Genomic DNA, 57,671 nt, shown 5'->3' with positions numbered 1-57,671 from the left:
GCAAGGATCCGGCCGCAGTGCCGGCGATCAGCCCGCAGTACGAATCCAATGTGAAAGGCCTCTACATCGTCGGCGCGCTGGGCGGCTATCCGCTGATCAAGCAGGCGATGAACCAGGGCTACGAAGTCATCGAATACATCCGCGGCGAGCGCGTGGAACCCGCCGACGAGCCGCTGCTGAAAGCCAAGCTCGGCGGCATGCCCGGCTTCCGCGGCGTGGACGAGGCGCTGGCGCGGATCCAGAAAAACGTGCGCGTGCTGTCGCATATCACGCCGCTGCAACTGCGCGAATTCATGCTGGATTCGGACCTGCGCACGCCGCGCCCCGGCGAAACCGTGTTCGCGCGCAACGATTACACCAACAGTTTCTATTCCATCGTCGACGGCGAAGTGCATATCGCCCTGGACGATGCCGGCCAGCAGCACATCACTCTGCGCCGCGGCGAATTCTTCGGCGAAATGGGCCTGATCTCCGGCCGGCGCCGCTCCGCCACGGTCAAGGCCGGTGCCGGCTGCGTGCTGATAGAGACACCGCGGCGCTCCATGAACCGGCTGATCAACTCGGTGGCCGCGGTCAAGCGCGAGATCGACGAGGTCTTCATCCTGCGCGCGATCCAGTCGCGCTTCGCGCCCGAGGCCAGCGCCGAGCAGCTCAAGGAAATGGTCGCCGGCGCCACCTTGCAGAAATTCGCCGCCGGCGACGTGCTGTTCAGCGAAGGCGAGATCGGCGACTGCCTGCACCTGGTGCGGGTGGGCTCGCTGACCATCTCGCGCACCATCGGCGGCAAGGACGTGGTGCTGTCCTACGTGCCGGCCGGCAACTACGTCGGCGAGATGGCCCTGCTCGGCGAATCGCGTCGCTCGGCCACCGCGCGCGCGTCCATCGCCACCGAGACCGTGCGCCTGGACGGCGACAGCTTCAAGAAACTGGTCAACCGCATGCCCGTGCTCAAGCTGCGCCTGCAGGCCGAATACCGCCAGCGCGCCGCCTCCAACCTGGCCATGCAGGCCCTGCCCAGCGGCGGCGACATCATCCAGTTCCTGCTGGCACAAGGCGCCGGCGAAGCCACCGACATCCTGCTGATCGACGAATCCCTGTGCGTGCGCTGCGACAACTGCGAGAAAGCCTGCGCCGAAACCCACGGCGGCACCTCGCGCCTGGACCGCGAGGCCGGCCCCACCTATGCCAGCGTGCATGTACCCACCTCCTGCCGCCACTGCGAACACCCGCACTGCATGAAAGACTGCCCGCCGGACGCCCTGCGCCGCGCGCCCAACGGCGAGGTCTACATCGCCGACAACTGCATAGGCTGCGGCAACTGCGAGCGCAACTGTCCTTATGGCGTGATCCATATGGCATCCAAGCCGCCGAAGAAACCGGGGCTGCTGAGCTGGTTGCTGCTGGGACTGGGGCCGGGACCGGGCGAGGCGCCGTACGATCCGAAGAAATCGAAGAAGGAGCCTAAGGAAAAGAAGGCCGTCAAATGCGATATGTGCAAAGACGAGAAAGGCGGGCCGGCCTGTGTGCGCGCCTGCCCTACCGGCGCCGCCATCCGCATTTCGCCTGAAGAGTTTCCGGCTTATGCGCAGTCGCGGCGGTGATCGCCATGAACGCCCGCCACGAATCCATCCTCAACCACGCCCGCTCGCGCTGGCTGTGGTTCTCGCTGGCCCTGTCGCTGACCTGCCTCATCGCCTACGCCTGGCACTCGCCGTCCGTGCCACCCAACGGCGGCACCTGGCTGGGCTATACGCTGGGCACGATTGCCGGCCTGCTCATCCTCTGGCTGATGCTGTTCGGCCTGCGCAAGCGCTCCTACTCCGGCAGCTCCAGCCTGCGCGGCTGGCTGTCCGCGCACATTTATCTGGGCACCACGCTGATCCTGATTGCCCTGCTGCATGCGGGCTTCCAGGTCGGCTGGAACCTGCACACCTTCTTCCTGATCCTGATGCTGCTGGTGATCTTCTCCGGCTTCTTCGGCGTCTACTGCTACCTGCGCTACCCCACGCTGATGACGCGCAACCGCGACAGCGCCACGCGCAGCGCCATGCTGGAGGAAATCGCCGAGCTGGACCAGAACGCCCTCGCCCTGGCCGACGGCATCGATCCCAAGGTGCACAGCATCGTGCTGCGCTCCATCCAGAACACCCGCCTCGGCGGCGGCGTGCTCACCCAGTTGCGCGCGCGCGATGATTCCGACGCCGCGCTGGCCGGCATCCGCGCCGCACTGGAAGCACGCGAGAAAAACAACCAGGCCGCCGGCGGTGCCAAGTCCGGCCAGACCATCTTCGCCATGGTCGACTTCCTCGCCAGCGGCACCAACGACCGCCAGGCCGAAGCCCTGCGCAAGCTGATCGACCTGCTCTCGCGCAAGAAAGCCCTGGCCTCGAAAGTCGCCCGCGACATCCAGTACCAGGCGCTGATGGAAATCTGGCTGTACTTCCATGTGCCGCTGTCGTTCGCGACGGTGGCGGGGCTGATCGCCCATGTCGTTTCCGTATTCTTCTACTGGTAGCGCCATGCAGCGAATCGCCAACCGCCACTCGCCGGCACCTCCACGCCGCACCGTCGCGATGCACGCCCAGCGTCGCCGGCCGCTCCGGAACCGCCCATGCGCTGGCTGATCCGCCGCGTCCTCAAGCAAGGCAAAGGCGCCGTCTCCTACGAGGAAGACGTGCACTTCGGCGAGGTGCTGTCGATAGGCCGCGCCGCCGACCAGGCGATCTTTCTTTCCGATATCCGCGCCGCGCTGAACCATGCGCGCGTCACCGCGATCAGCCCGGGCAACTACAAGGTCGAATCGCTGATCCTGGCGGGCATCCGCGTCAACGGTGCGCTGACCTATGCGGCCAATGTCGGCGCCGGCGCGACGGTGGAGATCGCCTCGACCCGCATCACCCTGCTCGATCCGCCGCGCGACTTCGAAGCCGCGGTGGAAATCAGCGCACTGGACAAGACCGAGCAGGAAGCCGCCAAGGCCAGGCGCGCCAAGCCCACGTCGCTCAAGCAGACCTGGCTGGGCAAACGCCTGCCGTCCTGGTTCGCCTTCGTCGCCGTGCTGCTGTTCGGACTGCTGCTGCCGCTGGCTTCGCATTTCGTTCCGCCGCTGGGCCGGCTGCTGGCGCATACCGGCCTGCCGACCACGGCAAGCTGGAACCCCGGCCCGCTCGACGCCGCGCACCGCTTCTTCGGCGACGACTGCAAGCAATGCCATGCCAAGCCGTTCCTCACCGTGCGCGATACCGCCTGCACCCACTGCCATACGCGCATGGCCGCGCACGCCGATCCAGCCCACTTCAACCTGCCCCAGCTCGGCGAGGCGCGCTGCGCCAGCTGTCATCAGGACCATCTCGGCCTGGCCGGCATGGTCAATACCGGCCAGCAGCTGTGCAGCGGCTGTCATGCCGATCTGAAGACCCGCACTGCCGGCGCCAGCCAGCTCGAAGCCGCAACCGATTTCGGCAAGGCTCATCCCGAATTCCGCCTGCGCCTGCCGGCCTGGGATGCCAGCGGCCAGTTCACGCCGCAACTCACGCGCCTGACGCCGCAGCTGAAAGAAAACTCCGGCCTGAAATTCGACCATGCCCTGCATCTCAAGCCCGGCCTGAATTCGCCCGGCGGCCGGCGCGATCTGCACTGCGCCAGCTGCCACCAGCCCGACGCCGGCGGCCTCGCCATGAAGCCCGTCGCCTTTGAAAGCATGTGCCATGACTGCCATACGCTGGGCTTCGACACCTTCGCTCCGGATCGCCAGGTGCCGCATGCGAAAGTCGCCGAAGTGGTCTATATGCTGGATGACTACTACGCCAAGCGCGCGCTGGAAGGCGGCTACACGGAAACCAGCGCGCCCGGCTTCGTACAGCAGCGCCGCCGTCCCGGCGAAGCCAGCCTCAGCCCGCAGCAGACCATCGAAGCCCTGAGCTGGGCGCGCGACAAATCGCGCCAGGTCGCCGACAGCCTCTTCACCGGCCGCGCCTGTGTCACCTGTCACACCGTAACGCGCGACGCCGCCGCAGCGAATACGCCCGGCGCCGGCTGGAAGATCGCGCCGGTGCGCGTGGCCGGCATCTGGTATGCCGAGGCGAAATTCACCCACGCCAAACATTCCACGATGCAATGCAAGGACTGTCATCAGGCCGACACATCGACCAGCGCCGGGGACCTGCTGATCCCCGGCATAGCCAACTGCCGCCAGTGCCACGCCGGCGAATCCGGCGGCAGCAAGGTGGCCAGCACCTGTATCGCCTGCCACCGCTATCATCAGGCGGAAAATCTGCTGCTGAAACAGCTGTAGCGCGCCCGGCACCGCGCTGCCGCCATCAGAACGCAATGATCTGCTTCAGCTGTCGCGTGCCACTGCCCGCCTCACGCAGCGCCCGAAACGTCAGGCTGATCCGCTCACCGGCACTGCGCGGAATCGCGTGCTGCCAGAACGCCTGCACCTGCGCCGTCATATGCAGCCTCGTCCTGAAAATGAAACCCGGAAAGAATTCAGAACAGCTCATCACCCTTGCCTGCCGTTGCGGTTGCCGTTGCGGTTGCGGTTGCGGTTGCGGTTGCGGTTGCCCGTGATTGTGCTTCGGCTTGTGCCCTTGCTGTGGCTGTGGCTGTGGCTTTTGCTGTTGCTTCTGCGCACACGGATGTGCGCCGCCTTACCGGGGCCCCATAAGCCGCGGCGAGGCGGAGTAGGACCAGCCCGCGCGCAGCGCGGGTAGCATCCAGGGATGGGCGCGAGTCGTGCGCAGGGCCAGGATGACCCTTCGCACGACCCCGTAGCCGCCTCGCGAAGCCGAAGGGCAGGATTCCCGTAGGCCGCGGCTTCTGGGGTGTGTTTTCTTTGCCTACTTTCTTTTGCAACGGCGGTTTCAGCCGGTCAACGAAACGCCTTCCCGCCGCAGCCGCAAGGCCAGCGCCCAGCCCCCTTTCACAAACCCAAATCCCCCCAATACGCAAAACACCCCACCCCAGTGACATCCCCCCGGAACCCACCCCGATCCCGGCAAAAAACCCGCCCAAAAACCCGGAAACCCAGCCCCATCAACCCCCACTCCCAATACCACCTCAGCTAAACTCCCCCACAGAAACACTGATGAGACCCGTGGCAACGCGCCCCACCAAGCGCCGCGCCCACTCGGAGGATGCCGCGATGGGGAGATCGCCGTTTCGCACGCTGCTGGCCGGCTTCTGCCTGGCCCTGACCGCCTGTAGTGGCGGCAGCAACTCCGGCAGCACCGTCGGCACCGCACCGCCGACCAATCCTCCACCCGGCTCCACCGACTCCGGCTGCAGCGGATCCTGCGGCACTGCCCAGTCTTTCCTCACGGAAGACGACGTACGGAAGGTCATCGCCCAGGGCGTGGCCGAGGCGCGCGCCCAGGGCAAGCCGGCCACCTTCGTCGTGGTCGATCGCGTCGGCAACGTGCTGGCCGCCTACGCCATGGCCGGCGCGCCGGCGACGGTGCTGGTCAGCTCCGGCCGCGGCGTGGTCGGCGGGCTGGAAGGCCTGCGCGTGCCGGCGGAATTCGCCGCCATCGCCAAGGCGCTGACCGCGGTCTACTTCTCCTCCGAAGGCAATGCCTTCACCTCGCGCACTGCGGGCCAGATCGCGCAGGAGCATTTCAACCCCGGCGACCGCACCGCGCCGTCGGGCCCGCTGTTCGGCGTGCAATTCTCGCAGCTGCCGTGCTCGGATATCAGCACGCGCTTCAGCGTGGGCACCGGCGCCGGCCCGCACCGTTCGCCCATAGGCCTGTCGCCGGATCCCGGTGGCATTCCGCTGTACAAGGCCGGCGTGCCGGTGGGCGCCGTGGCCGCGGCCGGTGCGGACGATCTGTACAGCCTGGACGACAACGCCGCCGACAAGGACCGCAATCTCGACGAATTCGTCGCCCTGGCCGCCACGTTCGGCTTCGCCGCGCCGCAGGACCGCCGCGCCGACCGCATCACCGCCGGCGGCCTTTCGCTGCGTTTTACCGATGTGGAATTTGCCGAACTGGCGCGCGACCCGGCCAGCGCCCCGCCCTTCGCCAACCTCACGCCCGCCGACGGCAGCCTGCTGGATGTACCCGGCTATGCGGACCCCGTCGTGCTGCGCGGCCTGGCCCTGGGCACGGTGGAGTCCGGCATACGCCCCGATACCACGGATTACCCCGGCCTGGACGCCTTCGTGCTCGACAACGGCAGCGGCACCAACCGCTATCCGCCACGCGCCGGCACCGACGGCGCCGCGGCGCTGACGCAGAGCGAAGTCCGCACCATCGTCCAGGAATCACTCAAGGTCGCCGCGCGCACCCGCGCCCAGGTGCGCAAGCCGCTGGGCTCGCGCGCCGGCGAAACCGTGGTCGTGGTCGACAGCAACGGCGTGGTGCTGGCGCTGGCGCGCTCGCGCGATGCGCTGGTCGACGCGGTCGACGTCACCACGCAGAAGGCGCGCACCGCCGCCTTCTTCTCCGGCAGCTTCACCGCCGCCGATATCGCCACCACCGCCAGCGCGCGCTACCTGCGCGCCAGCCTCGATTTCAGTGCCGGCATCGTGGATTTCTCCACCGTCGCGCAGAGCGCCCCCGGCCGCTACGTGCCGCTGCTGCGCAATTTCCTCGGCCTGCCCACTGCCTGGAGCGACGGCCAGGTTGCCTATTCGCTGCGCACCATCGGCAACCTGTCGCGGCCGTTCTATCCCGATGGCGTGCCCGGCAGCCCGCCCGGGCCGCTGAGCCTGCCCTTCAACCAGTGGAGCCCGTTCCAGGATGGCCTGGAGCTGGATCTGGTCTACAACCAGATCGCCGCGCACGTCGCCTTCTATCTCAACCAGAAAGGCCTGGCACTGAACCTCGACGGCGTGCCGCTGGCGCCGGCGCCCACGCCGGGCAATCCGCAGCCCATCGCCGATGTCGGCAGCAACTGCACCGGCATTCCGCGCCTGCCCAACGGCATGACCCTGTTCGGCGGCGGCTTCCCCATCTACCGCGGCAACACGCTGATCGGCGGCGTGGCGGCATCGGGCGACGGCACCGACCAGAGCGACCTCGTCGCCTTCCTCGGCCTGCACAACGCCGGCGTCGCGCTCAACACCGGCGTGGGCAATGCGCCGCTGAACCTGCGCGCGGACAAGCTGGTGCCTTCCGGCGCGCGCCTGTCCTACGTGCAATGCCCGCAGTCGCCGTTCCTCAATTCCAACGAACAATTCGTCTGCGAGGGCAAGTGACATGCGCCCCTTCCGACTGCGTCCGCTGTGCGCGCTGCTGCTGGCGGCGCTGGCGGCTACGGGCACGGCCCGCGCCGATACCGCCAGCGTGGGCCTGCACTGGCTGGAACTGACGCAACTATTGCCGGCGCCGACCTACGATCCCTTCGCCTCCGAAATCCCGCGCCGCCGGCCCGGTCATCCGTACGAACGCTGGACGCCGTCGCCGCCGCAGAACCCGGACAATGTCGACCCGGCACCGGTGGACCAGGCCGGCGAATTCATCCCCGTGCCGGACCGCTGGCGCATCATGGAATCGCTGGGCTTCAAGCACCCCTGGTACGACCCGTACAACCAGAACGCGCTCAAGGCCGACAAGCCGGTCATAGGCAAGGACTGGTTCTTCAACCTGCTTGCCGTCTCCGACACGCTGATCGAACCGCGCAGCATTCCGACACCGGCCGCGCCGCAATCGCCCAGCGATCCCGGCACCAACGACACGCTGGGCGACGTGGACCAGCTCATCGCCGCGCAGACCGTCATCGCCAGCGGCCTGCTGTACAAGGGCGATACCACCTTCAAGCCGCCCACCTACGAGTTCAAGGCCACGCTGGCCTTCAACTACAACCGTGTGCGCACCGAGGAAACGCGCACGCTGACGGTCGATCCCACCTTCGGCGAAACCCGCGACGACGGCTTCGTCGGCGTGCAGGAACTGTTCTTCACCTGGGACTATTCCAGCGAACGCCCGCGCTACGACTTCGACGATTTCCGCATCGGCATACAGCCCTTCTCCAGCGATTTCCGCGGCTTCCTGTTCCAGGACAACCAGCCCGGCATCCGCTTCTTCGGCACGCGCGATTCCAACCGCTGGCAGTACAACGTCGCCTGGTTCCGGCGCCTGGAAAAGGACCTGAACTCCGGCCTCAACGACGTCACCGAAAGCCCGCGCAAGGACGATATCTTCGTCGCCAACCTGTACCGGCAGGATTTCCCGGTCAAAGGCTTCACCTCGCAGGCCACGGTGATCCACAACCGCAACCGCGAGACCGACTCCTTCTACGATTCCAACGGCTTCATCGTGCGCCCCGCCGCCATCGGCCGCGAAGCGCCGCGCGAATACGACGTCACCTATATCGGCTACAACGGCGACGGGCATTTCGGCCGGCTCAATCTCACCGTTTCCGGCTACTACGCCATCGGCGATCAATCCGCCGGCGTGTTCGTCGCCGAAGGCACAGATATCCGCGCCGGCTTTCTCGCCGCCGAAGCCTCGATGGATTTCGACTGGATCCGCGCCCGCCTCTCCGCCGCCTACGCCAGCGGCGACGACGATCCGTTTGACGACCGCTCCACCGGCTTCGATGCCATCTTCGAAAATCCCATCTTCGCCGGCGCCGACACCAGCTACTGGATACGCCAGAACGTACCGCTGATCGGCGGCGGCGGCGTGGCCATCTCCCAGCGCAATGGCCTGCTGCCGGACCTGCGGCCGTCCAAGGAGCAGGGCCAATCCAACTTCGACAATCCCGGCCTGCGCCTGATCGGCCTGGGCGCGGATTTCGACCTGACGCCGCAATCGCGCCTGTCCGGCAACATCAACCAGCTGTGGTTCGACAAGACCGAAATTCTTGAGACCGCGCGCAACCAGGCCAACATCGGCCGCAGCATAGGCACCGATGTCTCCGTAGCCTGGATCTGGCGGCCGTTCGCGACGCAGAACATCGTCTGGCGGCTTTCCGGCGCGGCGCTATTGCCGGGTTCGGGGTTCAAGGATCTGTATGGCGATCAGAAGTCGCTGTACTACACGGTGCTGGGGAACCTGATCCTGACGTACTAGATCCGATTCGATACATTTTTTAGGAGTCTAAATGAACATTGTCGGCCAGTGGCATAGCCCGATGCTTCTAAAAAGGCGCACAGGCACTAGCCAATATACGACGGACCTGGAAAACATCCCAAAAGGCCCTGGCGTTTATGTATTCACGCGAAAATTCGGCGAGAACTACAGCGTCATTTACGTCGGAAAAGCTATGAACTTGTTTAATCGAATAGCAGGCCAGCTAAATAATAACAAGTTGATGACGGACCTTCTTCAGCAAAAAGAAAACGCCAAAGCAAAAAATGGCGGCCGATTTCTACTTTTCTGTGAGATTAAACCCAAATCCGGGCAGGATAAGCAGAAGATTACAGCCCTGGTAGAAAAAGCATTGATCCAACAGTTTCTGCTTGACGGACATCCTTTGGTCAATATCAAGAGTGCCAGACGCCCTTCGCACTCCATCAGTTTTCGCGGCAATCAGAGCTCAAAAAATCTATCTGGAAAAGAGCTAGTCATACATGCTTAATGTGGTCAGGAGCCGGTAATGAATCGTTCCGCGCGCGTTATCAGAGCATTGGCAGTAGCCGTTTTTCTTTGCTCATTCGCGAAATTCACCGGAGCATCCGGTGAGGCGAAGCGCGTCGACCGCACCTACGTCACCGCCCCCCCCGCCCCCGCCTTCCAGACCTGGGGTCAAGCCGACGCCAAATCCGCCGGCTGCGTTTCCTGCCATACCGCCTCCGACCGCAAGACCATGCACGCCAGCGAAGCCGTAGTGCTGGGCTGTACCGACTGCCACGGCGGCGATGCCACCGTCTTCGGCAATGCACCGCCGGCAAACCCCGGCGCCACCAAAGGCGACAAGCACGCCGAAATCGGCCACGCCGCCAGCGCCGGCGGCGGTGCCTCCGCGTCCGCCGCCCCACGCAACTACAGCGCCGGCTATATCGCCGCCATGGACAAGGCCCACGTACTGCCGCAATACCCGGAACGCTGGCCCACCAGCGCCAACCCGCCGCGCAGCTACACCCACCTGATCCAGGAAGCGCCAGAATTCGCCCGCTTCATCAACCCCGGCGATCTGCGCATCGCGCGCGAATCCTGCGGCGCCTGCCATCTGCCGCTGATCCAGCAGGCGGAAAAAAGCCTGATGGCCAACGCCGCCATGTTCTGGGGCGCCGCCGCGTACAACAACGGCATACTGCCGTTCAAACATTCGATACTCGGCGAAGCCTATACCCGCGACGGCAAACCCTCCGCCGTCAGCAACGGCGTGGAAAACGATGCCGCCATGGATGCCGCCGGCATCCTGCCAAAGATCAGCCCCATGCCCGCCTGGGAAACCGTGCCGCCGGCCGATGTATTCCGCGTGTTCGAACGCGGCGGCCGCAATATCTCCAACCTGTTCCCCGAGATCGGCGTACCCAGCGAAACCGGCGCCATCCAGCGCCTGGAAGAACCCGGCCGCCCCGATCTCAAGCAATCCAACCGCGGCCCCGGCACCGGCAGCCGCGTCGCGATTCCGGTGCTCAATATCCACAAGACCCGCCTCAACGACCCGTTCACCTGGTTCCTGGGCACCAACGACAACCCCGGTGATTTCCGCTCCTCCGGCTGTTCCGCCTGCCACGTGATCTACGCCAACGACCGCGATCCGCGCCACTCGGCCATCCACGCCAAGTACGGCAACATGGGCATGAGCGCGCAGATCGACCCCACCATTCCCAAGGGCGAATCCGGCCACCCGATCAAGCACAAATTCACCCGTCAGATCCCCACCAGCCAGTGCATGATCTGCCACATGCACCAGCCGAACATGTTCATCAATTCCATGCTCGGCTACACCATGTGGGATTACGAATCCGATGCACCCTTCCTGTGGCCGGAGAAACAGCACTACCCGGACGACGAGGAAATCTTCAAGACCCTCAACCGCAACCCGGAAGAAGCGGCCATCCGCGGCAAATGGCGCGATGTGGATTTCCTGAAAGACGTCTCCCTGCTCAACCCGCAGCTGAAGGACACCCAATTCGCCGACTACCACGGCCACGGCTGGAACTTCCGCGGCATCTTCTCGCGCGACCGCAAGGGCAACCTGCTGGATGCACAGCAGCAGAAAATTGACGACAACGATCCCAAGAAATGGCAGAAAGCCGTCCACATGTCCTCCATCCACGTCGATGTCGGCATGCAATGCGTGGACTGCCATTTCGCCCAGGACAACCACGGCAACGGCTATCTCAAGGCCGAAGTCATGGGCGCCGTCGAAATCCAGTGCCAGGACTGCCACGGCACCGTCGACAACCTGCCCACGCTGAAAACCTCCGGCCCCGCCGCGCCCAAGAACGGCCGCGACCTGCTGCTGATCCGCAACCCCGACGGCAAGAAGCGCTTCGAATGGAACGGCGATACGCTGATCCAGCGCTCCGCCGTCACGCCCGGCCTGGAATGGACCATGAGCCTGACCAAGGACGTGTCCAACCCCGCCTCGCCCCACTACAACGAAAAGGCCACCCGCGCCCACGCCATGTCGCGCGACACCGCCACGCAGAAATTCGGCGCCGACGTGCCGCTGGACCAGCGCGCCCACGGCGACGACAAGATGCTGTGCTACACCTGCCACACCTCGTGGACCACCAGCTGCGGCGGCTGCCACCTGCCCATCCAGGCCAATGCGCAGACCGAACGCCACAAATACGAAGGCGGCTTCACGCGCAACTTCGCCACGTACAACCCGCAGGTTGCCCGTGACGACATGTTCTTCCTCGGCGTACACGGCGGCATCAAGGATCACAAGATCGCGCCGGTACGTTCCTCCTCCGCGCTGATCCTCAGCTCCACCAACATCAACCGCGAACGCATCTACATCCAGCAGCCGCCCGTATCCTCCGCCGGCTACTCGTCCCAGGCCTTTGCGCCGCACTACCCGCACACCGAACGCAAGACCGAAACCAAGACCTGTACCGACTGCCATCTCTCCAAGGACAACGACAACAACGCCATCCTCGCCCAGACCCTGCTGCTGGGCACCCGCTTCGTCGACTTCGTCGGCTTCAACGCCTGGGTAGGCGGCGACGGCGAAATCGCCGCCGTGCGCGTCACCGAATGGGACGAACCCCAAGCCGTCATCGGCAGCTACCTGCAGCGCTACGCCTACCCCGACTGGTACGCCAACCACCAGAAAGCCGGCCAGCGCCTGCAGGAAGCCTACGAACACAACGCCGGCAAGGCCCAGTGCCTACAGCTGCGCGGCGAATACCTGTACGTGGCCGAAGGCGACAAAGGCATGCGCGTCTACGACGTGGCCAGCATCGCCAACAAAGGCTTCTCCCAGCGCATCATCACCGCACCTTCGTCCGCTCTGGGCCAGGACACCCGCATCGCTAGCAAAAACGCCACCTGCGTGATGCTCGCCACCACCCAACCCGTTTCCTTCGCCCGCAACGAAGCCGCACGCAAGATCGAGGCGAACCAGGAACAGCCCATGCACCCGATCTATCGGTACGCCTATATCACCGATAGCGAAGAAGGCCTGATCGTCACCGACATCGACACCCTGGCCGACGGCGAATTCCGCAACAACTTCCTCACCCGCGCCGCCACCTGGAACGAAGGCGGCGTACTCACTGGCGCCAGGCACCTGGCCATTGCCGGCACCACCTTCTATGTGGCCACCGACGCCGGCATCGTCGTCCTCGACATGAACGACCCGCTGCGGCCCAAGCGCATCGCTACCGTACCCATCGCCAACGCCCGGGCCGTGCAGGTGCAGTTCCGCTATGCCTTCGTCACCGCGGCCGATGGCCTGCATGTGCTCGATGTGACCAAGCCCGCCGAAGCCCACGAAGTACCCGGCGCCTTCCTGCGCCTGGGCGACGCACGCAAGCTGCATCTGGCGCGGACGTATGCCTATATCGCCAACGGTGCAGAAGGGTTGGCCATCGTCGATATCACCCGGCCCGAGCAGCCCAGGCTGTACGAGATGTTCAACGCCGGCGGGAAGCTCAATGACGCGAACGACGTGATCGTTGGCACGACCAATGCTTCATTGTTCGCGTATGTGGCGGATGGGAGGAATGGGGTGAAGGTGATACAGCTCACCAGTCCCGAGTCGCAGCCTAAGTTCTACGGCTTCAGTCCGGATCCCAAGCCGCAATTGATTGCCTGGCGGGAGACGGCGAAGCCGGCGTTGGCGCTGTCGCGGGGCCTCGAACGTGACCGTGGCGTGGATGAGAGCGGGAACCAGATTGCGGTGTTTGGACGCATCGGGTCGCGGCCGTTCAATCTGGAGGAGATGAAGAAGCTGTATCTCGATGCCGATGGAAGGCCTTGGAGTGTGAGCGATACCACGCCGAAATAGTCTTTATGTCTAGCTAGCTATTCATGAAAACGCCGAAAGTTTCTCAACTCTTTCTTCAACTTCAACAGGAGGCGTATCTCTCGTCTTCTCTGATTGCGAGCGGACTCACCGAGCTACGAAGGGCTCACGTTGGCGATAGGGGGCGCTACTACAATGCCTTCTTTCATCTTTCGATTGGGATGGAGCGTCTATGCAAGCTGATCCTAATTCTTAATCACCTCGCGACGAATCACCTTAAACCGCCTGGCATCGCGGCGATCAAGGGATTCTCTCACGACCTCTCCAACCTATACCGCACGGCCCTTTCAGCCTACGGGATTGCCACGACACATCCAACTGAGCCGCTAGTTGCGAGTTTTATTGACTTCCTTAGCACGTTTGCCAAGTCGACGCGTTATTCGAACCTCGACGCCCTTGCATCCGGCAATTCCGGGGTTGACGTGCTCGCCGAATGGAATTCACTGATCGAAGTTGTTGTCGCAGCACATGTGCGTCCCCGGAAGCAAAAGAAGTTCGAAACGATTGCAGCGCTCGCCGAGTCCGCTCTTGCCGAGAATAGTTTTGTACTCGCGCACGACCTTTCAGGACGCCCAATGGGTCTTGGAGACTGGTTTCGCTTGCCCGCACTGCACGACGAAGCGGCTAAGCATGCGGTATGGATAATGATTCAAGCATTGGAGCCACTCACCGATGCTGTTGGCCGTGCTGGCGCGGCCGCTGAGTCTGCAAGCCGTGCCAATTCAGCAAGTCAACTCCAAATACCAGATATGCCCGAGTTCTTCTACTTTCTATATCCCGATCGTCAATACGTACTGCGCAAGAAGAGATGGCCATAGCGCATGAAAATTTGATCTGATCTCACTTCAAATATTTCGACCAGTTCACGACTTTGTGCCATCACTTTTGCGCACCTAGACAAGCTTGTCTAACAGCAGGGTCATATGCAAACGCAACTTTTGGGATTGTCAAGTGAACAGTGGGCGGCGGTCTCGGCAATCGCCTCTTCAATTTCAGCACTAGTTGCTGCCTTCGCCATCTTCTTTTCCGCTCTCGCCACCAAAGCGGCTTTGAGCGCCGCACGCGCAGCCAACGAAGCCAATGAACAAAATCGATTGATGGCAAAGGAAGCTCGTGAGCGACGAGCCAGATCGGTAGCCGGGCCACTGAAGCGTGAAATAGAAGAACTATTGCGGGCATTGACCCCATACTATGCTACGAGATCCGCCATTCCCGCCAAAGGGACGTGGATGATTGGCACGATGTGTAAACGAGCAATAGAAGCACCGCTGTTAGAGCGACTGGTCGAACGATGGGATGATTTCGACGAGAACACCGCGAGCCGGTTGGGGCACTTGGCATCTGCAGTCGCAAGGATGCATGGGCCGTATGACGTTGATTCAATTCCAGAGGACTCCCCTGACTTTGTAACCAAAAGCTTTCTCGACAATATGGCCAAGGACTTTGATCGCCTGAGCCATGCTGCTGCTCGCGCCGCAGAGTGTCTTTCAAAATACACTCAGGAAGATGAGGAGATAGATCCTAAAACCCCACACCCATTCGAGGAGATTGAGGCGGAAGCCAGCAAGCACCACAATCGCTCGGCGGATACTGACTAGCATTCAATCTGAGACTTAAGGAACCTCTGAACAAGCTCTCAGGAACCTGTCGATGCGGTAGATGAGCTCCGGTGATTAGGAGTACGCGAACAGACGCCGTTTCAGTGACGAACATCGCTCCGGCATGAAGACCATGGAGAGGCTCGCAAGGCCTACCAGCTAAGGTCAATTTCTCGAATCCGCCGAGAGAATCCATCCACACAAGGTGTAGACCGACGCTATATTCAATTCCCACAAAAAGGTCTAGCTGGCTAACTCTTCCCTGCTCGCGAAAAATCCCCATGCCTGCTGATAAAAATTCCATACCGATCAATATCGTTGGATTTGGCGTTATAGATGGAGCAAATCCAGTCGTTATCGTCGGTCCAAACGGGGCCGGAAAATCGCAAACAATGCGAAGTACAGTAAACCCAGATCGCTTCATTTCAGCTCAGCGAAAGACGTTTCTCAGTGACAGACTATCGGCCTACTCCTCAGAGCAACTCGCGAACGAACTCGCTGGGCAATACAACAATGCAAGAAACGCCCCCTGGGCACAATCAAACGAGGTGGATGCGCTGTTCTCGGGCCTAATTGGCGAAGACTACAACTCCTTGTTGCGGGATCGAAATGTTAAGCGTGGAAGGTTCGACGAAGCGGCTTCGACCATTCCTCCCAAGCTCGAGCAGCTAGTCGACTTCTGGGAAGTTGTTTTTCCGGAAGCCCGACTAACTTTCAGTGATTTCGCACCACGAGTGTATAAAGTCGGTCGACCTGAACAAAAGTATCCGGCGCGCGCGATGAGCGATGGCGAACGTGCGTGCTTGTACCTTGCCGCGAGAATCCTTACAACAAGCCCAGGATTTATCGTAATCGACGAACCAGAACTTCACCTCCACAGGCGACTGGCGGTGAACTACTGGAACGAGCTTGAGCGCCTCCGGCCGGACTTACGTTTCGTATACATCACGCACGACCTAAATTTTGCACTTTCTCGATCTGCTCCGACAGTGATCGCGATCGCTCCTGATCAGCCAATTCGTCAAATAGAGATTGGCCATCTCTCTAGCTCGATGGCAGCGCACCTGCTCGGTGCAGCCACATTAACGACAAACGCGAACCGCTTTGTATTCTTTGAAGGAACCGAAGGCAGCAATATTGCAAATCGACTCATGCAGGCTTGGATAAAATCTGCGGGATCCGTGGCGATTCCAGCGGCGAACCTTCGCCAAGTTGTCTCAGCAACCAGGTCCCTGTCCGAATTGCCAATTGTCGCAAACGCAAAGGTAGAAGGGCTTGTGGACCGCGACCACGGCCCAAATGAATTTCTAGCGACCCTCGGAGCAAACATCCGCGTACTAGATCTTCATGAAATCGAGAGCGTATTGGCAATTCCGCAGATTGTGCGCGCAGTCGCCGGTATCTATGGGAGGCAAGATGCTGACTATTGGGAAGTTTTCCTCGAGAGAGCGCGCAAAGCGCTCCGCGCCACACTTCCAAAGTCGATTTCGGACCGAGCGCGAGCGCGTATTGATCAGCTCCTGTATGGCAGCTTCACGCCCACCGAGATTCGGATAACTCTCGACGAAACAAGGGATGCCCACGCAGAAAAACTCGCAACCCTCGATTTGTCCGCACGCTTCGTTGACTTTTTCGAAGAAGAAAGACTGCGCGTTTCCTCTTCACTCGAAACGTTAGATACGGCGATATTGATTTATCTATCTGGAAAAATCGCACTCAACGAAGCCGCGATCGCACTAGGAGTGTCGCGCGAAACCTATGTGTCAACAGTTCTCGCTGCAGTTTCCGACACCGAACACCCATATCATCAGCAGATTGTGCAGGCATTGGCGCAGTATCTACCAGATCGTTGAATCCGGCCATCGGCACCTCGGAGACTGGCCCCGAATTTCCTGCATATGTAATCTATCGCCGCACTTACCTCGCCCTAAAGAAGCGCTCATTGCTCAGGTCTAAACTTGGTGAAAGATCATGCCGAACGAATTCCCAGCCATGAAAACCATGCTGCTACCGCAGTATCAGCAGTCTCAGGCATTTATGGAACGCTTCCTTGTCGCTGCTCATAAAGCCGGAATCTCAATTGAACGCTGCCGATCTGACGCGAACATCCAAACTATTGATATTAAGGAAATGTCACTAGACAGACTTGATTATTTTGTGCAGCACAAAGACTCTTTTCGGAGAGAATTTTGTGAAGACCTTAGTGAAAAAATCTCTAGGGATGACTTTCAACTGTTTTGTGAGGTCATTTCGAACGACTGGTTCGACGGGAAACGCCTTCGCGTAGAGGGCCGATCTCGCCGCCTCAAAAGGTCCGTGCTCGACTATTTGAAAACTATATGTCAAATGAACAGCGCGGTTGAATCGTTTGTTCAAACCACTGATCTCCCTACAGATGTCGAGCCGCTCATACCCATCCAAAGTATCGCCGCTATTCTGGCAACTAATGATCAGATGATTCTTCGCCACACGCACGAGTGGAAGAAGATCCATTCAAATTACGACACGCTAAGCAACAACGACATATTTCTTAGGCGCGGATTGGCACTGGATCGCGAGCTCAGTACTGAACACCTATACAGCGAGTGGGATTTCATCAACTCTTACTCTATCGCCTTCACTTGCCCAGAAAAATTCTCGCAACTAGTTAGCGGAAACATTCCGGCTATCGTAAATGGTGATATAGCACTATTCGATGGGCGAGTACTGTTCTTCTCGCCATTCATTCCGGACATGGAGGTTGGCCAGCTGGAGTTCGGGATCATTCCTTCAGACAAGCCGCTCCCAATTCGCAGTCAAGGAGTCCATAGTGGAATCTATGAATATCTACTTGATCCGATTTGAGGTAACTCTTTCAAGCCTGTGCCGCCTTCCGACCTAGCTTAGCTCAGACGTTAAATCGTCTTGCGGCACCGTATCGGAGTAACGGGGCCAGGCTAACTTCCTGAGCATCATTTGCTGAGTTGACCTGACGCCGCCACCGGTTTCCAGCCCCCCCCCTTCTCGACCAGAGCAGTCAGAATGGCCAGCACAGCTGGTGTTGGCGTTCTAGCGTTTCGCTACATACGGTTCTCGGGCGCGGCGTCGGACTCCGCGTACGGCGAATCCACCTACCCAGCCGGTGTTTCGTGCAGCTCTCGGAGCCGTTTTAGCAATTCATCTCTGCTCAGCTTTGGAATGCCGTCTTCGTTCAGCTCGTAATCAATGCTCGCCGACGTCACCCCTGAGCTCTTGTGCCACGGCCGCGAAAAATCCTCGACCTCCTCGGGACAAAGGAATTTGCATTCGCTAGCCAACTTGCCGCTCTCGACCAGCAGGGCTGAAACTGTGTTACGAATAGACATAGCAACCAGTTGGAACTGTTGTACTACGCGATCCATTTCCCAGTTGACCGAAGTACTTTTTGATCGCAGTTGATACTTTTCTCGCCCATGAATGCGCTCCAACGCGAAGAAAGTTACCCCGAAATCTGAGCCGCCCATACTCTGCGCAGGGCCGGGTTTTCCAGTATCAGGATCTTCGAGGGCTATCGCGAGCTTGAACCCCCCGGAGCGCACACGAAAGCCATGCTTGAGCGCGTTGTATTGCTCGATCTCGCTAGTGTTGATAAATGCGTTGGCCAAGCGTCGCCAGAAATCTGCAAACCCTTGAATCATTTGCGCTTGGCGCTGCGTCCCCGTTCGATAGGCCCGCATGACGATGCCAGCAATAGCGTCCCACGAAATACGTCGTAACTCGGGGTAAGGATTCAGAAGTTCAGCACGGCGATTGACACGCTCGACAAGCTCGCGAAGGCCTTGATTTGAGCATTTGCCAATCCACGCGTACGTGCAATGTGGCGCCTGAACAATGGCGCCCAACAGCGAAAACATGACCTCTGTAGCGTGGTGAAGTCCCATCTGAAGCGCGACCATGGCGCGCCTTTCATCTTCGGCGGCCATATACGCTTGAAAGAGAAACTCGAAATAGTCGGGATCGAGCCCATCGAGAAACTGTTTGTTGCGCTCCCTCACATTGCCCTCCCAGAGGCAATAGGGCTCTTCCACGACCGCGAAAACAACTGCTTCCAAAATGACCCCCAGTGTGTGGTCGCACGTCCCGGGTATTGTTCCCAAGAACTCCGCGCCCCAGCTCCTACGTTAGTCAACGCTCGTACAAAACGAATGCCGTCCTTGCGGGGTGCTGGTGTACGTTCCAAGTCACACCCCCGCCGGTCACAGGACACTCAAGAACTCGCTACTTTTTCCTACGTTACGATCAAATTCGATCCCGTAAGCGTAGAGCCAAACATGCGCCCCGCCCTCGAGTAACAGATATGAAGCCTTGACGCTCAAGTTGGTCGAAGTCGTTCTCAAAGAACCGTTGAAAAGCTGGGTCAGCCTGACCCGTTTTCGCTAGAGGTCGATTGTCACTGACGAAGGAACAAAGTGCTTGACCTCTTTGATTAAGTTGTTTGTCAGCGTCTGCACCGGAATACGCTTACCTTGCACGTTGTGAACGGGCTGCCCTTCTTCGACGTAGTGGCGAATCATGAGTTTTTCTGCCGCCTTCAATGAGCTTTCAACCGTTTGGCCTGGCTTAGTCTTCAGTTCGGCCCAGACAAGGCGGCGCTTCCCATTCTTCGCGTTATTTATTGCCGTCATAAGTCCGTGGTTGTTGAGTTGGCCTTTGATGCGCCCCTGCAGCTTCATAGCTTTGCCGACATAGAAGATTTGCACCTTGGTGCCGTACTCGCGAAAGAAGATGTACACACCAGGCGTGCTAGGGATCGACTTGATTACCGGATCGGTTTTTCCCACTGGAAGGTCGATTGGTTTTCGCCAGTTCAGGAGCGGGTTGAGGGCCATCATGTTTCCTTTTTTGTCTGCGAGCCACGTGGGGGCTCGACGTTTAGTGCCTGAATTTGATCCGAACAGCCAAAATGCGTCGGCTTGAATGAATTGCTAAGGAGCGGCTGCGGCAAGAGCACCACCACCCATAAAAGCATTAATTGCATTTACCACTGCACCGCATGGGTTTGACATCTGCATTAGATCGAGCATCGACCAGTCGGCCGTGGCTTTTGGGAACGCAATTTCTTCGTCCTCAACGGGAACAACCGCGTCGAACGACGGAGCCAGATCAACCTCCAACGTCATTGAAGCCCCACGAAAATTAGTCTGACCCAGTTTACGCCGCGGAATACGCCTACTCCGCGCCAACACTGGCCTAAGCCTGTCGTCCGACGCAGCAACCTCCCAGCTTTGAGCAAAATATACTCGGTTTGCGGTTGGTACAAATCCGTCCCCTTGACGCGATCCGCCCCCCAGGCAAACAATGCCGCCGTTGCCGCTAATTCGGCAACCGGGTTTAGCAGCCCGAAACTTAGGCGCACACAGCGCCGCTCCGAAAGCCGGCGCTTTTTCATGCCCGGAATTCCTGCGGTGTGGTCTGCCGATTTCTGGCGACGGTGTGCGGGGAGCCGCAAGGCTCGCCGGTCCTAAGCCGGTCTGCTAACCCGCACACCGTCGCCACCCCTTTCACATCCGTCTCGGGTGGCGACTCCACACAAAGGGAGTTGTCCATGGAAGACCGGTACGCTTGTCTCGTTGCCACTCGCCAACGCTCAATGCCTTCCGCCGCGCCTGCCGCGGGTGTTCGCCAAGGAGGGCTGCGCCATGACTGACTACGGCTCGTTTCACCCCATCGAACGCTTTGTCGAAGGGGCAGACCCGGTGCTGTTCGTCTTCGCCACCGATACACCGGCCCAGCGCCGGGCCCTGCGTGACGAGATGGTGGCGCGGCTGACGGCTATCGCCCACCTCAGCGAAACCATGACTTACTCGGAGATCGAGTCGCCGGACCCGCGTTCGCACCAGGGCATCCTCGACTGCGTGGCCATCCTCTCGCGGGACGTGCGCGGGCTGCTGGAAGCCAGTTTCCGTACCGGGCCTTGAGTGACAGCGGCCGGGGCGGCGTCGCGCCGCCCCGGCGCTTGGGGGCAGGCCACGGATCAAGCGGCCGCCATCGGAAACCTCCGATGCTGCTTCCCGGACTGCCCTGCCCCGCCGCTCCGGCGACAGCGCCAGCCGTATCCGGGCTGCCGCGTCGCCAAGCCTCGGTCGGTGGTAACTGAATGCCGCGTATCCATGGCCGCCAACCATTCGCCGCCGCCTGAAACTCAGTCACCGATGAGTGAAATTCACTCACCCGCCACTGAAATTCGGTCACGTCTCCACGGCGCCACGCGCATCGTTGCCTGAAAAGCAGGCGCCAGCACCTGAAATTCATTCGCGCCTGGATGCGCCCCACCCAGTGCCGGCCAGCTTCCACGCAAGGGCCTCCGACAACCAACCGCGAACGGCTGTCCGCCAACCACGCGCGGCTGATGGGCGGTCGCGAACAGCAGCAAGTAACGGGTCAGGTTTTCGGCGGCGGCCGCAACGTCCGCCTCGCCCGAGTCCTGCCCTGGCCTTGAACAAGACTTTCAGGTATGTAGCTGCCTTTGCGCATCCTCTCGCCAAGGGGCCGTCCATGTTGCTACGCATCGCCTTCGTCACGCTCGCTGCCGCCGTTTCCATCGAGGCCCGGGCAGACAATCTGCTCACCAATCCCGATTTCCGTGTCGATGCCGCTGGCTGGACGATCCAGATCACCGGAAATGCCTCGGCCACCGTCGCGACAGTGGACGGGTCGCCGGATGCGGGCAGCCTCGAGTTGAGCGTTACCGGCAGCGACCCGTTCGATCCAGGGAGTGTCACGGTGAACCAGTGCATCCCCAGCTTCGGGCCTGGCCCCTGGGTGTTCGGCGGACGCTTGCGTCAGGTCAGCAGCACCGGGCCGTTCACGCAGGGACTCAGCGTCGATTTCCTCGCGGCACCCAACTGCGGCGTCGGCCTGACGCGATCGACGTACGCAGACCCCGGCGCGACCGTGCCCGGGGTCCAGGGCGATTACGTGCAGTACAGTGGCTCCGTGCCCACCGATCCCCTCCCCGGCGGCGGGCCGACGCGGTCGGTGCTGATTTCCTACCAGCTCTTTTCGTCCTTTGGCACGACGACGGTGTTTCGCCTCGACAAGGTCTATTTCGGTCCGCCGGGAACAACGCCGGTGGAGCTGATTCATTACGACGTGCAGTGAGCGCGCAGCCGTGACGGTTAAGTAACGGCCAAGATCAGGACACCTACCGACCCGATCCCGCTCAGGCAGCTCGCAGCCACGTCGATTGGCCGAATGGCGATGCTGGCCCATCCGCCTTCGTCGAGAATGGTCTGAACCTGACGGCTATCCTCAAAGGCGAGCCGGGAGTACGGACGGCGGCGCAGCACGCCGCGATCCACTGTCGGGAAGCGGCACGATACCGCTTCCCGGCCGCATTCCGTTGAAAACCCGCGCCGCTTCGGCTCGCAAGCGGCGCCCGGCGCGCCGCGCCGCGCCTGTGCGCAGTGAAATCACTTGGGGGTTTTCCCCTCCATCGCGTCGTTCCCTCCATGCAGGCCGGCGAGCGGCATCAAGGAGAAAGCAATGCGACCACAGGACTACGCGCGGATGGCCCGGATGACAGGGCGCCTCGCGCTGGTGCCGGCCCTGCTGATCGCCGCTGCACTGCCGGCACAGGCCGACTGGCGCCGGCTTGCGCCGCAGAATCTGGCCGCGCTGGGCCCCCACAGCTACCTGCCGGGCGCGAATGGCAGCCTCTGGAGCCTGAGCGACGACGGCGTACGCCTCACGCTGGCCGACGGCACTACGCGCGTTGTACTGCGTCATGAGGAGGCGCCCTATTTTGAAGGCGAGCTGCTGGCGGACGGCAGCATCGTGCTGCGCAGCCAGTGCCGCCTGCAGCGCCTCGATGCCCAGGGCCGGCGCAGCTGGAGCCTGCCGGGCACGCCGCTGGAAGAGTGCAACGATCTGGCCGTGCTGGCGGACGGCAGATTCTGGCTCAGTCGCGACGAACGACTGCTTGCCTACGATGCATACGGCAAGCAGCAGGTGTCGGTCGAGGCAGGCGACAGCGGACTGCACTTCAACAGCCTCGTCGCCCTGAACAACGGCGATGTAGTCGCCGCACGCAATAGCGGCGATGTGGCCGGGATGAAACCGGCCAAGCTCACGCGCTACGACCGGCACGGCGCGCCGGCCCGGAGCTGGACCCGTCCGCCTTCGCTGACGACAGCGACAGCCGCGAGCTGTTCGTGCTGCCGCCCCAGGCGGAAGACGACGCCCTGCTCGTTCGCCGGTAAAAACCTTGGGGGATACCCTCTCCCACCAACGTCATCCTTCAAACATAGCGTCGCTAGCGGCATCCGAAGGAGAACACGTTGAAAGAGGAAACCAGCAAATGGGGTTTCATGGCCCGTATCCGGCTAACCCTGCTGCCGGCGCTGGTGATCGCCGCCAGTGCCCCCGCACACGCCGACTGGCGCCAGCTTGCGCCGCAGCCGCAGCAGGCACTGCATCCCGGCGACTACCTACCCGGCAAGAACGGCACCCTGTGGAGCCTGGACGGCTATGGCGTAAGCCTGACTCAGCCCGACGGCGCCTCGCGTGTCGTGCTACGCAGCCCTGACCGCACCTACTTCGAAGGCAATGTGCTGCCCGATGGCGGAATCCTGCTGCGCGACGACTGCCTGCTTGAGCGCCTCGACGGGCGCGGCCAGCGCAGCTGGAGTCTGACTGATTTGCCGAGATATACCTGCGCGGACGTGGCCGTGCATTCCGACGGCAGCTTCTGGCTCAGCCACGAACAACAGCTGCTTGCCTACGATGCCCACGGACAGCGGCGCGCAACGATCGAATCCGACAACACCACGCTGGACTTCGATGCCCTCGTTACGCTGGCCAACGGCGATGTCGTGGCCGCACGCAAGGCCAACTGGACTGCGCAGACGGAGACCGCCGCAATCTCCCGTTACGCCCGCAGCGGTGCAGCAGCCTGGAGCTGGACCAGCACCGAAGCGTGGCAGATCAATCACGTCACGCTAAGCAGCGACGGCGATATCCTCGCCGAAATGCAGAAACCCCAGATCAATCGCCCGGGCGCCGCGTGGGTGCAACCGGCGCTGCAACGCTGGAGCCCCAGCGGGCAATTACTCTGGAGCCTGCCGTTGCCCGCGCCGGATGGGGTCATTCTCGGCATTGTGCCCGCGGCGAACGGCGAATCCTACGTGCTCGCCAGCAATAGTTTCGGCGCTGACGACGCCACGCTGCATCGGGTCCTGCGCGTCACGCGCGAGGGCAGCGTCCGCTGGCAAGAGGCCGTCAGATGCCAGTGGTTCTCCCCGTCTCAGATCGCGGCGGAAGGCAACGACGGATTCGCCCTGCTTTGCAACCTCGGCCAAAACCGCGTCGAGCTACGCCGCTGGAACGCCAGCGGTCAAAGCGGTAGCGCGGTGGAACTCGGAGCGCTCAAGAGCGCGAGGTCACTGTACCGGCTGGACGCCGACTCACTGCTTGCCAATGGGTTCTCCAACAGCAATCTGACCCTGCGCATAGGCCGCGACGACACGGTTGCGCCGTATCCACCGGGCGGCTATCCGCTGCAGCCCGCACCGACGCAGCTGACCGGCCAGTACCTCGCCGCTGACGGCAGCAGCTACGTGGCTACGCAGGAGCATCGCTACGAGCCGGAAAGCTACGATCTGACCCGCTACGCCGCCGACGGGCGGCGTCTGTGGTCGATTACACGGCCACGCGCGTACGACGGTTTCGACCAGCTGTCAATCCGTGCAGCCGGGAACAAGGTGTGCATCGCCGAGCCGGGCCCGCTATCCGACAACACGATCCCGTCGCAGCTGGCCTGTTTCAACCACCGTGACGGCAGTCTCGCCTGGTCGGTGACGCTGCCGCCGCGCGGCCTGGTCTGCGCGTTCCGCACGCTGGGTGATGGGCGCGTCGTCAGCGTGGTCGGCACGCCCAGCACACAGACGTCGATGCGCGCTTCCGTGCAGAGCTATAGTGCCGACGGCCGGCTGATCACCGACACCGATGCCGGCGACATCGAGTGTCGCTCGACCATCGACGCCACGGGCCGCGCCACCGTCGTCTCGTCTACGTCGATCGCCCAGTATGAACCCGACGGCCGGCGCAACTATCGGGTCCCGCGCGAATCAGGTATCGAGCTGCGCACCTATCTGCTCACGAGCAGCGACGATGGCAGCGCATGGCTGGTGGACGGGCCGTATGGCGAGCCCCGCACCATCCGCGCACTGCGGCCCGACGGCAGCACGCGCTGGCTGATGCCAAGCGGGCTGGCGCCCGGTCCTCTGTACGGCGACTATGCGATCAGCGCTACGAGCGATGCGGTATACCTGTTTCAAACCACCGATCTCGGCAGGGGTATCTTGCAAAGCCGGCTGCTGAGCCTTGATGCCGCCAGCGGCACGCAGCGCTGGAAACACGATTTCACCAATCTCACCCCCCAGGTCAGCAATGCCGCGCAGTTCGCCGTCTCCCCCGACGGCAGCCGCGTCGTGCTCGCGCGTGCTGGGTTTGACCGTCTGCATCTGAAACGCCTGGATGCGCAGTCCGGACTGCTGGAACAGCAGCGTTTCATCGCCGCCAACACCTACCGTCGTGGCGTGCGCGCACTCGCGCTCGATGCCCGCGGCACCGCACGCCTGACCATGAACCTGCTCGACGACAGCGCCGGACGGACGGCAGCCTTGCTCTCCATCGACCACGTCGGCACGCCTGCTCCGCCCATTCGCCTGGACCAGCCTGGCATCGGCGGTGCCTGGTGGTCGCCGTATGCGAACGGCGAAGGCATCGTGCTCGACTGGATCGCGCCGCAACGCACACTGTTCGGCGCGTGGTTCACCTACACCAGCGCCGGCGGCAACGATCCGGCACAACTGCGCTGGTATACGATCCAGGCCGGCAACGTGGCGGCGAACGCAACCTCGGTGCAATTGCCGATACTGGAAACCACCGGCGGCAATTTCGATGCGGGCCCGCCCGCCTCGCCAATTCAGGTCGGCACAGCACAGTTGCATTTTACGGATTGCGACAATGGAACACTGGACTACCGCTTCGACGCCGGCCATAACGACGGCGCCAGCGGAACCATTACGCTATCGCGCCTCACGCCGGCAACCGGGTCCTGCATCCTCGCCGACGGCAGCACCCGCCCCGGTGCCGGTGCGAAACCGCCGCAGGGCGGCTTCGATGCACGCATGAGCGGCACCTGGTTCGAGGAAGCCACCAGCGGCCAGGGCCTGCAGTTCACCGTACAGCCTGGCGGCGTGTTCTTCGCGCCGTGGTTCACCTATGACCCGCAGGGCCAGGGCAACGACGCCAATCGCGAACACTGGTTCACCTTGCAGGGCAGCCTGGCCGGCGCCGCCAATGGCGAGGCGGAAGTACTGATCGCGCAAAGCCTAGGCGGCGTCTTCGATCGCGTGCCGACCTACAACGGCTTCGCCGTGGGCAAGGCCAGCATCCGCATGACCGCCTGCGACAAGGCCCGCGTCGACTACCGCTTCGACGACAGCGAACGCGCCGGCAGCTTCCGCAAGCGCAGCGGCACGCTGGAGCTGACCAAGATCGGCGGCTGCGCCGCGGCGGTGCCGTAGCCCGCGCCAAAGGCGGGCGGTTTGTTCGTACACACAGGCAGCCCGGAACGGGGCCAGACGTCCGGACGGGAACGGGCGGGCCGATTGCGCGCTTCAGGAGCGCCAGCATCAGGCCCGCGGCAGCGGGCCACATCACGGTGTTTGCGTTGAGGTGGCCCTCTGCCCCTTACAATAAACCGATGAAAACCCCTGCCGCGCTGCAAGCGCTGATCGACGACGGTGTCATAGACGAAGTGTTGCGTCCGCTCAAGAGCGGCAAGGAGGCGGCGGTGTACGTGGTCCGCAGCGGCGACGATGTCCGTTGCGCGAAGGTGTACAAGGACATGGCCCAGCGCAGCTTCCAGCAGCGGGTGCAGTATCAGGAAGGCCGCAAGGCGCGCGGCAGCCGCGAGGCCCGGGCGATCGGCAAGGCGACCAAGTACGGTCGCAAGCAGCAGGAAACCGCCTGGAAGAACGCCGAAGTCGATGCGTTGTACCTGCTGCGGGCCGCCGGCGTCCGCGTGCCTGAGCCCTATGGCTACTACCACGGCGTGTTGGTGATGGAGCTGGTGACCGACGCCGAAGGGTTTTCGGCGCCAAGGTTGGGCGAGGTGGAGTTGACGGCCGAGCAGGCGCGCGAATTCCATGCGGTGCTGATGCGGCAGGTCGTACGCATGCTCTGCTGTGGCCTGATTCACGGCGATCTGTCGCAGTACAACGTGCTGGTGGGGCCGGACGGCCCGATCGTGATCGATTTTCCCCAGGTGGTCAGTGCTGCCGGCAACAACGCCGCCCGCCAGATGTTGCTGCGCGATACGAACAATCTCACCGCCAGCCTGGGGCGGTGGGCGCCGGAACTGCTCGACACCTGGTACGGCGAGGAAATGTGGGCGCTGTTCGAGGCAGGTAATCTCCTGCCCGAGACGGCACTGACCGGCCAGTTCGTGCATGACGAGCGCACAGTCGACGTGGATAGCGTCCGCGAGGCCATCGAAAACGCCCGTCAGGAGGCGCTGATCCGCCAGCAGGGGCGCGAGGCGGCGGCGATGGATAATTGACGACTTCCCCTGCCCTGTTTACAGCGTAGCGTTACTCCGCTGGTCAGAAGCGCGTAGTCATTTCGAATGACGTTGTTGCCTGGCAGTCTGCTGAAATACCAGCAATCGCCTTTTTTTAAAGGCCGTGAGCACGTCCGGACAGGTCGGATGTGCGCGCTGGAAAACCCCTGAAGCGTGTGGATTTTCAGCAACCTGCCGGGAACAGATAGATGGTCCACTGATGCCTGTTTTTTCAACCACCGGTCCGCCATGAACAACAACGACATACTGCGCAGCATCCGCTACATGCTTGACCTGGGCGACCACAAGGTCGTCGAAATCACGAAACTGGTCGACCCGGCGTTCGCGCTCGAGAAGGCCGAGGTGCTGGCATTTCTGCGCAGTGAAGACGACCCCGGGTACCTCGCATGCAGTGACGGCGTACTCGCACACTTTCTCGACGGACTGGTGGTCCATTTCCGGGGGCGCAACGAAAGCCTGCCAGCGCGCCCGGTGGAAAAGCGCATCACCAACAATCTCGTACTGAAGAAATTGCGTGTTGCCTTCGAAATGAAGGATACCGATTTGCAGGATGCCTTCGCCGCAGCAGGATTTCCGCTGTCGAAACCGGAGCTGACCGCGCTGTTCCGTCAGCCCGGCCACGCCAACTACCGGGCCTGCGGTGACCAGCTGCTGCGCAATTTTCTCAAGGGCCTGACCCTGCGCGTGCGCAGAGACTGATCAGGCGGGTCAAAACGTCTCGCTCGCCGGCAGGTCGCGAGATCAGGACACCCACTATGCCGATTCATGCAACTGTGCCCTGAGTTTTCCGGCGCCCCCGGGTACAACGCTAAGGGTGTCCTGAGTAACGGGTCAGGTTGATCTCCTGAGCGATGCCGCCAAGTCAACTTGACCCCGTTTTCGGCGTTCTCGCGTCTGCCGCTGCATCCACCGACAACGAGCAACATTAGCCCGCCGACCACGGGAAGTAGCAGGTGAAAGCGTCGCTGCTCGCCGGCTGTCGCAGGAATCGCAGCATGTGCTGGCGGGGTATCTGACGACCTGCCCGCCCGAAGCCGGCCCAGACCGTGCACCTTGCGCCTGACACAGCAACCTCAGCGCCCCTAGCCCGCAAACAACCGAATCGCCAACCACACCGGCACGCCGCCGTAGTACGCCACGCGGCTCAACATCGCCGCTGTACGGCGGGCCGCGCGGGCGCGCGCCGGCCAGGGCAGCAGGGCCAGGTGTGTGGCTTCGACCACAACACGCAGTACCGCGGCGAACAGCATCAGACCGAGGCACCAGGCTCCCCACCAGACCAGCAGGCCGCTGAGCCAGGCCGCCAGGCCGAAGGTGTAGTACTCACCGAAGGTGCCGCCGAAGGCGATGTACTGGTGCAGCCGGAAGGCGGGCAACGCCAGCAGCAACGGAAACAGCACGAACTTGAGCAGTGGATGATCGAGCCGTGGCCAGGCCGCGAGAGCCCGCGCGGTGGCGTACTCGGCCCGGCGTGTCGAGTCGGTATTGGCTGGGGCTAGCGGTGAGCCGGCCCCGGCCAGGCTGCGCCAGAATGCTTGAACGTCCGCCACGGCGATGCCGTAGGCGAAACGCGCGCCGGAGGCGAGCTGCAAATCGACACCCGTGCTGGGTAACGCAATGCGCCAGACCTGGATCGCGGCGATGCGGTCCAGCCGCAGCTCGATACGCTGGTGGCGCTGCTGCAGCACCAGCCTGCCGGCTTCGATGCGTGCGCGTGCCGCGTGCGCGCGCTGGATGACCCAGGCGGCCATCGCCGGCAGCAGCGTCGCGCCGAGGAAGATCTGTAGCTGCACCAGCGAGTTCACCTGGAGTCCGTCCCGCAGCAGCATGCGCAAGGCGAGCCACAGCAGGCCGGCACCGGCGCACACGCGCAGCAGTGCCGTCACGGCGCGCCAGCCCGGTGTGAGCAGTACGACAGGGAACATCGCCGCGCGCGTCGCGGTTGCCGCGGCTTGCGCCGCGCGCGCGTCGGCGTCCATGCGCGCTGTGCGCCACGCACGCAGCACAGTGGTGATGGCGAGCAGCAGCAGGAACACCAGCGCCGCGCCGCCGAACCAGTCGCCCCAGAGCACCATCAGCGTCGGCGGGGGATCGCGCAGGGGCACTTCGCCGGCCAGTACGGCGCGATCGCCTATCGCCGTGCGGGCAAGCACCGCACCGGTGGGGTCGACGAAGGCGCTGAGGCCGTTCGTGGTGACGCGCAGCTGCGGCAGGCGCGTTTCGACGCTGCGGAATGCCGCCACCGCCAGATGCAGCTGCGCACCGACAGGGTGATCGGTGAACCAGGCATCGTTGGAGAAGCCCACGATTGCCTGCGCCCCCAGGCGCGCGCCGGCCAGGGCGAGATCCGGCCGCACGTCGTCACGGCAGATCAGCGGCACGACATTGAGTTCGCGCCCGTCGGCGGCACGCAGCAGCATGACACGCGCGCCGGAACCAGGCTGCCAGCCGCCGGCCCAGGGCAGCCAGCGACGCAGCAGCGGACCGTCCAGCCAGGCGGGAACGTGTTCGGTCAACGGAAACGGATAGGTCTTGCGGTAGGTACCGATCGCGCCGCTGCCGGGCGCCAGGAAAACGGCCGCGTTGTATTCGCCCGCGGCATCGCGATCGTAGGTGCCGAAAGCCAGGGCGACGTTCGCGCTGGCGGCAAAGTCGAGAATCTCGCGATCCAGCGCCGCGCCGTCATCACTGCGCGGCTGTGCGAAGGTGGTCGGGTAGACCGTTTCCGACCACAGCACGGCGTCGGCGTGGTGATGTTCGATGGCGGCGCGCGACAGGGCGAAGTGCGTGTCCAGCACCTCGCGCACGACCGCATAGGTACCGCGTTCGCGCCGCTGGCGTTCGTAGTCGACGATACTGGCCTGCACCATCGCAACGCGCATCCATCCGGCGGGCGCATTCAGTGCCGATTCGAGCGTGGCCAGACGCTGCACACCGTAGCCGGCCATCAACGCGGGCACCGCAACGGCGGCGGCCAGCGGCCACCGTACCGCGCGCAGGCCTGCGCGTCGCTGCGCCACCGTGTGGGCCAACGCTTCGTTGACGAGGATCAACAAGAAACTGAGCGCGGCGGCGCCGCCGAGGTCAGCGACCTGCCGCAACCACAGCGCGGGCTGCAGGCCATGACCCAGCGTATCGCCCAGCAGCTTGGGCCATAGCCATTCGCAGGCGACCCAGGCGCAGGCGGCGGCAAGCGCAGCCAGGCCCGCCCCATGACGACAGCGGACGAGATACCGCACCACCGCGAAAGCCAGCACCTGTGGCTGCAGCAACGGAGCGAACCCACACAGGATCGCGACGGAGGGAATCGTCCCCAGGCCCGTATAGGCATGGAGCGCCGCACCGAACCACAGGAACACGGCGACGACGTACGCGACGCTCATCGCCCAGCCGCTCAGCAGCACGCCGGTGAACGTGCGCGCGCTGTTCAGGGCGAGCAGCCACGGCACCAGCAGCACGAAACCCAGCACCCAGGCGTAGCCGCCGCGTGCATACAGCGCCAGCAACGCCGCACTGGCAGCGACGCCGGCGAGCGTACGCCAGCTCAGGCGAAAAGCCGCAAACGCACGCATCACGGCACGCCCATCAGTGCGAACGCATCAAGGCAGGCACGTCACGGTTGGGGCGTCGCCGCGGGCGGGATGGTAATTTCCCGGATCGCCAGCCCGAGCGGTGCCATATCGGCGGGCACGACCCGATCCGGCGGAATCGCGATGGCCCTGCCCGCCGCATCCACGAATACGCCATCGGGCGAAAACATGAGGATGGGTTCCAGCGGCTCGCCCTCGTCGGTCACCTGGTGATGGCGCACGTAGCCTGGCGGCAGTTCAAAATCCGCGGGCACTGCGAGACCGACGAGCGGCGGACTGGTGCCCGGAGGATTGAACGCACCGATGCCGCTGTGATCGCCACTGTCGTGCAGGGCCTGGATCACTTCGGCCATGGTTGGCGCGGGGTCCATGGGCGACAGGTAGCTGGCCAGGTCGTTCGGATCGCCGCTGGGCTGGCTGTCGGGATCGGGCGTGGTGGACGGTGTGTGGGGGGGCGCGGCGCGTGCTGTTGAACGTGGCTGTGTCGCAGGGACACCCAACGGTTCAGCAGTGTGCGTTCCGGGCGAAGCCGCGTTGACGGGTACTGTGCCACCATCAGCGGGACGCCCGATCATTGTTTGCGCTGTTTGTACTTTTTGTGGTTTTTGCAGCGAATACAGCAGGATCATGACGCCCGCCACGACCAGCGCGGCAGCCAGCAGCTTCAGCGTCGACGACAGCAGCGAGCGGCGTTCGCGCACCACGCGCACGCCATCGCCGTCCACGAGGGACGGCGTGGCGTGGTCATGGCCGGACAGGCTCACCGGTGCGGTTCCGGGCGGTCAGGGCGTGGGCGGGCTGTAGGTGGACAGCGACCAGCCCATGCGTTCGTGCCCGAAATTGTTCCAGATCGGACTCTTGCCGCCGGTGAAGCTGGTATAGCGCGGCGCGCCGCTGCCGGTGGATCCGCCGAAGAGGCCGGCACTTACGGTGCCGCCGGTGTAGGTCGGGTGTACGTCGTCGGACTGGATGTAGTCATAGCTGCTGGACGAACTTGCGAAATGCGTGTTCGCATCGCGCAGCGTGGCGCGCAGCGTGGTGGTGATGCGCGTTACATAGCTCGCCTCGCTCTCGCCGGCCACGTAGCGCAGGGCATCGGAGTCGACCTGCCCGTCGGCGTTGCTGTCGTAGTCGGCCCCCATGTACTGGGCAAAGTTGTCGGCGCACTGGAAGCCCTTCTGGCGCGCGTGTTCGCACATCCAGTAGTTCATCGTCGCCAGGGCCGGCAGGAAGCGGTCGCGCAGGTTCACCGTGGCGCCGGTGGCCGCGTCACGGCAGGAACTCTGCACGTTGTCGGCGTTGTAGCCAGGGTAGTAAAGGTTGGCGATGATCTTGAGCCGGGTATTGGCATGGGCGTTCGCGTTGATGTAATCCATCGCCTGCGCGACGTAGCTCTTGCAGGAGTTCACCGCGTTGTTCAGCACGCTGTAGTCGCAGGTGCCCGTCTGCGACTTGAAGCTGGAACGCGCCTGCAGACCGTCGTTGCCGCACATCTCGAAGGTCACGACACGGGTGGAGGCGGCCTGCATGTACGAGCGATCGGCCACGATCTTGTTCTGATAGACATCCGAAGCCAGCGCGCCGGACTTGGCGCGGCGGATGCTCTCGATGTCCGCGTTCCACAGTGCCGACAGGTATTCCGAATCGACCGTAGGTGCGGAATAGCGTGCCGCATTGCTGATGGAGCCGTTGTAGCCGGCGTAGATCGAATCGCCATAGGCCACGACACGGTATTTCGCGCTGGTTCCCGCGCGATCAACCGTCCAGGAGACATTTTGGTTCAGCGTATTGCCCAGGGCCTGGGCACTCAGCAGGAGCAAGGCAGCAGCAGGCAGCCACCGGCGGGCAGCGCCGTGGAAACGGTTGTACATGGTTATCCCCAAGAGTCAGTGTGTACAGCAGACGCAGAAAAACCGGACGGTTTCCGCGCTTCCGACGAAACGCTACTCCGACGAAACGCAATACATGGCGCGCGCCCGCGCAGGGCGCCCCCTGGGCCGTGCGGAAGACTAAATGTGGGTGTTGTGGACGTCAATACAGTCGTTCGAATGACTTGTGCTGCGGCGCAGCACCGGAGTGCGTCCGAGGCATCGGCGCTTTCAGAGAAAACAATTGCTGGTCTATTTACGTATTTCTGATTGCTTGGGCAGGCCTGCCCGCCGAAGCTTCGGCAGAAAATCTGAAATTTTTCCCGGCATGTAGCCTTCCCTCTATTCGGCGGAAAGCGAGGGACTGCGCGTTGCGCGTTGACGGCTTGCGACTGACGACGTCAGGCTAACGCCCTTGTCGCCAGAGGTCGCCTATTCAGCGCAGCAAATTTCAAAACCTGTTGCCTGCGGCTCCCAAGACCCACTGCCAGCACGGCACCGACCGATGGCCACCTTCCCGCGCGTAGCGGTACCTGACTACCCTCCTCCCTGACACGCACGGCGTCACGCTGGCTGGCGCTGGCGTGCCACAGAGCCCCGACAACCGAGCCGCTCGTCCGCAGATCATGGCTCCGGTAATGCAGTCAGGTTAATTTCCTGGGCGATGTCGCCAAGTTGACCTGGTACCGTTTCTCCGACGCAGCTCCCACCTTCGCACCGCTGAAAGCGATTTTGAACGCCGCCGCCGCACAGCGCCCGTCGATCACTGGAATGCGGAGCGCCTATACCGCGCCCTGCATGGTGCCAGCCCTGAACTGCCTGAAGGACCAGCCCCATGAATCTGCTCCCGTCGCCATCCATCCTCACGCTCCGCATTGCTTTGCGCCCCGGGATCCTGCCCGGACTGCTGTTGTCGCTGAGCAGCGCCGCCGCTCAGGCCGGCGCGCCGATCTACAGCCACGGCGATACCGTGCTCGTTGCGGCGCCGCGGCCTGCCCCGTCCGCAACACGCAGCATGCTGGGCGGCCCCGAAGGCCGCATCGAATCCACCGCAATGGGCCAGGCGCCCGCCAACGGCCAGGGCTGGACGTTCAACAACCTCGGCGGCTTCACGCGCATCCGCTGGGATGCCGGCCGCGGCGCGGTGCTGTTCACACCCCAGGATGCGCAGAACTACAACGCCGTGCGTCGTTACGACCCGGGTGCCGCCATAGCTCCGCAGCGGCATTTATACAAAGCCCATTATTCGCGCAATGTCATGCTGCTCGACGGCCAGCCGTACGCCAAAAGCTACCAATGGAAACACGAGCGCCTGAGCTGGCAGGACTCCGTCAGCGACACCAATGTCGAAATCAAGGTGCATAACTGGCTCAACAGCCAGGGCCCGATCACCTTCCTCAACCGTGCCGACGGCACCCAGGCCACCTGGTGGGGCGGCCATGCCGGCGACAGCAACGGCGGTTGGGCACTGATGGAAGTGTTCGTCTACACCGGCAGCGACGGCGTCAACGATGGCCGCATCGTCACGCGGGTACACAAGAACGGCCGCACGCAGGTGAGCCAGAATCGTGCCGGCGTCGTCGTATACGCGAATGCGTCGCGGCGCCTGCGCTACTTCATCGAACAGAATTACTTCGGCAATTTCGGCCAGATCGAGGACGGCCCCGACAACCCGCTGCCCAAGCCGCAGATACGCCAGCTCTGGTCCGACGACAGCCTTGTGCAGATCGGCGCCGATGCCGGTTCCGGCTGGCAACGCCTCGAATTGCGCGACAACCCCGACCTGCGCCTGGCCAGCGTGCGCGAACTGCAACACTGGAACCGCTGGGACGACCAGATCGGCCTGCGCCTCAACACCGGCGGCTTGCTGCCCGGCGAGCACAACCTGTATCTGGTTGTTATCGACGGTCTCGACGCGGACGGCTGGGACGTGGTCAGCGCGGCCTATCCGCTGCAGGTGCGGGTGACGGCGGACCGGATTTTTGCGGCGGGCATGGAGTGATGCCGATTCGACAGGTCCGGTAGCGGACCAGAGTTACCCCGCCCTGCCGCACCAGGGACCGCGCTGGCCGACACCGGACCGGTCACGGTTCCGGTGTAGCGGGCTCGGCCCGTCAACGCCCATTACGCTGCTGAGCCCGGCACTCCACCCAATCGGCGGCACCATCCCGCGGTGACAGCCGCCGAGCCCGGCGCTGCGTTCATCCGGCGCGCCACGTGGCGATTGCAGTGAATCCGTGACGCTCGCTGCGCCGTATAGCTACCACGACGTCGCCATGCCCCACCCGGCGCGGCGTAGGTTCGCGCGGCCGAGACAAGGCTGCCGCCGGTGTTGATGCCGTGGAGAACGCAGACCAGCCCAGCTTGCAAGTTCAGTAGCGACATTGAGCGATACGCGCAGCCCGGCCTGACCAGGCCCGGGCGCTGCCGCCTGGCACTCCGACCCGCCCCGAGCGACGCCGGAGCGCCGTTTATTACAACAACGAAATTTATCCAAAAAGACAAAAATACTTTCCGTATTTTTCTTTGTTTTTGTCTTTAATACACGACGCATAGACATTGCCATGGCCAATATCTTCGGGCGGCCGACGAGCCGCTTAAATAACCATCGAGAGAACTTGCCATGAAATCGATTGCGTTTCTTCGGGTTGTTATTGCCGCGGCAATGGGCATTGTCGCGCTGGACGCCGCTGCCGCCACGCGCGTACGTGTTGCGCATTTCGCACCCTTTGCCAGCCAGCTGGATGCCACCGCGGTGGATATCGCTGTCAATGGCACGACCGTTCTGCGCGGCGTCAAATTTGGCCAGTTCAGTGAGTATCTGCCGCTGGCCGGCGGTGCCGGCACCTATGATGTAAAGATCTTCCCGCAGGGCTCTACCACGCCCGCGATTTCTGCCAATGTGCGCGTGGACGACGGCGACTACACGGTCGCCGCCATTGGCAACGGCGCGGCGCAGCCGCTGGAACTCCAGGCGCTGGTAGACGACAACTCGGCGCCGCCCGCCGGTTCACTCAAGCTGCGGGTCCTGCATGCGGCACCGTTCGCTGCAGATAGTGAGGCGACCCGCGTATCGGTACGCACCGATGCGGGCGACATCGTCGGCGGCCTGAGTTCCGTCCCGTACAAAGTGAGCAGCACCTATCTGACGCTGCCGGCCGCTACCTACAACCTCAAGGTATCCACCCCCGACGGCGTGCAAACCCTTATCGACGCGGCGCCCGTCACCTTGCCCGCCGGTGCGGTGATCACCGTGGCGGCCGTCGGCGATGGCCGCAATCAACCGCTGGGTTTCGTCGCCGTTCCGGTCGGCGCGTTGCCCACGGAAACACCGGTCGACCGCAACCTTTCCGGCCACTGGTTCAACCCCGAGACGCCGGGACAGGGCATCACCTTCTTCCCCGTGCCTGCTTTCGACAACATCGTGGGCACCTGGTACACCTACGACACTGCCGGCAACCAAGTGTGGTACGGCCTGGACGCGAGTGCCACGCCCGGCCAGACGACGGTGGACCGCCCCGGAACGTTTGATGGGCGCGAGGCCACGTTCGCCGTCTATCGCACCAGCGGCGGCCGTTTCAACGATCCGCGCCCCATTCAGCTGACACCGGCCGGTTCGCTCGTTGTCACGTTCGCCAACTGCAAGCAGGCCACCGCGCGCTACCGCAACGGCAACACCGATGTCACCTTCCCGCTGACGAACCTCGCTCCCGGCGGCAACTGCCAGTAATACTCGCCCGCGCCGCGCGCCCCGTGCGCGCGGCGCGCACGAAGGGCCCACGGGGCCGGACTGGTTTCGCAGGTGGCGCCGTCCAGTTGGCCTGGCTCCGTTTGATATCCGCCCGGTTTTCAGGATTCCGGATCAAACAGGATCTCGCGAACCTCCTGTGAACACCGGCAGCTGCTGGCGATGCGAACCGCCCAGGCCACGGCCTCGTCGCGGGTAGGCACATCGATGACGCAGAAGCCGCCGACCACCGCCTTTGTCTCAGGCACCGGCCCCAGCGAGACGCTTCCGTCGGAGGCGACAATCGTGGCCTGTTGGCGCCGGAGTCCACCTCCGAAGACCCATACGCCGGCCGCCTTGGCCTCGCGAACTACCGCGTGTGAGGCCTCGCCGACGACGGGCCAGTCGTGCTCCGGGATGTGGTCCATCGCGCCATCGTCGAACGAAATCAGGTATCGCGGCATTGCGGCTCTCCTGTGGTTGCCTGCCCATACACGGGGCGCGACGAAAAAACCAGGAAGGCGGCGACAGCAACGGCCTGCCTCCCATTTCCGGAAATCCGGCGCCGCGAGTCACAGCCCACGCGCCGGAAAGACCTGCGCCGCGGCTTGTCGGTCGCCTGCGCCGCTGGAAGGATAGCGACGTCAGCGGCGCAACGTCCCCGGCTGAGCGCCATGCGCGACGGACTGCGGTACGCCGCGGCCTGCAAGGCGCCTGGCCACCCGCCGTCTGCTGCACGCTTCGGCCACCAGGACCATGGGCAAGCAAATGGCGAACGGGTGTCCGATTAACATTCAAACTGGCGCCGCCAGAACAGCCTCAACTACCTGAGTAGCCTCCGGTAAGCTAACCTGCCCCCGTTTTCGGCAACGCCAGGAGGCCACACCGCATGACTCCCGACCCGATCGCCCGCTGGCATCACCTCGTCAACGAGCGCGATGTCGCCGCACTCGATGCGCTGCTGGCCGAGGATGCCGTATTCCATTCCCCCGTCGTGCACACACCGCAGGTCGGCAAGGCGGTGACCCGGGCCTACCTCGCCGCCGCGCTGAGCGTGTTCGCCAACGATTCGTTCCGCTATCGGCGCGAGCTGTACAGCGAGCATGACGCCGTGCTGGAGTTCGAAGTCGAACTCGACGGCATCGCTGTCAATGGCGTGGACATGATCCGCTGGAATGCCGACGGACGCATCACCGAGTTCAAGGTGATGCTGCGGCCGCTCAAGGCGGTCACGCTGATTCACGAGAAAATGGCGGCCATGCTGCAGGCGGCGCGGCGTTGATACCGCGTGCACCAGCCTTGGCCAAGGCAGTTATCAGGAATCCCATGAAACCTTACCACGCACTCACCGTCACCCTGATGTTGTCGCTCGCCGCCTGCAGCGACGACGGCCATCTTCGTGGTCATGTCACAAGCAGCCCGGATGGAAAGACCTATCTAGCCATTGCGGATGACCAGAATGGCTGCCCCATCAAGGTCGACGGACAAGCCTGGACCGCGCCGAAGGGCACTCCGCAGCCTATCTCTCCGGGGAAGCATGCCATCGAGTGCCACGGCGCCACGATCCACTTTGCCATTCCCGCAGGCGTCGTGTTCAATTTTGACTATTGGGGGCCGTGAGTGGCCGCCGGCAATTCATGCAAGCCGATCCCGCCTCGCCGCGCCGCCTGATCAGACGTCACGCTTCGAGTAATTTCCTGCAGAGTGACCATGAGCAAGACCGTCGTCAGCATCGGCAAGATCCAGGGACTATCCATTCCAGAGCACCTGCCCTACGCGGGCGCGTTGCGCCAATTGGTCAAGGACGCAACCGGCACGGGCGTGACCTTGAACCCGGAAACCTTCTTCTCCGAAGAAACCACCGAACTCCATAACTTCGTTTCAAGCATCAGATACCGGTTTCTGCAGATCAACGGCGAGCCGGCACTGGCCTATGAGGTCAGCGACCGCCCGCATTGTGTCTATCGTGAGCTGCGCTACGACGGCTCTGTTATCGATCAATCGGCATGGGATGCCGAAACCGGCAGTTTCCTGCCGGAGGAAAAGGAAGCAGCTCAAGCCGCCAGGCGCAGGCAGGTGCTCGGCTGATGCCGGGCCAGACAATCGCGTGGTGCCCGAACCATGAAACTGCTCCTGCTTGCTCTGGCCTTGGTGTTGTGCGGCGGGGGCGTTTTTCTTTTCGTGCTGTTTGTGCAGCACCTGCGGCTGCGCCTCGCGATGGCGCGCTGGCCGCGCGTTCGCGGCATCGTGCGGGAACACAGGGTTCACTCGCAACGCAACCGTCATGGGGCCGGTCATCATCGGCCAATCGTGAGTGTGGAGTGTTCTGCTGTGGGCCGCAAACCGCTGCTGCACTGCGATTCGCCCACGCGCCTGGGATTCGCCACCGCGGAACCCGCGCGATCCAGCATCAGGAACACAATCGGGGAAAGCGTGGAAGTGTATGTGGATCCGAAGAACGCCCAGCGGGCGTTTCTATGGCTGCCCGAGATCCCAGCGCAGCTCCTGCTGGCGCTGGGATCCCTGTTTCTGCTGGCTGTCAGCGCAGGAATCCTGAACGGAATCCTGGCCTGACGACCTGGCGACAATCAACGCCATCCGATCCCTCTCGCGCATAGCACCATCCACAAGCGCATGCAGCTTTCGGATCAGGGGGTGGCCCCCACGAATACCTACGGAAACATTCCTGGCTGCGGCGCTGCACATCGATGGCCGCGCAATTGACCGGCCTTTGCTTGTGCCTCGATTGCCGGGTTTCCCGGCAGCCAGCCGAACGCGCTACAAATCGTAGCCGTTGGCAAACAGGACGTCGCCCCCCGTGATGGCAACGGCATTCGAGTATTCCGACGTGTTGTTGGCGTTGCAGGCCGACAGGATGACCCCGTTATTGCCCAGGAAACACTTCAGCTGGCCCTGCCAGCCGCTGCCGGAAGGCACATTGGTCAGCGGCGTGATGTCGGTGGCGGTCATCACGATACGGCGTCCGCTGGCAACCGGCGCCAAGGTGGCAGTGCAACGGCCCGCCGTACAGGCGCCGCTGTTGGCCGGGATACCGGCTGCGTCGGTGGTGATCAGCTGCTCGCCCAGGAACACCATCGACGTCGCCGCGGTGGTCGTGGCGGCATTGATCGAATAGAACTCCATGCGGAAATTGGCCGGGCCATGGGTATTGATCGTCCAGCGCGCGAAGGTGTTCGCACCCGTGTTGACCGGCGCAGAGGCGCCGGCGCACGGACCGGTGTCGCCGCTGCCCGTACAGATCCGCGGCGTGTTCTGGTCGCGATTGGCGTAATTGGCCGGGAATTCGCTGTGATCGAAGTCGGCGGCATTGGCAGTGTGCTCAAGATCGATGTCCACCCCTGGCAGCGCTTTGGCATTGCCATATACCCGGTTGCGCTGGAACAGATTGGCCCAGCCGCTGGTATCGCCGCCACCGTTGTAAAGCTTGATGCCGTTGCGCTTGTTTGCGACGACCAGATTGCGGTCGCTCGTGGCGGGGCCGCCCACCGTCGTGGAGGCGGCAGTTTCGATATGGATGCCATCCACGCCATTGCCCAGGGTCGTGACGTTGGCGAATTTCGCGCTGATGCCCACCAGGTTCTTGGTGATGGTGGTGCTGTTGGTGCCGCTGCCACGTACGGTGATGCCGTGGCGTGCGTTGGCCGCGATGGTATTGCCCGTGATGGCATTGCCGGTGGTGGTGACGATGATGCCGTCGCCCTTGTTGCCGAAGGCAGCGGAGTTGATCGGCGTGCCGGTGGGAAACTCGGCCAGACCGATGGTGTTGTAGAGCACCTTCACGCCATTGCTCGCGCCCGTAATCATGACGCCGGCATAGTCTGCCCCTACATCCGGAAAGGCGTTGTTGTTCGCCCCCTTGTTGTCGGAAATCAGATTGGCCGGGCCGATGACGGCGGCGGTGAAGCTCGGGTTGAAGCTGGTGCCCGAGGTATCGGGCCTGGAATCGACATAGATGCCGCTCAAGGTGTTGCCGACATGCACAGCCTGGTTGGCGGCGCTCAGGCCGATACGGTTGCCCATGATGAAGTTCGGCAGGTATACGGCGCCGGACACGTCATTGATGCCATTGCCGGCGTTGCCGCTGATGACATTGCCCGGACCAATCATGTTGCCGAAGGTCGTACCGGTCAGGTTGACGCCATTGCCGCCGTTCGCGATGGCGATGTTGCCGGTGATGTCGGTGCCGATCATGTTGCCGCTGACGAATACGGCAGCGAGATTCTGACTGAAAATCTCGATGCCATCGCCACCGTTGCCGGAGATGACGTTGCCGCTGACCTTCACTGGCTGCAATGAGGCAAGCGTCGTGGCCAACTGGCTCTGAAAGGCGTTGATGGCGGAAGCATCGACCGGCTGTACCGGGAATTGCGAATACAGATTGGACAGGAAGGCGGTGCTGGTATCGGGATAGACGCGCGACGCCGAGAGCGAGATGCCATCGCCCGTATTGGGCATCGCGATGGCGCCGGTCGCGTTCACGCCGATGTAGTTGCCGCTGAACGTGTAGTTGTGGCCATTGGCGCTGATGCCGTTGCCGTTGCAGTTGCCGATCACGAGATTGAGGATCTTTGAACCGGTGGCGCCTTCGGTATGTCCCAGCGCGGGGGTGCCCGAGTCGGTGAGATCCAGGCAACTACGGCCGTTCCCGTTGATCGTCACCCGGTTGCCATTGACCGTGAACGGCGCGCGCATCTGCGGCAGCCCGCCATTGATCACAGTGATCGTGGTAACGCCGACAAAGTTGATGGTGTGCGAACCAGAGCGCGTATTGCCGAACATGATCGCTGCGCGCAGCGAGCAGTGCGTGGTATCGCCCAGGGCCGCGCATTTGTTGGTGATTGCCGGATCCTGCGGGGCATCGCTGGACACGTTCACGTTGTAGATTTCGGCGTGGGCCTGCAGGCTAAGCCCACCCAGCAGGGCGCCCGCCAGCCACAGGGCACGCAGGCTCCGCGCGCCGGAGTGACAACCCTTGCCGCGCCTGCGCGCGGATTGCTTCGTGTTCATGTTCCTACCTGTCGGGTGAAGTGTTGATTGATGCGGCCGGCGTCTTCGCTGCCAGACGGATACCAGGGTTAACGATCGACGGAAGGAAGACCGAACATTCCGCGGGGCAAGGGAACAGAATGGGGTGCGCACAGCGACCCACTTCGCCGCCGCAGGCCTCTGCGGGCCAGGAATGCGTTGGCGGGCTAGCGGGACACCCTGCGATCACGGCGCGGCCATGGGCCCGATCGATCGCAGCCCAGCGCGATTGAGCGTGTCGATTGCGCTGGCGGTGAAGAGGCGGTTCTCGACAGGCGGCTGGCGCCAACCCGGGGAGTAACGGGGCCGGATCAAGCCGGCTCCACTTCGCTCAGATCGTCCCGCCGTCCCTGCCACCGCAGCCCCCAAGCCAGGCACTGGGACTGCGACCAAAGTGCCGGCGGAAAGCCTGGGTGAAATGACTGTGCGAGCTGAAACCCAGCTCCAGCGCTACCGCACTGAGGCTGGCGCCAGGCTCCGCCATCGCATCGAGGGCCGCGCGCAGGCGCAATTGCAGGACATAGCGCCAGACCGCGAGGCCCACCACCTTCGGAAACAGCGTGCTGTAGCGTGATGCGGATACGCCGGCGGCGCGGGCAATGTCCTCCACCGACAGCGCCTGGCGGAACTGGGCGCCGATGTATTCCATGCCGCGATGAACGACCGCAATTTCATGCGGGCTGGCTGCGCGGGCCGCCGCCGGTGTGCCGCAGGCGTCGGCGATGACGGCGCGTGCCAGTGCCAATACGCAATCCTGGAGCGCCAGCGTGTCCTCGCCCGGCGCCGCGCGCAGCGCGGCATGGGCGAATGTGACGCGGTCGGAACGGAACAGCACCGGGCGGTGCAGCAGGATAGACGCCGCGCGGGTGGCGCCGGCCGCATCGGCGGCGATCGTTTCCAGTCCTTCGCGGGTCAAAAACAGCAGCGTTGCCGCCTGGGCGTGGCCGACGTTGCGGTTCAGCCGGTAGCCCTCGCCGCGCGGCCATACGCAGTGATGCAGGGGATCGACGAAATAGTCGCGCCGGCGCACCGAGCGTACATGCCAGCCCTGGCATTGCAGGTTCAGTTCGAGGTGGGCGGGCGTTTCCTCGCCGTAGCCCGGCGATGTCAGCCGCCCGTCACAGCTCCAGTCGGCAGCGGCCAGGGTGCGGCCGGCATAGCGCCAGCGCACGGCATAGCCTGGATCCCAGTTCATCGTCATCGGCGCACGCGGTGCTGCAACAGGAGGATTTCGACAGCGGCGCGCGGGGCGCCGCCGCTAGGCTAGCACGGCCCTCCCAACACGGAATCCATCCATGGACATTTTCCTGACCAGTGCCAGCGGCCAGGTCGGCGCCGCTGTCGCCGCCGCGCTGGAGCAGCGCGGCCATCGCGTCGCGGCGCTGGTGCGCAGCGCGTCCAGCGCCGCGCGCGCCCGCGCGGCCGGCGCCCGGCCCATCGACGGCACGCTGGCCGAGATCGCGCGCCATCGCGCGATCGTGCACGCCGCCGACGCCGTCATTCACACCGCCATGGAGTACACCGCCGACGGCACCGAAAACGCCGCGCTCGACCGGGCCTGCACAGAGGCCTTGCTCGGCGCGCTGAAACCCGGCGCGCGCTTCATCTATACCTCGAATGCGTACTTGCCCGGCGTCGTGGACGAAGCGCCGGTCGCGGCGGCAGCGGCCGATCCGCGGCGCGGCTGGCGGCTGGCGCTCGAACGCGACGTGCTCGATGCCGGCGCCCACACGGCGGTGCTGCGCCTGGGCATGGTCTACGGCCGCGGCGATGGCGGAACCGTGGCCGATCTCACGGCAGCGGCCGCCGCGACGGCGCCGCTGCCCTACCTCGCCGGCGCCGGTGCGAACCGCTGGTCGCTGGTCCACCTCGACGATGCGGCCGCGCTGTATGCCGCCATCGTCGAAGCAGCGGCGGGCGGCATCTTCCATGCGGTGGACGGCGCGCCGCGTGCTATCGCCCAAGTGGCCGCGCTGGTCGCGTCGCTGAGCGCGAATACTGCGGTGGAAGCCGACGAAGCGGTGCTGCGCGCACGGCTCGATGCGCACACGGTCGACCTCATGCACCGCGATGTGGCACTTGCGGCACCGCGCGCCGCGGCCATCGGCTGGAAGCCGGCGTATGCGTCGCTGGACGCCTTCGTCGCCGAACGCCGCGGCGGCGTGCGATGAGGCGCGCGCTGCGGCAGGCCCTGCTCGGCGCGACCCTGCTCGCCGCGCCAGCCGTGCACGCGGATGCCAGCGCAACGATCCGCTACGCCGTGCTCATGGAGGACGGCGCCCGCGCCGGCACGCATACCGTACAGCGGCGCCGCGGCGGCATCACCGAGGTCGACTACGCATTCAAGGACAACGGCCGCGGCCCGGCGCTGCACGAACGCTATGTCAGCGCTGCCGACGGCACGCTGCTGCGCTATACCGTGACCGGCACAGCCGCGTTCGGCGGCCGCGTCGATGAACGCTTCGAGCGCCATGGCGGCACGGCCCAGTGGCGCAGCGGTGCCGAGCGCGGCCGTGCCGCGGCAGCGGATACGGCTCAGTACCTGCCGGTCAACGGATCGCCGGAAACCGTGTCGCGCGCCATCGCGCAGTTCGGCGACCGCACCGAGGCGCAGCTGCCGCTGCTGCCGTCCGGCGAACTGCGGCAGCGCCGCCTGGAGACGCTGGACCTCGTACAGGCCGACGGCCGGCGCCGCCGCGTGCACCTGGTCGTGCATACCGGCCTGGGCCTCAAGCCCGCCTTGTTCTGGACGACGGCGGGCTCCGAACCGCGCCTGTTCGCAGCCCTCGATACCGGCTACCAGCGCCTGATCGAAGAAGGCTGGCAGGACCAGATCGCGCGGCTGGCGCGGCATCAGTCGGCGGCCGAAGCCGTATTGCAGCAGGAATCCGCCCAGCGCTTCCTGCACCCGCTGCCTGGGCTGGCGCGGCTGCGCGGCGTGCGCGTGTTCGACAGCGACACGGCAACCGTGGGGCCGCGCGCCGATGTCTACGTCGCGCGCGGCCGCATCACCGCCGTAGTGGCGGAAAACGAGGCCGTGCAAGCGGCCGACTGGACCATCGACGGCGGCGGCCGCGTGCTGCTGCCGGGCCTGTTCGACATGCATACCCATGTCGGTGCCTGGGACGGCGCGCTGTTCCTTGCCGCGGGCGTGACGACAGTGCGCGATCTCGCCAACGACAATCCGTTCCTGCAGGCGCTCATCGACGCACGCGACGCAGGCCGCTGGCTAGGTCCGCAGATCGTGGCGGCGGGCCTTATCGAAGGCGACGGGGCGCATGCGTCGCACTGGGGGCGGCTGGTCGACGGCGCCGCCGCGGCGCGCCGCGCCGTGGACTGGTACGCGGTGCACGGCTACCGCCAGATCAAGCTGTACAACTCCTTTCCGCGCGAGGCGGTGCGGGAAACCGTGGCCTATGCGCATGCGCGCGGCCTGCGTGTGAGCGGCCATGTGCCGGCGTTCCTGCGCGCGCAGGATTTCATCGATGCCGGTGCCGACGAAATTCATCACGCCAATCAGCTGCTGCTGAATTTCCTCGTTTCGCCCAGCAGCGACACGCGCACCCTGGAACGCTTCACACTGCCGGCCGAACGCGCCGGCACGCTTGATCTCGACGCGGCACCGGTGCGCAGCTTCGTCGCCGACCTCGCGCGCCGCGGCGTCGTCGCCGATCCGACGCTGATCGCCCTGAGCTTCATCCGCCAGCGCGACGGCGAGGTGCAGCCCGGCTACGAAAGCGTCGTCGCGCGCCTGCCGCCGGACGTGCAGCGCCGGCTGCGCAGCGCGCCGATGCCCCCGCGCGACGCCGCGGCGGCAGCACGCCACCGCGCGTCGTTCGATGCCATGATCCGCTTCGTCGGCCAGCTGCGCCGCGCCGGCGTGCCGCTGGTGGCCGGAACCGACGACCTACCCGGTTTCTCGCTGCCGGGCGAACTCGCATTCTACGTGCAGGCCGGCATGACGCCGGCGGAAACGCTGCAGATCGCGACCCGCGACGCGGCGCGCGTTGCCGGCGTCGCCGGCGACCGCGGCCGCATCGCCCCCGGCTTCGCCGCCGACCTGATCCTCGTCGACGGCGATCCGACACAGCACATCGACGACCTGCACAACATCGCGCTCGTGCTGACGCACAACGGCTGGCTCTCGCCCGCGGAAGTCCACCGCGCGCTGTCGGTCGCACCGGGCGCCGGGCGTGAACTGCGGCCGCAGGCCGAATAACGGGGGCAGGTCAACTTCCCAGCAGTGCCGCCAGGTTTTTCTGCCCCCCGTTTCAGCCTCGACACACCCGCATAGACGGCCCTGCCGCGAGCGCATCACGCAATCGCTCTACGCTAGTCCCCATGCATATGCCTCGCGGAAGAGCCTTCCCGCAAGCTGAGAACAGGTTCGGCTCGCCCCTTGCCGAGCGCAGCTGCGCCGCCACGCCGGGTAACGGCTCACCTGCGCATCACTTCTGCCGGCAATCTGTCAGGCACTCTTCGGCCCGGGATGGCTCACTGAAAGACGAAGCAAGCCAGTTCTCGCTTTATACCCTTGAATACATTACCCATAAGCCGAGGATCGGCTGGTGTGTACCTGCGGTTTTGTTATTCTAGGTGCTTCAATCAAGCCATCGGCTCACCGTCGCCATGATGCCAAATCTATCGCACCTCGCCATCAACGGCGGCGCCAAAGCGGTGAAGCAAGCACTGCCGCCGATGTACCCGGGCGGCATGCGAGTCGGCGCTGAAGAAGAAGAAGCCGTCATCGAAGTGATCCGCAGCAAACGGCTGTTTCGCTATTACGGCCCCAACCCCGGCAAGTCCAAGACAGACGAACTGGAGACCGCTTTTTCCGCACGCATCGGCGCACGCCATGCGTTGGCGGTCAGCTCCGGCAGCGCAGCCCTGGTCTGCGCACTGATTGCACTGGGTGCAGGGCCGGGCGACGAGGTGATCGTGCCGGCCTATACCTGGATTGCCTCGGCTTCGGCGGTGCTGGCGGCGGGTGCGGTACCCATTCTGGCGGAAGTCGATGAATCGCTCACGCTCGATCCCGCCGATGTGGCGCGCAAGATAACCCGTCATACGCGCGTCATCATGGCGGTGCATATGCGCGGCGCCCCGTGCAACATGGACGGGCTGTCGGCTTTGGCGCGCCAGCACGGCATCAAATTGCTGGAGGATGTCGCACAGGCGGCGGGGGCGTCCTACCGCGGCGCGCATCTGGGCAGCATCGGCCATGCGGGCGCCTTCAGCTTCCAGTACAACAAGATCATCACCTGCGGCGAAGGCGGCATGGTGACAACGAACGACTTCGAGCTTTTCCGGCGTACCGCGATGTATCACGACGTGATCGGCGGCATACGCAACGGCGTGCCTCCCGCAAAGATCCTGCCGGGCGTGAATCTGCGCATGTCGGAACTGCAGGCCGCCGTTGCGCTGGTGCAGTTCCGCCGGCTCGACAGCCTGCTCGCCGAGATGCGCCAGCACAATCACGCATTGAAGGCCAGCATGGCCGACGTAAGCCGGCGCAAAGGCATCACTTTCCGCAAACAGAACGATGCCGAGGGCGATACCGACATTTGCCTCGTCTTCTACCTGCCCCAGCCGGCCACCGCCCAGCGCGTGGTTGCGGCATTGGCGGCCGAAGGTCTGCCGGCCACCGTGCTGCATAGGCCCGGCTACGGCGACTACCACGTGTATTGCAACTGGCTGCCCATCGTCGACAAGCGCACATGGTCGGTGAATGGCGGACCTTGGCGCTGGCACGAAGGCCCGGTCGAATATCCACGCGACCAGTGCCCGCGCACGCTGGATCTGCTCAGCCGGGCAGTCCATATCGACATCAGCCCCGATCTCACCCGCGAGAACATCGAGGAAATGGCAGCGGCGCTGAACAAGGTGCTGGACGCGCTTGCTTGAGAGCCGGGCAAGCGCACACCGCGTCCGCCAGCCTGGCCAGGTTCGACTGGCCTGTGCCCGGGCCCCAAGGCCCGTCGATTCGATCCAAGCAGGCCAAACAGGACCGTCGCGGCAGTCGCGCGGAGAGTGTCATACCTGCCGGGCAGCTTCACTAAACTAGCTGAGCGTGTTTTCGAGCCGCCCCTTTTCCGGGACCAGCCTACCCCGCTTTTCTGGCCAGGATTTCAGTACGCACATGGCGACAAGCGCATCAATCAGCGGTCTTGCAGGCGGCGCGACGGCGCTCGTGGGCAGGATCCATGGCTAGGAAAACCGCACGCGCCACCGCCGCGGGGCAACTCGGATACGGATCATTCCTGTGGGGGCTTGGCGCGGCCTGCCTGGTGATTGCGCTGCTCCCCGTGGGGGCTACCCTCCTGTACGGGAACGACAAAGAATTCTGGGCAAAGCTCTTCCTCGTCTTCGGCTTTGGCCTGGGCGCCATCTACTGTTTCGGTGAGGCCGCGTTTGTCAAAGGCGTTTTTGACGAGCAGCGGCTGACTTTCTCGACACCATGGACGGGAACGAAGAACGAGTCCTGGAAAGATCTGGTCTCCATCACGTTCAACGCAACCTGCAGTTGGTACCTGCTGAGGTTCAAAAGCGGCGCAAAAGTTCGCCTCTCTGTATATCTTGGCGGACATCAATCAGCGCTGGAGACGGCCGTCAAGCGGCAGCCGCATCTGAGGCGCGCGCTATAACCAAAACTGGAAATATCGGAGTCAGATGGGCCTCCCCAGCGGTGCCGCGAATGATCCGAGCCAGGCCGACCACGTTCTTCGTGGAAGTTTTCTGACGTTTCCCGGCTTGGCGCGGCGTCAGGCCGCCGGGCGAGAGATCGAGAGACAAAGATGGCAGAGAAGAGCCGCAAGCCAGCTGTTACCGTGCAGTCCTTCATCGCTGCGCTCGATCATCCACTCAAGCAAGAGATTGCCGCACTCCGGCAAATCCTGCTCGACGCTGATCCGAAGATCACCGAGGAAATCAAATGGAACGCGCCGAGCTTCCGCACCTCGGAGCACTTCGCCACGATGCATCTGCGGGCCAAGGACGGCCTGCAGCTCATTCTTCATCTTGGCGCGAAATCCGGGCGGACGGTGCCGCCGCAAGCAATAGCCGATCCGCATAAGCTGCTGACCTGGCTTGGACCCGACCGCGCATCGGTCAAGTTCGCCAGCCGGGAAGATCTGGCGCAGAAACGGGTGCCGCTGGTTGCCATCGTCCAGGCGTGGATCAAGCACGTATAGCTGCGACGCCGGCACCGGCCTGAAGACGCAGTCACACTGAGTCCGCTCCGTTGTGCGGTCCTGCGCTGTTGCGTCAGGCTTCTCCTGGCGGACAATCTCCCGAGGCCTGAGTCAGGTAAGTGGCCAGCAGATCCGCCACGACTGTTCATCACCCTGAGCCCGTACCGGATCGCACCGGCTCGCAACAAAAGGCAGGCGCAGATGGAAAGTGATCAATTATTCGAGGCGCTTGAGTCGGTCGCAGATGAAGCATCGTTCGTCCGGTACGTCGAACTGCTGGCCGCTGAACGGCGGGTAGCCGAAACACTCGCGCTCAGCGTCGACGGCTTCCAGGGCGAGTGGGCCAATCAAACCATCGCCGAATTCTTGGCCGCTGCCTTGGCATGGGCCGCGGATTCCGGGTTCGGTGAACGCCGGGGGCCCAAGGCCAGTAACCCCTGGCAACGGTCTGCCCATTTTCTGTGGGCCGGGCGCGGCTACGAATAGCGCACCCGGCGGCCCAAGCCAGCGCCATTTCGTGACGCGGGCCAGCTCAGATGCCAGCGTTCCAGTAGGGCCTTCAGGACTGCCGTAGAAGCCGCCAGCCCGCCTAGGCCGGCACCGGAGCTTTTCCGCGCCGACGCTGCTAGTCGAGCCGGCACGGCTTGATTCACTCGCCAAGCCGCATACGCGATTGCACGGCTTCAGCCGGCGTCGGCATACTCCGCGCAACGCCCCGGGCCCGGGGTTCAAAACCGGCAAGCCGCCAATGTTCAAAGTGATCGCCACCGTGATGTGCCTGCTCGCGTCCACGCCCGCCGCTGCGATGTCATGCGGAAGCCGCCAATCCGTCAAGCAGGCCTACGCCGCTGCCCAGGATGTCTTTTCCGCGCATGTGGAAGAAATCTACGCGGCCCACGGTTTTGGCAGGGACGATTTTCGCTTTGCCAAGCTTCGCGTACTGAATGTATGGAAGGGCGATCTGGCCGCGGGAGAAATCGTCCGGGCAACGGCCGAAGACACCGTCAGTTTCATCAGCGACGGTTTCATCCCGGCCCACGGCTCCAACGTGCTCGTGTATTCAAGCGGCGTGCAGCCCTTCGTCCTGGGTATCTGCTCAAGGACCGCCCCGCTGGAAAGCACGCGCGACACCAAAGAACTGGAAAAGCTATCGCGCCGTTCGCGTGACGGTTGATACGAAGCTACGCCAAGTTCCAGCCTCCCTGTAGCTGCAAGGCAGAACGGCGTTCGGCAGCATGCGCCTGATGGATCACACCAATCGATGCCCGCCCGCGCGCGCGCCGTTCAGGAGTGCCAGCTGACATGAGAGATTGCATCGCCAGCGCCGCGGCGGCAGGCGGCCTCGCTGTCGTATGGGCATGTTGCATCGCACTCAGGTCGCACGCCGGCTTTTTGCATATCCTTGAAGGCAGCCTTTTCCTTGGCGCGCCCGCGGCGTTCTGTGCCGCGGCCATCGCGGCCGGCTCGCGCTTTCTGGTTCGCCGCCTTGCCTGGTCGCTGCCGCTCGCCTGCGCGTTGTCCGGCCTCGCCCTGGGCGCGCTTCTCGGCGCAGGCTCCGCGGCCGGCCTGCGCAGCGACACGACCGTCACGCCGGCTGTCTGGCTGCAGCAGATTTCGGCATTTGCCGGCATCGGCCTTGCCTTGGGAGTGTTCGTCTTCGGCGTCCTCTGGACTATGCACCGGCGTGCGCAGGTCTGCTGAGAAGCAAAATACGACTGGCTCATTCTGACGCAGGCATCAGGGAGCGAGCTGGATCTCTGCGGCTGATGACGACTCGATGGCATGGAGCACCCTGATCCGCACCGATCAGTGCGACGCGCGGCGGCCCCGGCATGTATGCCCGAGCGCCCAAGGGGCGAAACGTGGTTACCGCAGTGCGGGGCGGGCATGCGGCGGTGAGTCCCTGAATATCCGGACAGGTGCCCACGCGCAACGCTTGTGCCCGCCCGCATCGCCCCCCCTTCCGATGCTTGCGCAGCAGCATTTCGCCGCCGTCCTGCGTGAAATGACTGCGGAAGTCAGTCCCACGCTCCGAGCTTGCCCGGCGACTCCTACACACCTCGATATTTCATTCACGCCATCTCTGCACGAATAGCAGCCATGGCAGACAAGACTGTAAGAAAAGCCGGCCTGATCTATGTCAGCGACAGCGAGCCCGGCTATCGCCGCCTGCGCCGCGGCAGCCGTTTCGACTATGTCGACCGGCGCGGCCGGCGCATTACCGACGTACGCGAACTTGCGCGCATCCGTGCGCTGGCCATTCCGCCGGCCTATGAAAGCGTCTGGATCTGTCCGCATCGCCGCGGCCATATCCAGGCGACGGCACGCGATGCCCGCGGCCGCAAGCAGTACCGCTATCACGTTGACTGGCGCAGCCTGCGCGATGAGGTGAAATTCCAGCGCAGCCTGCAGTTTGCCGCGCGGCTGCCGCAGCTGCGCCGGCGCGTGGCACGGGATCTGCGCGCCCGCGGCGCCCAGCGTGACCGCGTCCTTGCGGCGGTCGTGCGTCTGCTCGACCGCGCCTGCCTGCGCGTCGGCAACGAGAGCTATGCCAGGGCCAATGGCTCGTTCGGCGCGAGCACCTTGCGCACGCGCCATGTGCAGGTGCGCGGTGCGCGTATCCGCCTGGCCTTCCGCGGGAAGTCGAAGCAGAACCAGGTGCTGGATCTGGAAGATGCTGCGCTGGCCCGGCTGATCCGCCGCTGCCAGGATCTGCCGGGCCAGCACTTGTTCCAGTATCTGGACGAGGGCAAACGCCGGCGTGTGCGCTCGGATGACGTCAATGCCTATATCCGCGCCGTCATGGGCGATGACTACACGGCCAAGGACTTTCGCACCTGGTCGGCCAGCGTGCGCGTAGCCGAGCTGCTGTTTGCCGATGACGGGCCGGTCGATACCGCGCGCCTGCAACAGGCCATCGCCGCCGCCGCGGCCGATCTCGGCAATACGCCGGCCGTATGCCGGCGCATGTACGTGCATCCGGCCGTGCTCGCGGCGGCGGATCCGGCCACGCTTGCGCGGGGCCGCAAGGCCTACGGCCGAATCCGCCGCGCGCGTGCCGGCTTGAGTCGCAGCGAACGCGCGCTGCTGAGTTTCCTCAAGAGCATGCAGCGCCGCGCTCCGCAAATGTGAGCGATTTGAATTCTTCGCCATCGTTTCGATGCCCTGGCGTCGGCTTCGTTTGTCGTCCGGCATCTCGCAGCCAGCCAGGAAGCCTGCGATTGCGCGACCGGAACCGGCGCCGGCATACTCCGCGCGAAACGGGGTGGCGGGGCGCGGATCTTCGGAATCCAAGGGGAGAGAACACCATGAAAGCGTATTGCGGGGCATTGCTCGCCGCGCTCGTCACAGGTTGCGCATCGACACCTGCCCCCGTCCGTCCGGCGGCTGCTGCAACCCAGTCCCGCGACATCTTCGTGATCCGGTCTACCGACAAATCGCCCGACGCCGTGGTGGAAGCCATCGCGGCTTATGCAGCAGCGAAGAAATGGCCGTACCTGGGCGCGGACAAAGTCAAGCAGGACCAGGTGACCCTGGTCAAAATCTGCATCCCGGAAGTCGGCCAGCAGCTCTGGCCGGCCGGACTGCATCTCAGCGCCATGTTGCCGTGCGGAAACTTCGGCGTGTATCGGAAAGACGGACGGACCGAGATTTCGCTCCTGCATCCGCGCTACATGCAGCTGCTCTATCCTGATCCGGCGGTCGAGAAGGCCAGCGCAACCGCAGCCCCTTTGCTGATTCAGCTGCTCGATACCGTTGCCCAGTAGCAAGCCAGCGGCGAGCCGCCTGTCGTTCGCCATACACCCCGCCATGCGCGCGTCAAACCGCTGCGCAGATCGAGAGCGTTTTTATGTTCGGCCTGCGCAGCACGGAGCCTGACCGAATCCAGGCCGCACCCGCCTCGAAGGCACCGTCGATTCCGATGACACAATGAATATTCGCCCCTACAGCGCCAGCGACTGGAATCGCGTATGCGAAATACACGATGCGGCCCGTCGCGACGAACTGGCGGCAGCCGGGCTTGAAGCCGCCTATCTGACGCTCGCGGAAACCGCCGCGAACGAGGGTTTTCACGACTACACCATCCGCGTTGCGGAAATCGGGGGCACGATTGCAGGCTTCGTGGCGTTCACCAGCGAAGAACTCGCCTGGCTGTATGTCGATCCAGCCTGGTATCGCCGCGGAATCGGCACGGCACTGATCCGCGCCGCACTGGGTGAAACCCGGGCACCGCTGGATGCCGAGGTTCTCGCGGGCAATGATGCTGCTGTCGCGCTCTACAGGAGAAGCGGCTTTGCGGTCGCCGGCCACGCAAATGGGCGCATGCCGGGCAACGAGCGCTTTACCGTCTCTGTGACCGTGCTGAGTCATCCGGGCACTGTCTGAGATCTCGCCGAACCCGGCTCGCGCCGGATCTGTACGAGCTGCTTGGTATGCGTCGCCATCAGCGGCGTAGCCCGTTGCTGCGCCGGCGGATTGCGGATATTCCGGTTCTCGTCCGCGGCACGCCGTAGAATGCCGCCAGCCCCTTCCTTCTTCGTCCGCCGAAAACAGGAAACCCGGCAGAAGCCGGGCCCCGATAAAACGAACGCAACGGTGTCCAGCGGATCCGCCGTATGCGACTCGCCCGCCCTGCCCGGCCTTTCAGCCCACAGGAGCCGGCCGCTGCACCGTCCGGAAGCGTGCGGCTGCAGTTCCGGATTGCGCGCCGTCGCCGCTTGCCTCCGCCGCGGCCTGCGGCTGCATCCGCGCCAGCCATCCGCCCGTCGCCGCCCACGCCAGCGCCAGCCCCGCCCCGAGCAGCGCCACCACCGCCGGCTGCTGCGCCAGCAGATCGACACCGGTCTTGACCCAGGCGCTGACCGCGTCCGCGCCGCGATAGGCAACCGTGTCGATGAAGCTCTTGGCTTTGTACTTCTGATCCACCGGCACCGTCGTGAACAGCATTTCGCGGCCGGGGCGCACGAAGGCGTATTCGCCGGCGCGGCGTATGACCATGATGACGGCGAGCACGCCGAACACCGGCGCAACGGCCAGCCAGACGAAGGCGCCGGCCATAATCAGCGCGACGCCGACCAGCAGCACGCCGACGCCAAGCCGCTCGGCCAGCCGGCCGGTGATGAACAGCTGGCTCAGGATGGCGAGAGTCTGCACGGTGCTGTCGATCAGGCCGAAGACGCGGATCTGGTCTTCGCGCAGCGGATAGGCGGCGGCGACCAGGCGCGCCTGTTCGAAATACAGGAAGGTATTGATGCTGGCCATCAGCAATACGAAGACCGCGGTGCCGATCAGGAAGCGCGAGCGGAACACCGTGCTGAAACCTTCCAGCGGATTGCCGCCCAGCGGCCGCGCGCGCGCGACGGCTTCGCCCGCGTGCAGCGGATGCCGGTCACGCCAGCATTGCAGACGCCACGCCGCCGCGGCCGAGCCGACGATCAGCGTCGCCGACAACAGCAGCAGGCCGGCCTGGCCTATGCGGCCGACCAGCAGCACGCCCAGCAGGGGTCCCACCAGGCCGCCGAAGCTGGAACCCGCGGCCATCAGCGGGAACAGCCGCTTGGCCTGGCCCATGGCGAACAGATCGGCCAGCACGGCCCAGGCCACCGACACGGCGAGCAGGTTGAACACCGATAGCCAGATGTAGAACGCGCGGGCGATGTGAGCGTCGTCGCGCACGAACAGGAAGCCCAGGCCGAAGGCGACCAGCGTCGCCGCGAGGAAAGCGTAGGTGCACGGAAGAATGCGCCGCCGCGGCACCTTGGCGGCAACCCAGCCGAACAGCGGTACCACGGCGACGGTCGCGACAAAGGTGCCGGTGAACAGCCAGGACAGGTTCTGCACGCCGCCGGCGATGCCCATGGCCTCGCGCACGGGGCGCAGCATGAAGTATCCGGCGAACAGCAGGAAGAAAACGGCGACGCCGGCGAATACGGCCGGCGTTTCTTCCGGCGCCACGTTGAACAGGCGGGCGAGCCTGCCCTGCAGCGCAGAAGAGTGACCGGCAGATGCGGATGAAGACATGGGGGACTCCTGCAGCACAAAGGCTGCTGAACAGAGAATGCGTCGAGGTGCCGGCCTGCCGCGAAGCGGCGGAGCCGGCGAATCCGGCACGAGCCCGTCCGCCACGCCGGCGCGGGGCCGTGTGTCTGCGTCGTGCCCGTCGGTGGGAATTGCGGCGCCGCGCGCGATCAGCGGCGCGGCGCGACCGCCGCGTTACTGGGGCGCTTCGGGTGTGTGTGCGTCGTAGGCCTTGACCGCGATGCGCCACTCGTCGCCGTACTTCAGCACGCTCATGTGATCGATCGCCTTCATGTCGGGATAGTCGAGTTCGAGCACGGCGGTGGCGACATCGCCGGTGACGGTGATCGAGCGGATGCGGCGCTGGCGTCGTGCCTCGTCGCGCGGCGGCTGTCCGCTGGCCGATTGCGCGATGTATTCGCTGGCCGGCCACTGGCGGTACTTGCCGTCCTTGTGACCGACGAGCAGCGCATCCGCGGCGAAGGCGCGGCGGAAGTGGCGCGCCTGCCCGGTGGCGTGGCCGTCCAGATAAGCCTGCAGCGGCACGCGCGCGGCGGCGACCCCCTCGCCGGCGGCCGCGTCCGCGCCGCTGCTCATGTCGACGACCACCTTGCCGCGGGTGGAACCGCTGCGGTTGTGCTGCTGTGCGGCGGCGATGTTGTCCAGCGTATAGATGCCGTCAATATTGATCTGCAGCTTGCCCGCGGCAATCAGCGGTGCAACGCCTTCCAGGCCCTGGCGCACATCCCACGGCGGCGTGGCCGGACAGACGATGCGGCCATCGGCGCACATCGCTTCAGGAATCCGCGCCGTCATGCTGACCAGGCGGCCGCCGTCGCGCAGCACCTGGCCGGAACGGGCCAGGGTATCGCCGCCGATGGTGTCGATCACCACATCGACGTTCTTGACCACGTCCTCGAAGCGCGTGCTGCGGTAGTCGATGGCTTCATCGGCACCGAGGCTGCGCACGTAATCGTGATTGCGCGCCGACGCTGTCGTGATTACGTAAGCGCCGCGGGCCTTGGCGATCTGCACCGCCACCGTGCCCACGCCGCCGGCACCGCCGTGGATCAGCACGCGCTCGCCGGCCTTGAGGCCGGCCGCTAGCACCATGTAGCGCCAGGCCGCGATGGAGACGGTTGGATAGGCAGCCGCTTCCTGCAGCGTGAAAGCCGCGGGCTTGGGCACGATCTCGGTCGCCGGCACGGCGACATACTCCGCATAGCTGCCCGAACGCGCGCGCTGGTCGACGACACCGGCGACCAGATCGCCGCAGGCCACGCCGCTGACTCCGGCGCCCAGGCCGACAACCTCGCCGGCAAAATCGCCGCCCGGCGTGGCCGGAAAATTCAGACGCCCGGATTCCTGCAGCTTCCAGTCCACCGGATTGACGCTGGCGTAGCGCACGCGCACCAGCACATCGCCGGCACCGACCGCCGGCAGCGGGACGCGCTCCACACGCAGAGCTTCCGGTCCGCCGGCGGCCTGGATGCGCGCAGCGCGCATCGTTTCGGGCAGTGCGGCCGTGCAGGCGGCATCCGCCTTGGCCTGGGCGGTGTACGAGCCTGCGAGCAGGCAGAAAAAGAGCAGCAGTCGCTGCGGTTTCGTGTTCATGGCGATGTCCGGTGGCTTCAGTGGGGCGGCACTCTGCGCAACCGTCGCGCGGAAAAAAAGTAGGGTGGAGACGAAACCCCGGGCGCGTGCGGCGAGCTGAAAATCGCCCGCCGGCATGGGTTTTTCGCCGAGACGAAAGCACCGCCGGCTGCGCCGAAGCGATGTTCGGATTTGGCAATACCCGGTTTTGCGGAAGCCGGCACTTACGTGCAGCGCAAACCTGCGAGGCGGAAATCCGGCCGCGCTTCAGCAGATCGCGGGATTGCCGCGCATTGCGCCGTCGCCAGCAAGTACAGGGAATGCAGGGTTCAGGCTCACCCGGGAATACCTGCCCGCGGTGAAAGACGGTCGTTGGCACGGCGGCCGCGGAGCCGCAGAACAACGGGGCTGGCAAGGCCGTGCATCGCTTTGCCGGGCGTATCGCCGCCGGGCCGGGAAGCCGTTGCGGATACCAGGCCGGATAGCGCGCCGGTGCGTGCATCCGCGCACGGGCCGGACCGAACAATATGCCGTTTGAGAAAAATTTAAATCTATGCTGATTGCAGAACAGCGGCACAAATCCTGTCGCCAGCAATCTGCCGGGCCACCGATCCCGGCGCCAATCACGCCGCCCTGGCCCGGCAGGAAGCCCGCCATGACGCAGTCGCCTCCCGGCGGCCACGCAGACGCTGCGAAACGCATGCTTTTCCCGGCAGCGTTGCCGGACGATGCGCTGTCATGCGCGCCGGAAACTCCGGCAGCCCCTAGCGGCTTGCGTTCCAGCAGGCTCAGTTCAATTCGGCCGGCTTCAATTCCGGATGCTGCCGATAGAGCGGATTGAGTATGGACAAAAGCAACTCGCCGAGAACATTTCCCACGGCATGGCGCAGCTGCTGGAATTCTTCCGGGCTGACTCGTTCGGCAGAAAACATCAGAACTTCGTCCAGCTCCTTGCCCGCGGCAAGGGCTACGCTGCTGAGCCTGCTGGCAACATCCGGATCACGGACCATCGGCGTCTTTCTCCGCTTCCACACGTCTGTCGCGCCATCTT

46 protein-coding genes (1 of these 46 only partly in view) are annotated in these 57,671 nt (G+C 64.1%); 34 read left to right on the top strand and 12 right to left on the bottom strand.

Going from position 1 to position 57,671, the window contains the following annotated elements:
- The 3 genes from NM961_RS16895 to NM961_RS16885 all read left to right on the top strand — a co-directional run.
- Window positions 1-1,601, top strand: partial view of a cyclic nucleotide-binding domain-containing protein gene (locus NM961_RS16895; RefSeq protein WP_255915589.1) — the 3' portion only. 814 nt of this gene lie to the left of the window's left edge; the window shows 1,601 of its 2,415 coding nt (coding positions 815-2,415); its start codon lies off the left edge, out of view; it ends in the stop codon at window positions 1,599-1,601.
- Between the two features lie 5 nt (window positions 1,602-1,606).
- Complete coding sequence (locus NM961_RS16890) at window positions 1,607-2,515, top strand: hypothetical protein (protein WP_255915588.1); 909 nt, start codon at window positions 1,607-1,609, stop codon at window positions 2,513-2,515.
- A gap of 96 nt (window positions 2,516-2,611) precedes the next feature.
- Window positions 2,612-4,294, top strand: a complete 1,683-nt coding sequence (locus tag NM961_RS16885) for a cytochrome c3 family protein (RefSeq protein ID WP_255915587.1) — start codon at window positions 2,612-2,614, stop codon at window positions 4,292-4,294.
- A 25-nt stretch (window positions 4,295-4,319) separates the two neighbouring features.
- Here NM961_RS16885 and NM961_RS16880 read toward each other — a convergent pair whose 3' ends face one another.
- Entirely contained in the window at window positions 4,320-4,505 is a 186-nt protein-coding gene (locus NM961_RS16880; protein WP_255915586.1) for a hypothetical protein, read from the bottom strand.
- A 641-nt stretch (window positions 4,506-5,146) separates the two neighbouring features.
- Between NM961_RS16880 and NM961_RS16875 the strand changes: the two genes are divergently transcribed.
- From NM961_RS16875 to NM961_RS16840, 8 genes are all read left to right on the top strand, one after another.
- Window positions 5,147-7,204, top strand: a complete 2,058-nt coding sequence (locus NM961_RS16875) for a heme-binding protein (RefSeq protein WP_255915585.1) — start codon at window positions 5,147-5,149, stop codon at window positions 7,202-7,204.
- Between the two features lies 1 nt (window position 7,205).
- On the top strand, window positions 7,206-9,023 hold the full coding sequence (locus NM961_RS16870) for a hypothetical protein (protein ID WP_255915584.1): 1,818 nt from the start codon (window positions 7,206-7,208) through the stop codon (window positions 9,021-9,023).
- Between the two features lie 31 nt (window positions 9,024-9,054).
- Entirely contained in the window at window positions 9,055-9,531 is a 477-nt protein-coding gene (locus NM961_RS16865) for a GIY-YIG nuclease family protein (RefSeq protein ID WP_255915583.1), read from the top strand.
- 228 nt (window positions 9,532-9,759) lie between these two features.
- Complete coding sequence (locus tag NM961_RS16860) at window positions 9,760-13,365, top strand: LVIVD repeat-containing protein (protein WP_255915582.1); 3,606 nt, start codon at window positions 9,760-9,762, stop codon at window positions 13,363-13,365.
- Between the two features lie 23 nt (window positions 13,366-13,388).
- A complete protein-coding gene (locus tag NM961_RS16855) occupies window positions 13,389-14,201 on the top strand; it encodes a hypothetical protein (protein WP_255915581.1) in 813 nt (270 codons plus the stop codon).
- 105 nt (window positions 14,202-14,306) lie between these two features.
- Entirely contained in the window at window positions 14,307-14,981 is a 675-nt protein-coding gene (locus tag NM961_RS16850) for a hypothetical protein (RefSeq protein ID WP_255915580.1), read from the top strand.
- Between the two features lie 281 nt (window positions 14,982-15,262).
- Window positions 15,263-16,834, top strand: coding sequence for an AAA family ATPase (locus tag NM961_RS16845; protein ID WP_255915579.1), 1,572 nt, complete (start codon window positions 15,263-15,265; stop codon window positions 16,832-16,834).
- A 139-nt stretch (window positions 16,835-16,973) separates the two neighbouring features.
- The gene (locus NM961_RS16840; protein WP_255915578.1) at window positions 16,974-17,825 is read left to right on the top strand and encodes a hypothetical protein; all 852 of its coding nucleotides are present in this window, start codon (window positions 16,974-16,976) and stop codon (window positions 17,823-17,825) included.
- A gap of 266 nt (window positions 17,826-18,091) precedes the next feature.
- Here NM961_RS16840 and NM961_RS16835 read toward each other — a convergent pair whose 3' ends face one another.
- Complete coding sequence (locus tag NM961_RS16835) at window positions 18,092-19,027, bottom strand: hypothetical protein (protein WP_255915577.1); 936 nt, start codon at window positions 19,025-19,027, stop codon at window positions 18,092-18,094.
- Between the two features lie 348 nt (window positions 19,028-19,375).
- Window positions 19,376-19,831 (bottom strand): GIY-YIG nuclease family protein, encoded by a 456-nt coding sequence (locus NM961_RS16830; RefSeq protein WP_255915576.1) that lies wholly within the window; start codon window positions 19,829-19,831, stop codon window positions 19,376-19,378.
- A gap of 807 nt (window positions 19,832-20,638) precedes the next feature.
- Between NM961_RS16830 and NM961_RS16825 the strand changes: the two genes are divergently transcribed.
- From NM961_RS16825 to NM961_RS16800, 6 genes are all read left to right on the top strand, one after another.
- Window positions 20,639-20,917, top strand: coding sequence for a hypothetical protein (locus NM961_RS16825; RefSeq protein WP_255915575.1), 279 nt, complete (start codon window positions 20,639-20,641; stop codon window positions 20,915-20,917).
- Between the two features lie 577 nt (window positions 20,918-21,494).
- Window positions 21,495-22,100, top strand: a complete 606-nt coding sequence (locus NM961_RS16820; RefSeq protein WP_255915574.1) for a hypothetical protein — start codon at window positions 21,495-21,497, stop codon at window positions 22,098-22,100.
- 384 nt (window positions 22,101-22,484) lie between these two features.
- Entirely contained in the window at window positions 22,485-23,282 is a 798-nt protein-coding gene (locus NM961_RS16815; RefSeq protein WP_255915573.1) for an esterase-like activity of phytase family protein, read from the top strand.
- On the top strand, window positions 23,279-26,530 hold the full coding sequence (locus NM961_RS16810; protein ID WP_255915572.1) for a hypothetical protein: 3,252 nt from the start codon (window positions 23,279-23,281) through the stop codon (window positions 26,528-26,530). Before NM961_RS16815 ends, NM961_RS16810 begins: the two co-directional genes overlap by 4 nt.
- Window positions 26,531-26,709: 179 nt before the next feature.
- A complete protein-coding gene (locus tag NM961_RS16805; protein ID WP_255915571.1) occupies window positions 26,710-27,567 on the top strand; it encodes a PA4780 family RIO1-like protein kinase in 858 nt (285 codons plus the stop codon).
- Between the two features lie 249 nt (window positions 27,568-27,816).
- Window positions 27,817-28,287, top strand: a complete 471-nt coding sequence (locus NM961_RS16800) for a YehS family protein (protein WP_255915570.1) — start codon at window positions 27,817-27,819, stop codon at window positions 28,285-28,287.
- 383 nt (window positions 28,288-28,670) lie between these two features.
- Here the strand turns inward: NM961_RS16800 and lnt are convergent, their stop codons facing one another.
- Genes lnt through NM961_RS16785 form a run of 3 tightly spaced genes read right to left on the bottom strand, consistent with a single transcriptional unit; the run spans window position 28,671 to window position 33,049 of the window.
- Window positions 28,671-31,160, bottom strand: a complete 2,490-nt coding sequence (gene lnt / locus NM961_RS16795; RefSeq protein ID WP_255915569.1) for an apolipoprotein N-acyltransferase — start codon at window positions 31,158-31,160, stop codon at window positions 28,671-28,673.
- Between the two features lie 41 nt (window positions 31,161-31,201).
- Window positions 31,202-31,942, bottom strand: coding sequence for a hypothetical protein (locus NM961_RS16790; protein WP_255915568.1), 741 nt, complete (start codon window positions 31,940-31,942; stop codon window positions 31,202-31,204).
- A gap of 18 nt (window positions 31,943-31,960) precedes the next feature.
- Complete coding sequence (locus tag NM961_RS16785; protein ID WP_255915567.1) at window positions 31,961-33,049, bottom strand: SGNH/GDSL hydrolase family protein; 1,089 nt, start codon at window positions 33,047-33,049, stop codon at window positions 31,961-31,963.
- 832 nt (window positions 33,050-33,881) lie between these two features.
- On the opposite strand from NM961_RS16785, the gene NM961_RS16780 reads away from it, so the two are divergent.
- Window positions 33,882-35,048: a hypothetical protein gene (locus NM961_RS16780; protein ID WP_255915566.1), complete on the top strand. Its 1,167-nt coding sequence runs from the start codon at window positions 33,882-33,884 to the stop codon at window positions 35,046-35,048.
- 621 nt (window positions 35,049-35,669) lie between these two features.
- Window positions 35,670-36,776 (top strand): DUF4397 domain-containing protein, encoded by a 1,107-nt coding sequence (locus tag NM961_RS16775; RefSeq protein ID WP_255915565.1) that lies wholly within the window; start codon window positions 35,670-35,672, stop codon window positions 36,774-36,776.
- A gap of 119 nt (window positions 36,777-36,895) precedes the next feature.
- Here NM961_RS16775 and NM961_RS16770 read toward each other — a convergent pair whose 3' ends face one another.
- Window positions 36,896-37,237 carry a YciI family protein gene (locus NM961_RS16770; RefSeq protein WP_255915564.1) on the bottom strand — a complete coding sequence of 114 codons (342 nt, stop codon included), beginning with the start codon at window positions 37,235-37,237 and terminating at the stop codon, window positions 36,896-36,898.
- A gap of 425 nt (window positions 37,238-37,662) precedes the next feature.
- On the opposite strand from NM961_RS16770, the gene NM961_RS16765 reads away from it, so the two are divergent.
- The 4 genes from NM961_RS16765 (at window position 37,663) to NM961_RS16750 (ending at window position 39,347) form a co-directional block, all read left to right on the top strand.
- A complete protein-coding gene (locus tag NM961_RS16765; RefSeq protein ID WP_255915563.1) occupies window positions 37,663-38,055 on the top strand; it encodes a nuclear transport factor 2 family protein in 393 nt (130 codons plus the stop codon).
- Window positions 38,056-38,099: 44 nt separating this feature from the next.
- Window positions 38,100-38,393 (top strand): hypothetical protein, encoded by a 294-nt coding sequence (locus tag NM961_RS16760; protein WP_255915562.1) that lies wholly within the window; start codon window positions 38,100-38,102, stop codon window positions 38,391-38,393.
- A gap of 90 nt (window positions 38,394-38,483) precedes the next feature.
- Window positions 38,484-38,861: a hypothetical protein gene (locus NM961_RS16755; protein ID WP_255915561.1), complete on the top strand. Its 378-nt coding sequence runs from the start codon at window positions 38,484-38,486 to the stop codon at window positions 38,859-38,861.
- Between the two features lie 33 nt (window positions 38,862-38,894).
- Window positions 38,895-39,347, top strand: a complete 453-nt coding sequence (locus NM961_RS16750) for a DUF3592 domain-containing protein (RefSeq protein WP_255915560.1) — start codon at window positions 38,895-38,897, stop codon at window positions 39,345-39,347.
- 204 nt (window positions 39,348-39,551) lie between these two features.
- Here the strand turns inward: NM961_RS16750 and NM961_RS16745 are convergent, their stop codons facing one another.
- On the bottom strand, window positions 39,552-41,801 hold the full coding sequence (locus NM961_RS16745; protein ID WP_255915559.1) for a hypothetical protein: 2,250 nt from the start codon (window positions 41,799-41,801) through the stop codon (window positions 39,552-39,554).
- A 349-nt stretch (window positions 41,802-42,150) separates the two neighbouring features.
- The gene (locus tag NM961_RS16740; RefSeq protein ID WP_255915558.1) at window positions 42,151-43,014 is read right to left on the bottom strand and encodes a helix-turn-helix domain-containing protein; all 864 of its coding nucleotides are present in this window, start codon (window positions 43,012-43,014) and stop codon (window positions 42,151-42,153) included.
- Between the two features lie 100 nt (window positions 43,015-43,114).
- On the opposite strand from NM961_RS16740, the gene NM961_RS16735 reads away from it, so the two are divergent.
- The 11 genes from NM961_RS16735 to NM961_RS16685 all read left to right on the top strand — a co-directional run bounded on the left by NM961_RS16735 (window position 43,115) and on the right by NM961_RS16685 (window position 53,395).
- Window positions 43,115-43,990, top strand: a complete 876-nt coding sequence (locus NM961_RS16735) for an NAD-dependent epimerase/dehydratase family protein (protein ID WP_255915557.1) — start codon at window positions 43,115-43,117, stop codon at window positions 43,988-43,990.
- Window positions 43,987-46,038 (top strand): amidohydrolase family protein, encoded by a 2,052-nt coding sequence (locus NM961_RS16730; RefSeq protein WP_255915556.1) that lies wholly within the window; start codon window positions 43,987-43,989, stop codon window positions 46,036-46,038. Before NM961_RS16735 ends, NM961_RS16730 begins: the two co-directional genes overlap by 4 nt.
- A gap of 377 nt (window positions 46,039-46,415) precedes the next feature.
- The gene (locus tag NM961_RS16725; RefSeq protein WP_255915555.1) at window positions 46,416-47,723 is read left to right on the top strand and encodes a DegT/DnrJ/EryC1/StrS family aminotransferase; all 1,308 of its coding nucleotides are present in this window, start codon (window positions 46,416-46,418) and stop codon (window positions 47,721-47,723) included.
- Between the two features lie 299 nt (window positions 47,724-48,022).
- A complete protein-coding gene (locus NM961_RS16720) occupies window positions 48,023-48,463 on the top strand; it encodes a hypothetical protein (RefSeq protein ID WP_255915554.1) in 441 nt (146 codons plus the stop codon).
- 150 nt (window positions 48,464-48,613) lie between these two features.
- Entirely contained in the window at window positions 48,614-49,009 is a 396-nt protein-coding gene (locus NM961_RS16715; RefSeq protein WP_255915553.1) for a DUF1801 domain-containing protein, read from the top strand.
- A gap of 201 nt (window positions 49,010-49,210) precedes the next feature.
- Window positions 49,211-49,495, top strand: a complete 285-nt coding sequence (locus NM961_RS16710; protein ID WP_255915552.1) for a hypothetical protein — start codon at window positions 49,211-49,213, stop codon at window positions 49,493-49,495.
- Between the two features lie 262 nt (window positions 49,496-49,757).
- Window positions 49,758-50,183, top strand: a complete 426-nt coding sequence (locus NM961_RS16705; RefSeq protein ID WP_255915551.1) for a hypothetical protein — start codon at window positions 49,758-49,760, stop codon at window positions 50,181-50,183.
- Window positions 50,184-50,311: 128 nt separating this feature from the next.
- On the top strand, window positions 50,312-50,710 hold the full coding sequence (locus NM961_RS16700) for a hypothetical protein (RefSeq protein ID WP_255915550.1): 399 nt from the start codon (window positions 50,312-50,314) through the stop codon (window positions 50,708-50,710).
- 399 nt (window positions 50,711-51,109) lie between these two features.
- Window positions 51,110-52,141: a DNA topoisomerase IB gene (locus NM961_RS16695; protein WP_255915549.1), complete on the top strand. Its 1,032-nt coding sequence runs from the start codon at window positions 51,110-51,112 to the stop codon at window positions 52,139-52,141.
- Between the two features lie 176 nt (window positions 52,142-52,317).
- Complete coding sequence (locus NM961_RS16690) at window positions 52,318-52,776, top strand: DUF302 domain-containing protein (protein WP_255915548.1); 459 nt, start codon at window positions 52,318-52,320, stop codon at window positions 52,774-52,776.
- A gap of 163 nt (window positions 52,777-52,939) precedes the next feature.
- Window positions 52,940-53,395, top strand: coding sequence for a GNAT family N-acetyltransferase (locus tag NM961_RS16685; RefSeq protein ID WP_255915547.1), 456 nt, complete (start codon window positions 52,940-52,942; stop codon window positions 53,393-53,395).
- Window positions 53,396-53,653: 258 nt separating this feature from the next.
- On the opposite strand, the gene NM961_RS16680 is transcribed toward NM961_RS16685, so the two are convergent.
- The 3 genes from NM961_RS16680 to NM961_RS16670 all read right to left on the bottom strand — a co-directional run bounded on the left by NM961_RS16680 (window position 53,654) and on the right by NM961_RS16670 (window position 57,630).
- The gene (locus tag NM961_RS16680; protein ID WP_255915546.1) at window positions 53,654-55,030 is read right to left on the bottom strand and encodes an NTP/NDP exchange transporter; all 1,377 of its coding nucleotides are present in this window, start codon (window positions 55,028-55,030) and stop codon (window positions 53,654-53,656) included.
- A gap of 192 nt (window positions 55,031-55,222) precedes the next feature.
- Window positions 55,223-56,641, bottom strand: coding sequence for a nuclear transport factor 2 family protein (locus NM961_RS16675; protein ID WP_255915545.1), 1,419 nt, complete (start codon window positions 56,639-56,641; stop codon window positions 55,223-55,225).
- A gap of 767 nt (window positions 56,642-57,408) precedes the next feature.
- Window positions 57,409-57,630: a hypothetical protein gene (locus NM961_RS16670; protein WP_255915544.1), complete on the bottom strand. Its 222-nt coding sequence runs from the start codon at window positions 57,628-57,630 to the stop codon at window positions 57,409-57,411.
- Window positions 57,631-57,671 lie beyond the last annotated feature (41 nt).

The organism is Tahibacter harae (assembly GCF_024437735.1).
Classification (GTDB): Bacteria; Pseudomonadota; Gammaproteobacteria; order Xanthomonadales; family Rhodanobacteraceae; genus Tahibacter; species Tahibacter harae.
The sequence above is the reverse complement of the archived record's forward strand: the minus strand, read 5'-3'. Positions and strand labels throughout refer to the sequence as shown.

Coding starts and splice junctions, on each gene's coding strand:
- NM961_RS16890 (WP_255915588.1), top strand. CDS start 1,607: ATGAACGCCCGCCACGAATCCATCCTCAACCACGCCCGCTCGCGCTGG.
- NM961_RS16885 (WP_255915587.1), top strand. CDS start 2,612: ATGCGCTGGCTGATCCGCCGCGTCCTCAAGCAAGGCAAAGGCGCCGTC.
- NM961_RS16880 (WP_255915586.1), bottom strand. CDS start 4,505: ATGAGCTGTTCTGAATTCTTTCCGGGTTTCATTTTCAGGACGAGGCTG.
- NM961_RS16875 (WP_255915585.1), top strand. CDS start 5,147: ATGGGGAGATCGCCGTTTCGCACGCTGCTGGCCGGCTTCTGCCTGGCC.
- NM961_RS16870 (WP_255915584.1), top strand. CDS start 7,206: ATGCGCCCCTTCCGACTGCGTCCGCTGTGCGCGCTGCTGCTGGCGGCG.
- NM961_RS16865 (WP_255915583.1), top strand. CDS start 9,055: ATGAACATTGTCGGCCAGTGGCATAGCCCGATGCTTCTAAAAAGGCGC.
- NM961_RS16860 (WP_255915582.1), top strand. CDS start 9,760: ATGCACGCCAGCGAAGCCGTAGTGCTGGGCTGTACCGACTGCCACGGC.
- NM961_RS16855 (WP_255915581.1), top strand. CDS start 13,389: ATGAAAACGCCGAAAGTTTCTCAACTCTTTCTTCAACTTCAACAGGAG.
- NM961_RS16850 (WP_255915580.1), top strand. CDS start 14,307: ATGCAAACGCAACTTTTGGGATTGTCAAGTGAACAGTGGGCGGCGGTC.
- NM961_RS16845 (WP_255915579.1), top strand. CDS start 15,263: ATGCCTGCTGATAAAAATTCCATACCGATCAATATCGTTGGATTTGGC.
- NM961_RS16840 (WP_255915578.1), top strand. CDS start 16,974: ATGAAAACCATGCTGCTACCGCAGTATCAGCAGTCTCAGGCATTTATG.
- NM961_RS16830 (WP_255915576.1), bottom strand. CDS start 19,831: ATGATGGCCCTCAACCCGCTCCTGAACTGGCGAAAACCAATCGACCTT.
- NM961_RS16825 (WP_255915575.1), top strand. CDS start 20,639: ATGACTGACTACGGCTCGTTTCACCCCATCGAACGCTTTGTCGAAGGG.
- NM961_RS16820 (WP_255915574.1), top strand. CDS start 21,495: ATGTTGCTACGCATCGCCTTCGTCACGCTCGCTGCCGCCGTTTCCATC.
- NM961_RS16815 (WP_255915573.1), top strand. CDS start 22,485: ATGCGACCACAGGACTACGCGCGGATGGCCCGGATGACAGGGCGCCTC.
- NM961_RS16805 (WP_255915571.1), top strand. CDS start 26,710: ATGAAAACCCCTGCCGCGCTGCAAGCGCTGATCGACGACGGTGTCATA.
- NM961_RS16800 (WP_255915570.1), top strand. CDS start 27,817: ATGAACAACAACGACATACTGCGCAGCATCCGCTACATGCTTGACCTG.
- lnt (WP_255915569.1), bottom strand. CDS start 31,160: ATGCGTGCGTTTGCGGCTTTTCGCCTGAGCTGGCGTACGCTCGCCGGC.
- NM961_RS16785 (WP_255915567.1), bottom strand. CDS start 33,049: ATGTACAACCGTTTCCACGGCGCTGCCCGCCGGTGGCTGCCTGCTGCT.
- NM961_RS16780 (WP_255915566.1), top strand. CDS start 33,882: ATGAATCTGCTCCCGTCGCCATCCATCCTCACGCTCCGCATTGCTTTG.
- NM961_RS16775 (WP_255915565.1), top strand. CDS start 35,670: ATGAAATCGATTGCGTTTCTTCGGGTTGTTATTGCCGCGGCAATGGGC.
- NM961_RS16770 (WP_255915564.1), bottom strand. CDS start 37,237: ATGCCGCGATACCTGATTTCGTTCGACGATGGCGCGATGGACCACATC.
- NM961_RS16765 (WP_255915563.1), top strand. CDS start 37,663: ATGACTCCCGACCCGATCGCCCGCTGGCATCACCTCGTCAACGAGCGC.
- NM961_RS16760 (WP_255915562.1), top strand. CDS start 38,100: ATGAAACCTTACCACGCACTCACCGTCACCCTGATGTTGTCGCTCGCC.
- NM961_RS16755 (WP_255915561.1), top strand. CDS start 38,484: ATGAGCAAGACCGTCGTCAGCATCGGCAAGATCCAGGGACTATCCATT.
- NM961_RS16750 (WP_255915560.1), top strand. CDS start 38,895: ATGAAACTGCTCCTGCTTGCTCTGGCCTTGGTGTTGTGCGGCGGGGGC.
- NM961_RS16745 (WP_255915559.1), bottom strand. CDS start 41,801: ATGAACACGAAGCAATCCGCGCGCAGGCGCGGCAAGGGTTGTCACTCC.
- NM961_RS16740 (WP_255915558.1), bottom strand. CDS start 43,014: ATGAACTGGGATCCAGGCTATGCCGTGCGCTGGCGCTATGCCGGCCGC.
- NM961_RS16735 (WP_255915557.1), top strand. CDS start 43,115: ATGGACATTTTCCTGACCAGTGCCAGCGGCCAGGTCGGCGCCGCTGTC.
- NM961_RS16730 (WP_255915556.1), top strand. CDS start 43,987: ATGAGGCGCGCGCTGCGGCAGGCCCTGCTCGGCGCGACCCTGCTCGCC.
- NM961_RS16720 (WP_255915554.1), top strand. CDS start 48,023: ATGGCTAGGAAAACCGCACGCGCCACCGCCGCGGGGCAACTCGGATAC.
- NM961_RS16715 (WP_255915553.1), top strand. CDS start 48,614: ATGGCAGAGAAGAGCCGCAAGCCAGCTGTTACCGTGCAGTCCTTCATC.
- NM961_RS16710 (WP_255915552.1), top strand. CDS start 49,211: ATGGAAAGTGATCAATTATTCGAGGCGCTTGAGTCGGTCGCAGATGAA.
- NM961_RS16705 (WP_255915551.1), top strand. CDS start 49,758: ATGTTCAAAGTGATCGCCACCGTGATGTGCCTGCTCGCGTCCACGCCC.
- NM961_RS16700 (WP_255915550.1), top strand. CDS start 50,312: ATGAGAGATTGCATCGCCAGCGCCGCGGCGGCAGGCGGCCTCGCTGTC.
- NM961_RS16695 (WP_255915549.1), top strand. CDS start 51,110: ATGGCAGACAAGACTGTAAGAAAAGCCGGCCTGATCTATGTCAGCGAC.
- NM961_RS16690 (WP_255915548.1), top strand. CDS start 52,318: ATGAAAGCGTATTGCGGGGCATTGCTCGCCGCGCTCGTCACAGGTTGC.
- NM961_RS16685 (WP_255915547.1), top strand. CDS start 52,940: ATGAATATTCGCCCCTACAGCGCCAGCGACTGGAATCGCGTATGCGAA.
- NM961_RS16680 (WP_255915546.1), bottom strand. CDS start 55,030: ATGTCTTCATCCGCATCTGCCGGTCACTCTTCTGCGCTGCAGGGCAGG.
- NM961_RS16675 (WP_255915545.1), bottom strand. CDS start 56,641: ATGAACACGAAACCGCAGCGACTGCTGCTCTTTTTCTGCCTGCTCGCA.
- NM961_RS16670 (WP_255915544.1), bottom strand. CDS start 57,630: ATGGTCCGTGATCCGGATGTTGCCAGCAGGCTCAGCAGCGTAGCCCTT.